At 64.8% G+C, this 57,671-nt stretch carries 42 protein-coding genes and 1 tRNA gene (1 of these 43 running past the window's edge); 21 read left to right on the forward strand and 22 right to left on the reverse strand.

What is annotated here, in order from left to right:
* Window positions 1-337: 337 nt before the first annotated feature.
* From ABIB14_RS12140 to ABIB14_RS12155, 4 genes are all read left to right on the forward strand, one after another.
* Complete coding sequence (locus tag ABIB14_RS12140; RefSeq protein WP_354236135.1) at window positions 338-628, forward strand: HU family DNA-binding protein; 291 nt, start codon at window positions 338-340, stop codon at window positions 626-628.
* A 108-nt stretch (window positions 629-736) separates the two neighbouring features.
* The gene (locus ABIB14_RS12145; protein ID WP_502909656.1) at window positions 737-2,887 is read left to right on the forward strand and encodes a bifunctional copper resistance protein CopD/cytochrome c oxidase assembly protein; all 2,151 of its coding nucleotides are present in this window, start codon (window positions 737-739) and stop codon (window positions 2,885-2,887) included.
* Window positions 2,887-4,884 carry an NHL domain-containing thioredoxin family protein gene (locus tag ABIB14_RS12150; protein ID WP_354236137.1) on the forward strand — a complete coding sequence of 666 codons (1,998 nt, stop codon included), beginning with the start codon at window positions 2,887-2,889 and terminating at the stop codon, window positions 4,882-4,884. Before ABIB14_RS12145 ends, ABIB14_RS12150 begins: the two co-directional genes overlap by 1 nt.
* Window positions 4,885-5,381: 497 nt before the next feature.
* Window positions 5,382-5,696 carry a putative endonuclease domain-containing protein gene (locus ABIB14_RS12155; RefSeq protein ID WP_354236138.1) on the forward strand — a complete coding sequence of 105 codons (315 nt, stop codon included), beginning with the start codon at window positions 5,382-5,384 and terminating at the stop codon, window positions 5,694-5,696.
* 17 nt (window positions 5,697-5,713) lie between these two features.
* Here ABIB14_RS12155 and ABIB14_RS12160 read toward each other — a convergent pair whose 3' ends face one another.
* The 4 genes from ABIB14_RS12160 to ABIB14_RS12175 form a co-directional block, all read right to left on the reverse strand.
* A complete protein-coding gene (locus ABIB14_RS12160) occupies window positions 5,714-6,706 on the reverse strand; it encodes a hypothetical protein (RefSeq protein ID WP_354236139.1) in 993 nt (330 codons plus the stop codon).
* Between the two features lie 95 nt (window positions 6,707-6,801).
* Window positions 6,802-8,472, reverse strand: coding sequence for a helicase HerA-like domain-containing protein (locus ABIB14_RS12165; protein ID WP_354236140.1), 1,671 nt, complete (start codon window positions 8,470-8,472; stop codon window positions 6,802-6,804).
* 73 nt (window positions 8,473-8,545) lie between these two features.
* Window positions 8,546-9,247 (reverse strand): type 1 glutamine amidotransferase domain-containing protein, encoded by a 702-nt coding sequence (locus ABIB14_RS12170; RefSeq protein WP_354236141.1) that lies wholly within the window; start codon window positions 9,245-9,247, stop codon window positions 8,546-8,548.
* 60 nt (window positions 9,248-9,307) lie between these two features.
* Window positions 9,308-10,177, reverse strand: coding sequence for an aldo/keto reductase (locus ABIB14_RS12175; protein WP_354236142.1), 870 nt, complete (start codon window positions 10,175-10,177; stop codon window positions 9,308-9,310).
* A gap of 282 nt (window positions 10,178-10,459) precedes the next feature.
* Between ABIB14_RS12175 and ABIB14_RS12180 the strand changes: the two genes are divergently transcribed.
* Together ABIB14_RS12180 and ABIB14_RS12185 are read left to right on the forward strand one after the other, a co-directional pair.
* Window positions 10,460-12,808, forward strand: a complete 2,349-nt coding sequence (locus ABIB14_RS12180; RefSeq protein WP_354236143.1) for a coiled-coil domain-containing protein — start codon at window positions 10,460-10,462, stop codon at window positions 12,806-12,808.
* A 215-nt stretch (window positions 12,809-13,023) separates the two neighbouring features.
* Window positions 13,024-14,013 carry an LLM class flavin-dependent oxidoreductase gene (locus tag ABIB14_RS12185; RefSeq protein WP_354236144.1) on the forward strand — a complete coding sequence of 330 codons (990 nt, stop codon included), beginning with the start codon at window positions 13,024-13,026 and terminating at the stop codon, window positions 14,011-14,013.
* 33 nt (window positions 14,014-14,046) lie between these two features.
* On the opposite strand, the gene galK is transcribed toward ABIB14_RS12185, so the two are convergent.
* The 11 genes from galK to ABIB14_RS12240 all read right to left on the reverse strand — a co-directional run bounded on the left by galK (window position 14,047) and on the right by ABIB14_RS12240 (window position 27,998).
* A complete protein-coding gene (gene galK / locus ABIB14_RS12190; protein ID WP_354236145.1) occupies window positions 14,047-15,219 on the reverse strand; it encodes a galactokinase in 1,173 nt (390 codons plus the stop codon).
* Window positions 15,216-16,379, reverse strand: a complete 1,164-nt coding sequence (galT, locus tag ABIB14_RS12195) for a galactose-1-phosphate uridylyltransferase (RefSeq protein WP_354236146.1) — start codon at window positions 16,377-16,379, stop codon at window positions 15,216-15,218. Before galT ends, galK begins: the two co-directional genes overlap by 4 nt.
* Window position 16,380: 1 nt before the next feature.
* Entirely contained in the window at window positions 16,381-18,642 is a 2,262-nt protein-coding gene (locus ABIB14_RS12200; RefSeq protein ID WP_502909657.1) for an alpha-galactosidase, read from the reverse strand.
* A gap of 50 nt (window positions 18,643-18,692) precedes the next feature.
* Window positions 18,693-19,490 carry a DeoR/GlpR family DNA-binding transcription regulator gene (locus ABIB14_RS12205; protein WP_354236147.1) on the reverse strand — a complete coding sequence of 266 codons (798 nt, stop codon included), beginning with the start codon at window positions 19,488-19,490 and terminating at the stop codon, window positions 18,693-18,695.
* A 9-nt stretch (window positions 19,491-19,499) separates the two neighbouring features.
* The gene (locus ABIB14_RS12210; protein WP_354236148.1) at window positions 19,500-21,569 is read right to left on the reverse strand and encodes a beta-galactosidase; all 2,070 of its coding nucleotides are present in this window, start codon (window positions 21,567-21,569) and stop codon (window positions 19,500-19,502) included.
* Window positions 21,570-21,571: 2 nt separating this feature from the next.
* The gene (locus tag ABIB14_RS12215) at window positions 21,572-22,552 is read right to left on the reverse strand and encodes a carbohydrate ABC transporter permease (RefSeq protein ID WP_354236149.1); all 981 of its coding nucleotides are present in this window, start codon (window positions 22,550-22,552) and stop codon (window positions 21,572-21,574) included.
* Window positions 22,549-23,502 carry a carbohydrate ABC transporter permease gene (locus tag ABIB14_RS12220; protein ID WP_354236150.1) on the reverse strand — a complete coding sequence of 318 codons (954 nt, stop codon included), beginning with the start codon at window positions 23,500-23,502 and terminating at the stop codon, window positions 22,549-22,551. The genes ABIB14_RS12215 and ABIB14_RS12220 overlap by 4 nt, the downstream gene beginning before the upstream one ends.
* Before the next feature lie 44 nt (window positions 23,503-23,546).
* Complete coding sequence (locus ABIB14_RS12225; RefSeq protein WP_354236151.1) at window positions 23,547-24,869, reverse strand: ABC transporter substrate-binding protein; 1,323 nt, start codon at window positions 24,867-24,869, stop codon at window positions 23,547-23,549.
* 348 nt (window positions 24,870-25,217) lie between these two features.
* Window positions 25,218-26,282 (reverse strand): GmrSD restriction endonuclease domain-containing protein, encoded by a 1,065-nt coding sequence (locus ABIB14_RS12230; RefSeq protein ID WP_354236152.1) that lies wholly within the window; start codon window positions 26,280-26,282, stop codon window positions 25,218-25,220.
* A 310-nt stretch (window positions 26,283-26,592) separates the two neighbouring features.
* Complete coding sequence (panD, locus tag ABIB14_RS12235; protein ID WP_354236153.1) at window positions 26,593-27,021, reverse strand: aspartate 1-decarboxylase; 429 nt, start codon at window positions 27,019-27,021, stop codon at window positions 26,593-26,595.
* Between the two features lie 68 nt (window positions 27,022-27,089).
* A complete protein-coding gene (locus ABIB14_RS12240; RefSeq protein WP_354236154.1) occupies window positions 27,090-27,998 on the reverse strand; it encodes a LysR substrate-binding domain-containing protein in 909 nt (302 codons plus the stop codon).
* Window positions 27,999-28,140: 142 nt separating this feature from the next.
* Between ABIB14_RS12240 and ABIB14_RS12245 the strand changes: the two genes are divergently transcribed.
* Window positions 28,141-29,604, forward strand: coding sequence for an amino acid permease (locus tag ABIB14_RS12245; RefSeq protein ID WP_354236155.1), 1,464 nt, complete (start codon window positions 28,141-28,143; stop codon window positions 29,602-29,604).
* Between the two features lie 273 nt (window positions 29,605-29,877).
* Window positions 29,878-33,435 (forward strand): bifunctional proline dehydrogenase/L-glutamate gamma-semialdehyde dehydrogenase, encoded by a 3,558-nt coding sequence (locus ABIB14_RS12250; RefSeq protein ID WP_354236156.1) that lies wholly within the window; start codon window positions 29,878-29,880, stop codon window positions 33,433-33,435.
* Between the two features lie 47 nt (window positions 33,436-33,482).
* On the opposite strand, the gene ABIB14_RS12255 is transcribed toward ABIB14_RS12250, so the two are convergent.
* The 5 genes from ABIB14_RS12255 to ABIB14_RS12275 all read right to left on the reverse strand — a co-directional run bounded on the left by ABIB14_RS12255 (window position 33,483) and on the right by ABIB14_RS12275 (window position 37,264).
* The gene (locus ABIB14_RS12255; protein ID WP_354236157.1) at window positions 33,483-33,836 is read right to left on the reverse strand and encodes a hypothetical protein; all 354 of its coding nucleotides are present in this window, start codon (window positions 33,834-33,836) and stop codon (window positions 33,483-33,485) included.
* Window positions 33,837-34,210: 374 nt separating this feature from the next.
* Window positions 34,211-35,605, reverse strand: a complete 1,395-nt coding sequence (locus ABIB14_RS12260) for an IS1380 family transposase (RefSeq protein WP_354236158.1) — start codon at window positions 35,603-35,605, stop codon at window positions 34,211-34,213.
* A gap of 175 nt (window positions 35,606-35,780) precedes the next feature.
* Complete coding sequence (locus ABIB14_RS12265; protein ID WP_354236159.1) at window positions 35,781-36,941, reverse strand: N(5)-(carboxyethyl)ornithine synthase; 1,161 nt, start codon at window positions 36,939-36,941, stop codon at window positions 35,781-35,783.
* On the reverse strand, window positions 36,938-37,087 hold the full coding sequence (locus ABIB14_RS12270; protein ID WP_354236160.1) for a hypothetical protein: 150 nt from the start codon (window positions 37,085-37,087) through the stop codon (window positions 36,938-36,940). The genes ABIB14_RS12265 and ABIB14_RS12270 overlap by 4 nt, the downstream gene beginning before the upstream one ends.
* A 103-nt stretch (window positions 37,088-37,190) precedes the next feature.
* Window positions 37,191-37,264 (reverse strand) — tRNA-Gly (locus tag ABIB14_RS12275).
* 560 nt (window positions 37,265-37,824) lie between these two features.
* Between ABIB14_RS12275 and ABIB14_RS12280 the strand changes: the two genes are divergently transcribed.
* The 13 genes from ABIB14_RS12280 to ABIB14_RS12340 all read left to right on the forward strand — a co-directional run bounded on the left by ABIB14_RS12280 (window position 37,825) and on the right by ABIB14_RS12340 (window position 55,496).
* Window positions 37,825-39,339, forward strand: coding sequence for a sugar transferase (locus tag ABIB14_RS12280; RefSeq protein WP_354236205.1), 1,515 nt, complete (start codon window positions 37,825-37,827; stop codon window positions 39,337-39,339).
* 9 nt (window positions 39,340-39,348) lie between these two features.
* Entirely contained in the window at window positions 39,349-39,807 is a 459-nt protein-coding gene (locus ABIB14_RS12285; RefSeq protein ID WP_354236161.1) for an FAD synthase family protein, read from the forward strand.
* A 338-nt stretch (window positions 39,808-40,145) separates the two neighbouring features.
* Window positions 40,146-41,315 (forward strand): DUF1972 domain-containing protein, encoded by a 1,170-nt coding sequence (locus ABIB14_RS12290; protein WP_354236206.1) that lies wholly within the window; start codon window positions 40,146-40,148, stop codon window positions 41,313-41,315.
* Between the two features lie 44 nt (window positions 41,316-41,359).
* Window positions 41,360-42,115, forward strand: a complete 756-nt coding sequence (locus ABIB14_RS12295; RefSeq protein WP_354236162.1) for a CDP-alcohol phosphatidyltransferase family protein — start codon at window positions 41,360-41,362, stop codon at window positions 42,113-42,115.
* A gap of 4 nt (window positions 42,116-42,119) precedes the next feature.
* Window positions 42,120-42,767, forward strand: coding sequence for a hypothetical protein (locus tag ABIB14_RS12300; protein WP_354236163.1), 648 nt, complete (start codon window positions 42,120-42,122; stop codon window positions 42,765-42,767).
* Between the two features lie 2 nt (window positions 42,768-42,769).
* Window positions 42,770-47,101 (forward strand): PKD domain-containing protein, encoded by a 4,332-nt coding sequence (locus ABIB14_RS12305; protein ID WP_354236164.1) that lies wholly within the window; start codon window positions 42,770-42,772, stop codon window positions 47,099-47,101.
* A complete protein-coding gene (locus ABIB14_RS12310) occupies window positions 47,101-48,258 on the forward strand; it encodes a glycosyltransferase family protein (protein ID WP_354236165.1) in 1,158 nt (385 codons plus the stop codon). The genes ABIB14_RS12305 and ABIB14_RS12310 overlap by 1 nt, the downstream gene beginning before the upstream one ends.
* Entirely contained in the window at window positions 48,255-49,211 is a 957-nt protein-coding gene (locus tag ABIB14_RS12315; RefSeq protein ID WP_354236166.1) for a glycosyltransferase family 2 protein, read from the forward strand. The genes ABIB14_RS12310 and ABIB14_RS12315 overlap by 4 nt, the downstream gene beginning before the upstream one ends.
* A 3-nt stretch (window positions 49,212-49,214) precedes the next feature.
* A complete protein-coding gene (locus ABIB14_RS12320) occupies window positions 49,215-49,967 on the forward strand; it encodes a polysaccharide deacetylase family protein (protein ID WP_354236167.1) in 753 nt (250 codons plus the stop codon).
* On the forward strand, window positions 49,967-50,917 hold the full coding sequence (locus ABIB14_RS12325; protein WP_354236207.1) for a glycosyltransferase family 2 protein: 951 nt from the start codon (window positions 49,967-49,969) through the stop codon (window positions 50,915-50,917). The genes ABIB14_RS12320 and ABIB14_RS12325 overlap by 1 nt, the downstream gene beginning before the upstream one ends.
* Window positions 50,914-52,257 carry an O-antigen ligase family protein gene (locus tag ABIB14_RS12330; protein WP_354236168.1) on the forward strand — a complete coding sequence of 448 codons (1,344 nt, stop codon included), beginning with the start codon at window positions 50,914-50,916 and terminating at the stop codon, window positions 52,255-52,257. The genes ABIB14_RS12325 and ABIB14_RS12330 overlap by 4 nt, the downstream gene beginning before the upstream one ends.
* Before the next feature lie 9 nt (window positions 52,258-52,266).
* Complete coding sequence (locus tag ABIB14_RS12335) at window positions 52,267-53,622, forward strand: tyrosine-protein kinase domain-containing protein (protein WP_354236169.1); 1,356 nt, start codon at window positions 52,267-52,269, stop codon at window positions 53,620-53,622.
* A gap of 50 nt (window positions 53,623-53,672) precedes the next feature.
* Window positions 53,673-55,496, forward strand: a complete 1,824-nt coding sequence (locus ABIB14_RS12340) for a right-handed parallel beta-helix repeat-containing protein (protein WP_354236170.1) — start codon at window positions 53,673-53,675, stop codon at window positions 55,494-55,496.
* Here ABIB14_RS12340 and ABIB14_RS12345 read toward each other — a convergent pair.
* Together ABIB14_RS12345 and ABIB14_RS12350 are read right to left on the reverse strand one after the other, a co-directional pair.
* Window positions 55,473-56,657, reverse strand: a complete 1,185-nt coding sequence (locus tag ABIB14_RS12345) for a glycosyltransferase family 4 protein (protein ID WP_354236172.1) — start codon at window positions 56,655-56,657, stop codon at window positions 55,473-55,475. The genes ABIB14_RS12340 and ABIB14_RS12345 overlap by 24 nt on opposite strands.
* Window positions 56,654-57,671: the 3' portion of a lipopolysaccharide biosynthesis protein gene (locus ABIB14_RS12350; RefSeq protein WP_502909658.1), read on the reverse strand. The gene runs 464 nt beyond the window's last position; the window shows 1,018 of its 1,482 coding nt (coding positions 465-1,482); its start codon lies off the right edge, out of view; the stop codon is at window positions 56,654-56,656. The genes ABIB14_RS12345 and ABIB14_RS12350 overlap by 4 nt, the downstream gene beginning before the upstream one ends.

A 57,671-nucleotide genomic window follows, 5' to 3' on the forward strand; every position in this document is an offset into this window, starting at 1 on the left:
GAGGGTGTGGGAGAGTAGGTCACCGCCGGAACATCATTAAACGGTCGAGGACCCCAACCACCACGTTGGGGTCCTCCCGCATTTAACCCCCCACCGCCAAGCAACACCGGACGCATTGCTGGTCGGGGCGCCTTGCCGGCGCCGCGCTAACTGCGCGCGTCCGCTGAGGGCGCAAGCGACGCGAAAATAAGTCGAAACCCGGAAATTTTCGCGAAAAAGCGCGAAAACACGGGGAATTTGCCGCCTCGGCGGCGGCAAGCTGGTAAGTTTTCGAAGAGTAGTTTGCATGCATTCCGCGTGCAGGCTTCAGAAATTAGAACCGTCCAGGAGGACATAAATGGCTAAGAACCGTAGTGAACTTGTTGCAGAGGTAGCTGGCAAGGCCGGCACCAGCCAGGCAGCCGTCAACTCCGTGCTCGATGCACTGTTCGAGGTTTTCGAGACCTCTGTCGCCGCGGGCGAAAAGATCACCATCCCGGGCTGGCTCGCCGTCGAACGCACCGACCGTGCAGCCCGCACCGGCCGCAACCCGCAGACCGGCGAGACCATCCAGATTGCCGCTGGCCACAGCGTTAAGCTGACCGCCGGCTCCAAGCTGAAGGCTGCAGTCGCCAAGAAGAAGAAGTAGTCTTCTTCGAATGCTCAAAAGGAGCGGCAACCCGACGGGTTGCCGCTCCTTTTGCATTCACCACCGGCGCACGGATTCGGCACCGGGGCGGGCGTAGCGGACAATGGAGTGGTGCCTTCCGCAGCGAAACCCCGAACCCCAGCAGCGCCCACCCCGACAGGGGGAGGGCTTGGCATTGGTGACAGGGTGCCGGGAATTTCCCGCCCATGGCAGCTGGCCGGCCTGGCAGCCCTGGTGCTGGGCCTCGTGGCGGCGCTGCTCTTCTCCGGCGCAGCCGGGGCCCGCGCGGTGTCGGATCCGGGAGCGCTGGTACGGTGGGGACTCCCCGTCAGCAAGGCCCTCCACAACGCCGCCCTGGCGACGGTGATCGGCGGACTGATCTTCGCCGTCGCGATCCTGCCCAGGAACCTCACTGGCCGTCAGTCCAAGGACAAGAACGCCCCGGAGCATCCCGCCTTCACCCGTGCGTTGGCAGTCGCCGCAGCTGCCGGTGTCGTCTGGACCCTTTCCGCCGTCGGCGTGCTGGTCCTGAGCTACTCTGACATCGCCGGCCAGGCCATTTCGGGGGATCCGGAATTCACTAAGTCCCTTGTGTACTTCATGACGGATATCGAGACCGGCCGGGCTTGGCTGACGGTGGTCATCATCGCCGCCGTGGTCACCACCGCTCTGTTCGGCGTCCGGTCACGGGGAGCGCTGGCACTGACCCTGATTCTCTCCATGGTGGGGCTGGTCCCTTCGGCGCTGATCGGCCACTCCGCCAGTTCGAGCGACCATGAGGGTGCCATCAACTCCCTGGGCCTTCACCTGGTGGGCGTCTCGGCCTGGGTCGGCGGCATCATCGTGTTGACCCTGCTGTCCGGCGTTTTGGCCTCCTCGTCCGGGGCCGGCGGCAAGACCGACATCACCGAGCCCACCTTCCGCCGCTTCTCGGCTCTGGCAGGCTTTGCCTTTGGCCTGGTCTTCGCTTCCGGTGTGATCAACGCGAGCATCAGGCTTTCCAGCTGGAATGATCTTTTTGCGTCCCCATACGGGCAGCTCATCCTGGCGAAGACGGCCGCCACGCTGGTTCTCGGCGGCGTCGGCCTCATGCACCGCCGGTGGGTCATCCCCCTGCTGGGCGTCAAGGGAGCAGGTTTGTCGGCCCGACGCGTGCTCTGGCAGTTGGTTCTCGTGGAGCTCCTGATCATGGGTGTGACGTCGGGAATCGCCGTAGCGCTCGGCCGTTCCGCCCCGCCCCAGCCCCGATCCTTTGCCCCGGACGCTTCCCCGGCGTTCATCCTTTCCGGCTACGAGTTGCCTCCGGAGCTGACCCCGCAGCGCTGGCTCACAGAGTGGCGGCTCGACTGGCTCTGGGTCGCGGTGGCGGCCTTTGGCCTGGTGTCGTACGTCCTCGGGATCCTCAAGGTCCGCCGGCGCGGCGACTCGTGGTCCTGGTTCCGTAGCATCAACTGGGTGATCGGCCTGGTGGTCCTCACGTTCGTGACGTCCGGGCCGCCGTCGGTCTATGGCCGGGTGCTGTTCTCCGCGCACATGGTGGACCACATGGCGCTGACGATGGTGGCTCCGATTTTCCTTGTCCTCGGAGCGCCGGTCACGCTTGCGCTGCGTGCGCTGACCGCCCGGCGGGACAGCTCCCGCGGGCCGCGGGAATGGCTGCTGGTCTTTGTCCATTCGAAGTTCTCCCAGCTCGTCACTCACCCGCTGTTCGCCGCGGCGAACTTTGCCGGCTCGATTGTGCTGTTCTACTTCTCTGACGCCTTTGATTACGCGATGCGCGACCACGTGGGCCACGAACTGATGAACCTGCACTTCGCCCTCACCGGCTACATCTTCGTGCTGACCATGATCGGCACGGACCCGCTGCCGCGGCGGGCGCAGTATCCGATGCGGTTGCTGCTGTTGCTGGCCACCATGGGTTTCCACGCCTTCTTCGGCGTATCGATCATGGGCGGCACCGGGTTGCTGGCGGCGGACTACTTCGGCAACCTAGGCCGCACCTGGGGGCCCTCGGCACTGCTGGACCAGCAGACGGGCGGCGCGGTCGCCTGGGGGATCGGCGAGGTGCCCACGCTTCTGGTAGCGATCGGCGTCGCGGTCATGTGGTCCAGGTCGGACGCTCGGGAGTCCAAACGCACCGACCGTGCGGCGGACAGGAATAACGACGCCGATCTCACCGCTTACAACGATATGTTTGCCCAGCTCGCCGAACGCGACGCGAAGCTGGCAGAACGCAATTCAAAGCTGGAAGGACGCTGATGAGCGAAACCGTACGCACCCACCTCCGGGTCAGGGCCTCCGAACTCGTAGGCCGCGGCTGGCTGAACACGGGCGGCAAATCCCTGGACCTTGAGTCCCTGCGCGGCAAGATCGTCTTGCTCGACTTCTGGACCTTCTGCTGCATCAACTGCCTGCATGTCCTGGACGAGCTCCGCCCGCTCGAGCAGCAGTACTCCGACGTTCTCGTGACCGTCGGTGTGCACTCGCCCAAGTTCGAGCACGAAGCGGACCCGGTCGCGCTGGCCGCCGCCGTGGAGCGCTACGAGATCCGCCACCCGGTCCTGGACGACCCGGAACTGGACACCTGGAAGGCCTACACCGCCCGTGCCTGGCCCACCCTGGTGGTCATTGACCCCGAGGGCTACATCGTGGCGCACCTCTCCGGCGAGGGCCACGCGGACGGCCTGGCCGTGCTTATCCCCGAGCTGATTGCCGAGCATGAGGCGAAAGGCACCCTGCACCGCGGGGACGGCCCCTACGTGGCGCCGGAGCCGACGTCGGGCACGCTGCGGTTCCCCGGCAAGGCCTTGTACCTGCCGGCCGGGCGCGGTGGCGCCGCCGCACCGGGAGACGCCGCACCGGGAGACGCCGCGGCGGACTCCGACGCAGGGTCCTGGCTGGTCACCGACACCGGTCACCACCGGCTGGTGGAGCTCTCCACTGACTTCGAAACGGTGCTGGGCACCTATGGTTCAGGGGAGAAGGGCTACGCCGACGGCGGTGCCGCCGGGGCACGCTTCAACGAACCGCAGGGCCTGGTGCTGCTTCCGCCGGACGTGGCCGCGGCGGCCGGCTACGACGTCGTGATTGCCGACTCGGTCAACCACCGTCTCCGCGGGCTATCGCTTGGCGACGGCACGGCCACCACCCTCGCCGGCAACGGCATCCAGCGGCTGCTCGAGACCGGCCCCGCCCGTGTGGACGAGGACGGCGCCGCCTATGGTGCACGGCTGGAGGCGGACCCGCTGCACGTTTCTCTGAGCTCCCCGTGGGACGTTGTCTGGTCCGGCAAGCTCAACGCCGTCGTCGTTGCGATGGCCGGCGTGCATCAGATCTTTAGCTTCGACCCGGTCAGCGGTGCCGTGTCCATCGTCGCCGGTAACGGCCTCGAGGGACTGCTCGATGGACCGGCCGCGGAAGCCTGGTTCGCCCAGTCGTCAGGCCTCGCCGAAGACGCGGACGGCAACATCTGGGTGGCGGACTCCGAGACCTCGGCTTTGCGCAAACTCTTGATAGCCGACGACGGCGCCATCACGGTCGAAACCGCTGTCGGCAAAGGATTGTTCGATTTCGGCTTCCGCGACGGCCCGGCCGCCGGGGCCCGTTTCCAGCACCCGCTCGGCGTGACGGTGCTGCCCGACGGCTCCGTGGCGATCGCCGACACGTACAATGGCGCGGTACGCCGCTACGACCCCGCCACGGGCACTGTCTCCACGCTCGCGCGCGGGCTGTCCGAACCCTCGGACGTGATTGTGGACCACACCAGGGTGGCCGGCTCGGAGCCTTTGTTGGTGGTGGTCGAGGCCAACAAGCACCAGCTGGTCTATGTGCCGATCCCCAAGGAAGCGCAGCAGGTGGACGAGGGAGCCGCGCAGACCCAGCGTCCCAAGAGCCCCGTTGCCCCCGGGCTCCTGTCCCTGACGGTCCGTTTCACCGCCCCGACCGGGCAGAAGCTGGACGACCGCTGGGGCGACCCGACGCAGCTGAAGATCTCCTCGACCCCGCCGGAATTGCTGCTTGCAGGCGGCGGGACCTCCGTGGGCCTGCTCCGCACCCTGGAGCTCGCATCCGACGTCTCCGAGGGCGTGCTGCACATTACCGCCCGTGCCGCGGCCTGTGACGGCCCCGAGACCGAAGACGGCGAGATCCCGGACCACGCGGCGTGCCACCTCTACCAGCAGGACTGGGGCATCCCCGTGCTCCTGCAGGCCGACGGGGACACCGAACTGGTCCTGGACCTGCGCGGGATGGACTAAGGCGGAGCGGCCGCTGCCTCGTAGCGCACCGAGGCTGCCGTTCGTGACCCGGTGTCACGGACGGCAGCCTTTTTTGGTGCACCGGGGGACGCGTATGCCCGGATTTCCGGCCTTCACGGTGCCAGGGCTGCCTGAAAACTCTGCTGGGCGTGACTGTCCACATAGCGCCGCTGGCCGCTGCCACCACCGCAGCTGCCCGGAAAAGATTGGCCTATGGATGTCTTCACGGCTTTGGCCATCTGCGGCGGCGCCGCGAGGCGCCCCGTGTTGGCCAGCCTGGGAATCGACGATGCCGCTCTACGGCGAGCGGTCAGGCCGGTGTGGTGCAACCGTGCCGCGGGCTGTACGCCCTCCCCTCCACGGGCCCCGGCTACGTCTACCATCGCCGTGGCCTGGCATTCGACAGCCAGGTTGCCCATGGCGGCTTGCTCTGTGAACCGTACCCGCACCGGCCCTATGCAGCCCCGGCCGATGTGTTGATCCATGCACTGAGGTGCTTGCCACTCCGGGACTCTCTGGTCATGGTCGAGTGCGCCGTCGGCCGGGGCGAAATGACAGTGGACTTCCTGCGGAAGAGGCTCCCAGGACGGCGCAACGGCAAGGCCCGCCAGGTCCTGGGCGGGGTGGACCGCGGGGCCGATTCGCTGTTGGAGACGCTGGCCCGGACATACTTTCGCCAGGCCGGCATCCGGGTGCAGACCCAGGTCTGTATCGACGGCGTCGGATATGTCGATCTGCTCCTGGAGGGCAGGCTCATCGTGGAGCCTGACGGACGCCACCACGGAGACTGGACGCAGGGGAAGAAGGAGTGACGCGCGCCGTCGAAGCCCTAGTTGCTCAGCTTCGGGGTGAGCTTGACCGTGTCGCCCTCGATGTCCAGGCGGGTGGTGAAGCTGAAGTCGTGGACCGCGTTGAGCTCGGTGACGGCACCGGTGAAGAGGTCCTCCTGCCGCGCCTTGATCCTTGCCTTGCCGTCCAGCGGTGCGACCACCCAGCGGCCGCCGAAGGGTTCGATGCTGACGGTGGGATAGTCGGTGATGCTCCAGTCGATGGTCCCCGGCACGATGCGGTTGTTGGTGGTGTGGTAGAACGGGCAGCCCGGCTGAAGTTGCTGCGCTTTGTCGGCCTGGGCTGCGCAGTCGTCCAGGAACTGCTTGACTTTGGCGCTGACGGCGCCCTTGAGGCCGTCCGTGGCCTGGGTAAGCAGGTTCAGCGGTGCGGGGGGCATCTCCCGGCCGGCGAGGGCTACCCGGGTCGCGGGGGCCGCGAAGAACTGGCCGTTCAGAGACGCCTCGTACTCGCCGGGGTAGAACACGGCGAAGGAGTTGCGGCCGTTGGGCATGTTCACCGGAACCCCGTTGAGTGAGGCCTGGTTCGAGTTGACGACGGTGACATCCAGTACCGGCAGCGCAGCCGGCACGAAGGACCAGTCGTGGAAGAACAGCCATTGTGTTCCGGAACTTTGCAGCAGGAACTCGGTGCGCAACTGGTTCCCGTCAATGGTGTAGTCGACAGGCACCATGACCTGCTTGCCGCCCCGGTCCTCCGGAGCCCCGACGTTTACTCCGGAGAACTTCGAGGCCGCGGTCTTCAGCGCATCTCCGTCCAGCATCGCGGGGTTGCTTTGCGGCACGGTGGCGCGCAGCAGGCCGAGGGCTTTCGCTCCGTCGCCCTTTTGCAGCGCATCCAGATACTCGCGCACCGGCTGCTGCGGGCTGGCAATGGAATTGTTCACCAGATTGACGGCGACGACAGCGCCGGCCACGGCGAGCATCAGGCCCAGCAGCCACAAGGCTGCAATCCTGACCAACGCCTGACTCATCTGCACGTACCTTAGATTACCTGCACGCCCGCTGAATACAGGTGTTGCCGTTCGACGGACGGGCGTCAAGGCATAGCGTCAGCGTCCGGCTATGCCTAGCGGCGGCGCCGGGAAGACGTGCCGAACACGCCACGAAGCAGTTCCCGGCCCAGCTGGGTGCCCATGGACCGGACCATGCTCTTGAGTCCGCCGCCCAGTGCCCCGCCCAGCGCACCGACTACCTCGCCAGCAACCCCGCCGCCAGCCGGCGCCTGCCCTTCCGAGGCCCGCCGCAGCGGCGGCGCCTCCCGACCGCTGTCCTGCCCCGGCGCGGGCCGGCTGCTGGGCCGTCCCAAAGTCTCCTCTTCGATCTGGCGGGCGTCCGCGTCGACGGCGTTGGAGGAACCGCCGGCCGCGGGGCCGGTCGCCGCGGACGCGCGGCCTGCCAGCTTCTCGTAGGCGGAGACGTTGTCCACGGCGGTGCCGTACTTAGCCAGCAGGGCGGAGCCGGCCACGGTGCTTTTGACGAGGTCGTCCGTACTGGGTCCCATGATCGATTCCGGGGAACGCAGCCGGGTGAGCGCGACCGGCGTCGGCGCGCCCTTCTCGTTCATCACAGTGACGACGGCCTCGCCGATCCCGGCAGAGGTGAGGGTTTCCTCAAGGTCGTAGTCGCTGACCGGGAACGTGGACACGGTGGCTTTCAGCGCCTTGGCGTCTTCCGGGGTGAAGGCACGCAGGGCGTGCTGGATGCGGTTGGCCAGCTGGCCCAGGACGTCAGCGGGCACATCCTTTGGCGTCTGCGTGACGAAGAAGATCCCCACGCCCTTGGAACGGATCAGCCGGATGGTGGTGGTGATGGCGTCCAGGAAGGCTTTGGACGCACCGTTGAAAAGCAGGTGGGCTTCGTCCAGGAAGAACACCAGCTTCGGCTTCTCCAAGTCGCCGGCCTCGGGGAGGTCATGGAAAAGGTCCGCCAGCAGCCACATCAGGAACGTCGAAAACAGCATAGGCTTTGTCTGCAAGGTGGGCAGTTCCAGGCAGGTAACGACGCCGCGGCCGTCCGGGGCGGTCCGGAGCAGTTCGGCGGTGTCGAACTCCGGCTCGCCGAAGAACTTTTCCAGGCCTTGCGCTTCCAGGTTGATCAGTTCGCGGAGGATGACGCCGGCGGTTGCCTTGGACAGGCCGCCGAGTTCCGCGAGTTCGCCTTTGCCCTCGTCCGAGGTGAGGAACTGAATGACAGCGCGGAGGTCCTTGAGATCGATCAGTTCAAGGTTCTTCTGGTCAGCGAAGTGGAAGACCAGCTGGAGGCTGGATTCCTGGGTGTCGTTGAGTTCCATGACGCGGGAAAGCAGGATGGGACCAAAAGATGAAATGGTGGCACGTACCGGAATGCCGTTGCCGTCTCCACCCAAGGCCAGGAACTCCACCGGGAAGGTTTTGCCGGACCAGGCCTGGCCGATGCTTTCGGTGCGGGCCTTCAGTTTCTCCGAGCCGGTGGCGGCCATGGCGAGACCGGAGAGGTCACCCTTGATATCCGCGAGGAAGACCGGGACGCCGGCGTTCGAGAGCTGCTCGGCCATCATGTGCAGCGTCACGGTTTTGCCCGTGCCGGTCGCGCCGGCCACCAGCCCGTGCCTGTTCATCATCGCCAGCGGCAGCCGGACAGGGGCCTCCTTGTGGAGTTCGCCGTCGACGATCGCGGCTCCCAACTCGATCGTGGGCCCCTCCAGGGTGTACCCCTTCTGGATGGTGGCGACTTTATCTGCAGTGGATTTCATGGCCATGCCGTTAGCTTAGCCGGGTACGGCAGCCGGACCCGGCGTTAGCGGATGTTATTTTTCCAAGCGCCTGCCGGTGCTATTCCGCAAGGGCCTTGAGGACTTCTGTGGCCACGTCCCCGCTGGACTGCGGGTTCTGGCCGGAGATGAGGTTCCCGTCGCGGACCACGTGGGAGCTCCAGGCGGCCCCGTTTTCCACGACCGAGCCCTTCTCCTTCAGCATGTCTTCAACGAACCATGGCGTGTTCGCCCCGGTGCCGCCGCCGAGCTCCTCTTCGTTGGTGAATACGGTGAGGCGGCGCCCGGCGAAGGCGAAGCTTCCGGCGTCGTCCACGGCGCTCAGCAGTCCGGCGGGGCCGTGGCAGAAGGGTGCGATGACCTTGCCGTCCCTGTTGGCCTCGATCAGCAACCGGCCGAGGTCTGCGTCCTGGAACAGGTCGGCCATGGGGCCGTGGCCGCCGGGCATCACGATCGCGGCGTACGTGGAAAGGTCGACGTCGGCCAGCACCAGCGGGGCCGAGAGTTCGGCGTCGATTTCTGTCAGGTACTTGCGAAAGCCGTCGGCGCGGTCCTGGCCGCCGGCGGACTCTGGCGCCAGGCTGACCTCATCCACGGTGGGCTTGGCGCCGCCGGGGGTCGCGATCCGGACGGTGTGGCCGGCGCCGAGCAGGGTCTGGCGGGAGACTACGAGTTCTTCGGCCCAGTAGCCGGTGGGGTGCTTGCTGCCGTCCCGCATGGTGAGGGAATCCGCGGCGGATACGACCATCAGAATGTTAGCCATGTTTGCTCCTGTTCTGCCGGCCACAGGGCCGGTCAAAGGGTGGATGTGGTGGTTCGGTTCTTAGCGTGCTGCTTCGAGCCCGGCAAAAGTGGCGTCGTCGAGGACGATGCCACCGGCGGCCAGGTTCTCTTCGAGGTGCATGACGGAGCCGGTGCCGGGGATCGGCATCATGACCGGGGAGCGGCGCAGCAGCCAGGCGAGGGCCACCTGAGAGGTGGTGGCGTCCAGCCGCGTGGCCGCCTCATCCAGCGGGCCGCCCGGACGGGCAAGTTCGCCGGCCGAGATCGGGGCCCACGGGATGAAGCCAATGCCGTGTTCCTCCGCGTAGTTGAGCACGTCCTCCGAGCTGCGGTCCGTCAGGTTGTAGCGGTTCTGCACCGTGGAGACAGTGAAGTACTTCCCGGCTTCCTCCAGTTCGGCCACGCTGACCTGGGACAGCCCGAGGGCCCTGACCTTGCCCTCCTGCTGAAGGTCGCGGAGCACGCTGAACTGCTCTTCCTGATCCACTTTGGGGTCAATCCGGTGCAGCTGGAGCAGGTCCAGCGTGTCCACCTGGAGCTTGCGCAGGCTCAACTCGGTCTGCTGGCGCAGGTATTCGGGGCGGCCCACCGGCACCCATGCATTGGGGCCGGTGCGGGTAAAACCGACCTTGGTGGCGATCTGCAAACCGTCACGGTAGGGGTGAAGGGCCTCGGCAAGGATCTCCTCGCTGATGTTGGGCCCGTAGGAGTCGGCGGTATCGATAAAGTCGACGCCCAGCTCGACGGCCCGGCGGACGACGGCGATGGCCGCGTTCCGGTCGGCGGGTTCGCCCCAGACGCCGTCACCGACGATGCGCATGGCGCCGAAACCCAGCCGGTGGACAGTTCCAAGGTCCTTCAAGTCGATCGTCGCGGTTGGTTCATGGCGGTGCGGATTGTCGTGGGTCATACAGGCGGCAACCTACTAAGCGTGCTGAGTATTCCACACCCTCAGCGACCGTACTAAGGCGCAAAGCCACCCCCGGGGAAGCCGAAGAATCCTCGTTCCGGAAGACAACCAAGTAGTGGCCCCCGCAAAAGTGAGTACTCCAGCGAAAAGACAAGTAGAAGTACCGCAGAAAACGAGTGGAGACTCCCGATTCGACGCCTCATCGCGCCCCTAGCATTGGAATTACCAGATGCGGCCGCGGGCCGCATCTCCTGTTTTCCGCTTCTCGCCTGGGGGTCTCACATGTCCAATCCATCCAACCACGCCGTCATAAGCCGCGCTGACGTGCGCCGGCGCCTTGCGGCTGCTGTTGTCGCCCCGATGGTGCTCAGCGGCGTCATCATGTTCGCACCGCAGGCGAGTGCGGATACCGGCCAGCCGGGAGCAATCTGCAAAGGCGCAGTCAACCAACTTTCCCACCGCGGCACCGTGCAGGAAAACCTGCTGAAGGCAGCCGCACGCAAGAACGCGGACCTCATCATGCGACTGCAGGGTGAAAGGAACGCACTGCAGGACACCGCGAAGTCCCTGGCCGCGCAGATCGCTGCGGCGCAACAGTCGATCACGGCGATGGAGGCGGAAGGGCAGAAGCTCGACGGCGACATCTCTGCGGCGACGGATAAGCTTGCTTCGCTGCAGTCCTCCCTGTCTGCGGCCAAGACTGCCGTCGAGGAGTCGCAGGCCGCTCTCACCGACCTGGCGGCCCAGCGGGCCGCCGCAGAGGCGCGGCTGGCCCCTCTGCAGGAAGAACTTGCACTTGCGGAGGCAACTGCCGCGCAGTTGACCAGCCGCAAGGACGACCTCACCGCCCAGATCGCGACGAAGACAAACGAGCTGCGGGCAGCTGAGACCGAGCAGGCCTCACTCCAGACCGTCGCCGACGACGCTGCGGCAGCCCTCGCCGCGCAGAACGCCGCAACGGCTGCCGCCGAGGGAGAACTGGAGACTCTGACCGCCACGGCAGACGCGGCAGCCTCCGACGAGGCAGCTGCGGCGCTGGCCCTCAACGCCGCCGAGGAGGAGCTCGCTGCCCTCGAAGGCCGCGGGACGGCGGCGCAGGCCGAGCTCGACGCGCAGCTTGAGAAAGTCGCGACAGCCAAGGCGACTCTGGACACCCTTCGGACTTCCGCTGCAGCGGCGGCAGACGCCGTGACAGCGAAGAACGCCGAGATCTCCGCGGCCGAGGCGTCGCTGGGAGGCCTTCAGGCAGCGGCCCGGGATGCGGCAGACGCCCTCGCTGCCAAAAATGCCGCTATCACTGCAGCGCAGACGGAACTGGGCAACTTGCGCAGCGCCGCCGACAGCGCCGCGGCTGCCGTCGCCGCCAACACCAATAAGCTCGCGGGGGTGACCGGAGATATCACCACACTGCAGCATCAGATCGACCAAAAGAAGACGGCGATTGCGGCCAAGCAGGCCCAGCTCACCAAGGCGCAGGATGAGCTGGCCGCGCTACAGGCCAGCGCAACCACACTCGAGGCGGACATTGCCACACTCAATGCCCAGATTAGTAAGCTCAACGGCAACTCCCAGGCGAAGCGGGACTTGATCGCACAGCGGGACGCCAAGCAGGCGACACTGAACACCCTGAACGGCCAGATCAGCGCCAAGAACACCGAAATCGCCGGATACACGGGAGATCTGGCGACGTTGCAGAACGCGGTTGTTACGTTGAACTCCCAGCTGCTGGCAAAACAAGCGGACAGCAGTGCGCTGCAGCAGCAGGCGGCTCCGCTGCAGGCCTCGCTCACAGCAGCCAACGACGCCGTCGTGGCGAAGCAGACCGAGCTGGCCGCCTTGCAGGCTCAGCTTCCGACGCTCCAGAAGTCCTTGGCGGATGCCTCTGCAGCAGTTGCCCCCAAGCTGGACCAGCTCTCCGCGCTGCAGGGGCAGCTCCCGGCGCTCAAGTCCACGGCAGCGGCAGCGGCTGCGGCGGTTGCGGCCCAGGAGCAGCTCGTGACGGGCTTGGAAGCGCAGCTTCCGACTTTGACCGAGGGGGTGGCCGCCAGTCAGGCAGCCATCGCCGAGCAGAAGCAGGTACTCGCAGGCCTCAAGGTCAATCTCGCCGCGGCCACCACGGCACTCGACGCAGCCAACGCCGCGGCAGCTGCCAAGGCAGCCGACGTTGCCGCCCTGCAGGCCGAACTGCCGGCACTGCAGGGAACGGTGGACAAATCCATCGCCGCCGCCGCTGCTATGGCGAGGGAGATCGCGGCATTGACCGCGGCGCAGGACTCCCTCGTCGCCCAGCTCGATGTGCTCAACCCCCAGATCGAGGCCCAGGAGGCCAAGATCCTGGAGCTCCAGACTCAGGTCAACCCGCTGCTGGATCAACTGAACCGCCTCACCGGGGAGATCAGCGCCACGGAAACCAAGCTCAAGGACCTGCAGTTGCAACTGACCGACCTGGACGGGAAGGTCACGGACGCGGCGATGGAGCTCAATAAGCTGCAGGCAAAGAAGGGTGCGAACAAGGACGCCGTCGCCGCGCAGAAGAAACTGCTCGGCGGCCTACAGGACCAGCTGGGCAGCGTGCAGAACCAGATCCATGCCATCGACTCGCAGATCGCGCTGGGGGGCTGCGTCGCCTGAGGCTGGGGTCGTCCGGCCGAGCGCATTGCGCGGCGCAACACTTGCCGGTCCTTGCGACCTGTCCGGTCTCGCCCGTGCCGGCTGGCGCGCAGAGCTGGGGAGCGCCACAGGCAGGCAGAAATAAGCCCGCCCCCGGCGTCGTTGGCACCAGTGTGCGCCGGGCGGGATCCCGTCCGGCGCCTGAGATTTTCCCGCTACGAAAGGCCGGCTTTTCCGTGACTGTTCCGCTTTCCATCCTTGACCTGGCAATCATCGGCAAGGGCCAGACCGCGGCGGAAAGCTTCGCCGGCAGCGTGGCCATGGCGCAACGGGCCGAGGAGCTGGGCTACCGCCGCATCTGGTACGCCGAACACCACAACATGTCCTCCATCGCCTCCTCCGCGACCAGCGTCCTAATAGCCCACATCGCCGCTCACACGAAGAGCATCCGGCTTGGTGCCGGCGGCGTGATGTTGCCAAACCACTCGCCGCTGACCATCGCCGAGCAGTTCGGCACCCTCGAGACCTTGCACCCCGGGCGGATCGACCTCGGGCTGGGCCGCGCCCCCGGCAGCGACCAGAACACCATGCGGGCCCTGCGCCGTGACCCGATGAGCGCGGACAGCTTCCCCCAGGACGTCCTGGAACTGCAAGGCTACCTGACCGGTCCCACCCGCATCCCGGGCGTGGAGGCCACCCCGGGCAAGGGCACCAACGTGCCGCTCTACATTCTGGGCTCGTCGCTGTTCGGGGCCAGGCTGGCCGCCCAGTTGGGGTTGCCGTACTCCTTCGCCTCGCACTTCGCGCCGAATGCCCTGCAGGATGCCGTGGCAATCTACCGCCGCGAATTCCGGCCCTCCGAGCAGCTGGACGCCCCGCACGTGATCGCCGCCGCCAACGTGATCGCCGCGGATTCCGCCACAGCCGCGCAGGAAATGTTCCAGGCCACCAAACGGGCCCGGGTCTCGCTGTTTTTCGGCAACGGCCGGGTCTTCAGCGACGACGAGGCTGACATGATCCTGGACTCGCCCCAAGGACAGCACCTGGCGCAGATGATGAAGTACTCCGCGGTCGGTACCCCGGCCGCCGTACTGGAGTACCTTGAGGAATTCACCCGGCATGCCGACGCCGACGAATTGATCGTCGCGCACCAGAGCGCCGTCGTCGGGGACAGGCTGCGTTCAGTGGAGCTCCTCGCCGAGGTCGCCGGGCTCGCGCGGGTCTGAGCCCTGAACCGGAGCGGCAGCGGGGTTGCCCGCCTAGGATTCGCGCCGGGCGCCCTCGGACGCCGTAACGGGAAAGATGCGCGGCGCGGCGAATCCGGCCCGGTCGAAGGCCTGGGCCACGCCCTCGGCGACCCTGCGGGCGTCGCTATCGCGGACCAGCGCTATCGCGGCACCGCCGAAGCCGCCGCCGGTCATGCGGGCGCCGACGGCACCGAGCACCTGTGCACTGGAAACTGCAAGGTCCAGTTCCGCGGTGGAGATCTCGAAGTCGTCGCGCATCGATACGTGCGATGCGTTCAGGAACGGTCCGATGGCGGCCGGGCCTCTAGTCCGCAGCGTGGCAACGGTGTCCAGGACCCGCTGGTTTTCGCTGATGACGTGACGGACCCGGCGGAAGGTCTGCGTGTCCAGCAGGGCTGCGGCGCGCGGCAGGTCCGCGGGGCCCAAGGCCCGCAGGCTGCCGACGCCCATGGCCCGGGCTCCCTCCTCGCAGGACCGACGCCGGCTGGCGTAGCCGCCGTCGGCGTGGGAGTGACTGGTGCGGGTGTCGATCACGAGCAGCCCCAGCCCGGCGCCGGCGAAGCCGAGCGCGATCGACTCGGTCTGCAGGCTCTGGCAGTCCAGCAGGATGCCGTGGTCCGGCTCGCCCAACAGCGAGGCCGACTGGTCCATGATGCCGGTGGGTGCGCCGACCACCCGGTTCTCTGCCAACCGGCCGATCCGCGCCAGCTGCTGCCGGCCCAGCCCCAGCCCCCAGAGCTCGTTCAGGGCCAGGGCCACGGCGCACTCGACGGCGGCCGAGGACGACAGTCCGGCGCCGGCCGGTACGTCCGAGCTGAGGGCCAGATCCATGCCGGCCAGGCCGTCCACTGGGCCCCCGCTCTCCCTCGCAGCTTCTGACATGGCCCAGGCAACGCCCAGCGGGTATGCGGCCCAGCCGTGCAGGGCGTCAGGATCCAGCCCGTCGAGACTGACTTCCACGACGCCGGGGAAAGAGCTGCTGGCGACGCGCAGCCGGCGGTCCGCGCGGACGCTGGCCGCGACGAGCGTCCGCTTTTCGATCGCAAGAGGGAAGGCAAAACCGTCGTTGTAGTCCGTGTGCTCGCCGATCAGGTTGACCCGTCCCGGGGCCGACCACAGGCCCCCCGGGGCGGCGCCGAACTGGCTGGAAAAGTACTCGCGTCCGCGCTGCAAAAGGTCGGTCATGGCTGTGCTGGAGCTTCCTTATCAGGGTGTGCCGTGTCAGTATCTTCCTTGTCAGGGTCTGCCTTGTCGATGGCGTCCCGGAGCCGGGCCGCTGCGGTTTCCGGTGGGATGTCGGCGATGAACGCCCCCATCGCCGCTTCGGATCCGGCCAGGTATTTGAGCTTGTTTTCCTCCCGCCGGGGCGAGGTCAGCTGCAGCATCAGCCGGATATCGTCCCGGTGGGTGTGGACGGGGGCCTGGTGCCAAGCCGAGATGTACGGGGTGGGGGTGCCGTACAGCCCGTCGACGCCGCGCAGGAGCCGACGATAAAGCGCCGCAAATTCGGTGCGTTCAGTGGCCGTGGTGGCCGCAAGGTCAGGGACGTGCCGGTGCGGCAGCATGTGGACCTCCAGCGGCCAGCGGGCCGCGAAGGGAACAAACGCGGTCCAATGCTCACCCTGCAGCACCACCCGCTCCGACTGCTGTTCGAAGCCGAGGATGTCCTCGAACATCGGGCCGCCGTAGTTCTCGATCGAACGGATCAGCTGGGCCGTGCGCGGCGTGATGTAGGGGTAGGCATAGATCTGCCCGTGCGGGTGGTGCAGGGTCACCCCGATTGCCTCGCCCCGGTTCTCGAAGGGAAAGACCTGTTCGACGCCGGGCAGTTCGGACAGTGCGGCGGTCCGGTCCGCCCAGGCCTCCACGACCGTGCGCATCCGGGACAACGACACCTCGGCGAGCGATCCCGTGTGCTCCGGCGAGAAGCACACCACTTCGCACCGGCCTACGGACTGCCTGCTCCGGCCGAGCCCCACACCGGCGAGGTCCGCCAAGCCTTCCGGCGCTGCGGGACCGGACAGTGCGGGCCCGAAGGACGGGGACTTGTTCTCGAAGACGGCCACATCGTAGGGGCTGGGAATTTCGGAGGGGTTCCCCGGCGAGGCCGGGGAGAGCGGATCCAGGTGCGAGGGAGGAAGGACCACCCGGTTCTGCCGGGCCGCGGCGATCGAAATCCACTCGCCGGTCAACACGTCCTGGCGCATGGTAGCCGTCGGCGGGCGCGTCGCCGGCTCGCGGAGGTCCGGTCCGCGGTCCGGCGGCAGCGCCGTGTCGGCGTCGTCGAAGTAGATCAGGTCCCGTCCGTCCGAGAGCTTGTAGGCACGCTTCGTGATCTGGCCCATGCTAGGAGTTCCTTACGGGGTGGCCGCTGTGGGCGGCATCGGTTTCGTCCACGCGGCGGACGGCCAGGAGCACGCCGTGCTCGGGGTTGAGGACCGGCATTGGCAGGCCGGAGGCCGCCAGGAAGCGGCCGGTGGCCTCGACGCCGTCGGCCAGCCAGGGCGGCGGAACGGCCTGCATGAAGGCCCGTGCGTCGTTGGGTGCCGGGTAGACGGCCTCCACCCGGTAACGGTCCTCGGACTGCAGGCCGGGCAGGCTGACCCGTCCGGGGACTTCGGCGAACGAGGTCGACACGGACACCAGTGCATACAGGGCTTCGCTGCCGTCGTGGGAGATGACACCGTGCAGCCGCAGCCCCGGATCGGGTTCGTCGGCCCGCACCATCCGCCCGCTGTGCAGCAACGGACGGTACTGCTTGAACAGCGCGACCGCCTGGGCAAGCTCCCGGCGCTCGGCGCCGTCGAGTTGCCGGACATCCCATTCGAGGCCGAAATGGCCGAACATCGCGGTGATCGCCCGGAACGAGAGGTCGTGGGTGCGCGCTGTGGTGTGGCTTGTGGTGGGCCCGATGTGCGACCCGACGAGTTCCGGCGGCACCACCATTCCGGTCCACCGCTGGATGGTCTGCCGCTCCAGCGCGTCGTTGCAATCCGAGCCCCAGACCCGGTCCGTGCGTTCCAGGATGCCGAGGTCAACACGGGCGCCCCCGGAAGAGCAGCTTTCGATCTCGACTCCGGGGTGGGCGCTGCGTAGTTTGTCCAGGAGCCGGTAGACAGCCCGGGTCTGGGCGTGGACCGAAGGCTGGCCGTTGTGGCCCATCTCGGTCAGGTCCCGGTTCTGGTCCCACTTGAGGTAGCTGATCCGGTTTTCCCGGAGGAGCGCATCGAGCCGGTCGAAGATGTACTGCCAGGCATCGGGGTTGACGAGGTCGAGGACCTGCTGGTGCCGCCACCGTTCCGGCAGCCGGCCGGCGGTGCCGGCGGTTCCGGCCGGGGAGCGTGGCGCCGGCCCGGCAATCCAGTCCGGGTGCGCGCGGGCGAGGTCCGAGTCCTCGTTGATCATCTCAGGTTCCACCCACAGACCAAACTCCATGCCGTGGCCGGTTACCGCGTCGATCAGCGGCGCCAGGCCGCCGGGCCAGAGCTGCTCGTCGACATACCAGTCGCCGAGGCCCGCGGTGTCATTGCGCCGGCCACGGAACCAGCCGTCGTCGAGCACGTAGCGTTCGACGCCCAGGTTGGCGGCGGACTCGGCCAGCTCCAGCAAGGCCGGAAGCCGGTGGTCGAAATAGACTGCCTCCCAGACGTTCAGGACCACCGGGCGGGGTTTACCCGATTCCGCGCCGGGGTGGTGCGGCCGTCCGCGGAACCAGGCGTAGAAGGCTTCGCTGATGCCGTCCAGGCCGGCTGCGGAATAGGCGGCAAAAAGCCACGGGGTCTCGTAGCGGGCATTCGGCGCCAGGGTGATCTCCGCGGATCCGAGCAGCTCGGTCGCGCCGATGACGGTCCGGCCGTCGCCGGCCGTGTCAACGAAGCTTTCGTGGTTGCCGCTCCAGCCCAGGTGGACGGCCCACACCTGTCCGTGGCGGTACCCGAACCCGGCGGTGCCGGCGGCCAGCAGGAGTGAGGAATCGTGGCCGGTGCGGCCGTGCCGGCCCGAGCGGACCCAGGTGCCCTGCTGCAGCGGGAGACGCTGGGGGTGGGACTCCCGGCACCAGCGTCCGGTCAGGTCCAGGACTTCCACGGCCGCGCGGCCCACCGGCAGCACCGCGGCCAGCTCCTCGACGGTGTAGTCCTCCGGTCCGTCGTTCGCCAGGATGTGCCGCAGCTGCAGCAGGCCGCCGTCGTTGAGCCGGATCTCGGTGCGGACTGTGATGCCGGCGTGGGGGTCGGTCTGGCTGATGACGGCGGATCCGGCATCATCCGCGGCAGCTGCGGCGGACACCAGCCGGAGCCGGGACGAGAACGCCCGGCCGTTGCGGTGACCTCGGAGCCCGGGACGCCCGCGCCAGCCGGAGGAGGCCTGCGGGATCAGGCCCAGGATCACCGGAACATCCAAGGCGGAGTGAGGCACCGGGTCACGCAGCATAGTCAGGTCCGGGAGTTCGGGGCCGAGATCGGCTCCGAAGTGCAACAACGCCGGTTCGCCGGTGCTGAAGTCGATGAGCAGCGCGGTCCCCGAGCGCCGCAGATACAGCGGAGCCGGGGGCGTGGCAGTTCCTGCGGCCCGGGTTTCCGGGGCAAGATTCAGGTCCGGGTCGTTCACGGCAGCTCCAGGCGTTGTCAGGGCGGATGGGGTGGTTGGGGCCGGTGTGGTTAGCCGGCGACGGCGCCGGGTGCGTTGCCGGTCGGGGCCAGCCGGAGTCTTCCGACGCGTTTGCTGAGGATGCGCCTGGCTTCGCCTCCCAATAGGTCGTCGCTGATGAGTTCGTCGGCATCTTCAAGGTCGGCGATGGTGCTGATGCCGAGCGTTCCCCACTTCGTGTGGTCGGCCAGGACCACCACCCGGCGGGCCGCCGCCACGAACGCCCGGTCGGTTTCGGCCTCCAGCACGTTCGGGGTGGTAAAGCCGGCGTCGGGGTCGACGCCGTGGACGCCCAGGAACAGCACGTCCAGATGCAGCTGTTTGAGGGCGGACGTGGCCAGTGGGCCGACCAGCGCGTCGGAGGGCGTGCGCTCGCCGCCGGTCAGGATCACGGTGGACGGGGACGAACTCTGGTGGAACACATCAGCGATCCGCACCGAGTTGGTCACGGCCGTGATCCTGGGGCCGGCGGCGAGCAGTTGGGCCAGCGCCCAGGTGGTGGTGCCGGCGCTGAGTCCCACCGCCATTCCCTCGCGCACCTGGGCGGCGGCCTCCTGCGCGATCGCCAATTTTTCTTCCTTAAGCTGTGTCACTTTCAGCTCGAAGCCGGGTTCGTGGGTGCTGGCGCCGCCGGGAAGTTTGGCGCCGCCGTGGATCTTCTCCAGGGCGCCGGCCGAGTCGAGGGCATCGATGTCCCGCCGCACGGTCATGAGGGAGACGCCGAGCATCCGGGCAAGGTCCGCGACGCGGACGATCCGTTCACGTTGAACCTCCGCGAGGATGGCTGAGTGGCGGGCTGCGGCGAGCATTTGGTGTCCTTAGTGGATTGAGGTTTGGGACCGGACGACGGCGACCCCGCCGGCCGCCAGGGTGAGGGCGCCGCCGGTATCGTCCCCGCTGAGGAGGTCGACGCCGTTGACGTCCAGCCGGGCCTCCCCGGCTCCATGGTTGATGAAGAACGTCCAGTCGGTGCCGTTCTTACTGCGCCGTGCGACCTCGACGTCGGCGGGAAGACCGGTGAGGAGGGGCTGCACGGCCGAGTCGGAGCATACGACGTCGAGCAATTCGGCCATGCCGGCCGGCGCCAGAGAGGTGGCGACGTAATAGGCACGGCCGCTGCCGGTGCGGTGTCGGGTCACAGCAGGGGAACCGGCGGCAGGCCCCTCGGTAACGGCCGCGAGAACTTCGGCACCCGCGGCCTTCCCGAGTTCCTGCCAGCACGTACCGGTGCCAAAACTGCTGAGCCGGACAGATTCTCCGGCGCGCAGCGGGAAGAACTCTTCCATCTGCACGCCCAGGAGTTTGCTGAACGCGCCGGGGTAGCTGCCAAGCCTGATGTGGTCATTTTCGTCCACGATACCGGAGAAATAGCTCACCACGAGGTGCCCTCCGGATTGCGCGTAGCCGGCCAGATTTGCGACGCCGGCATCGCTGAGCAGGTACTGCATCGGGGCAACGACGAGCCGGTAGCCGGAGAGGTCGTCGGTGCTCCGGCGGAAGTCCGTAGGGATACCCGCCCGGTAAAACGCATCATGCCAGCGCCGGGTCTCGGCGATGTTGGAGGAGTCGATGCTCGGGTGGGAATCCAGCTCCGATCCCCAGCGGGCGTCGGTGTCGTGCAGGATGGCGACGTCCACCCGGCCGGAGGCGCCGGTCACCACCGAGCCGCTGACTTCCGCGAGGCTGCGGAGCGCCCGGCCCAGCTGGACCACCTCACGCCAGACCTTGGTGTCCGTGCCGGCATGCGGCAGCATCCCGGAGTGGAACTTCTCGGCGCCCGCCCTCGAGGCCCGCCATTGGAAGAACAGCGCGCCGTCGGCACCGCGGGCCACGTGCTGCAGGGAATTGCGCAGCATCTCGCCGGGCGCCTTGGCGATGTTGCGGGGCTGCCAGTTCACGGCCGAGGTGGAATGTTCCATGAGCAGCCACGGCTTGCCGTTGGCCCAGCCGCGGGTGAGGTCCGCGGTGGCTGCAAGCTCCTGGAAGTTCCGCGGGTCCTCGGAGATTAAATAGTGGTCATTGGAGACCACGTCCATCTCCTCGGACCAGCGCCAGTAGTCCACCGGCTGGTGCAGGCCCATGTTGAAGCCCATGAAGTTGGTGGTCACGGGGTGCCCCGAATGTGAGCGGATGATCGCGGCCTCGGCCTTATAGCATTCGAGGAGCTCGTCGGAGGAGTAGCGAGCGAAGTCCAGTTGCTGGGTCGGGTTGACCCAGGTTCCGGACGTCCGCGGCGGCAGGATCTCGTCCCAGGCCGAGTAGCGCTGGGACCAGAAGGCGGTTCCCCACGCGGCGTTGAGGTCCTCCAGGCCGCCGTACCGGCGTTCGAGCCAGCGCCGGAAACCGGCGGCGGCGCCGTCGGAGAAGTCGGGCTGGTTGTGGCAGCCGTACTCGTTGTGGATGTGCCACATGACGACGGCGGGATGGTCCTTGTAGCGGGCGGCGATCTGCTCGGTCAGCGCGGCGGCGGCCCGGCGGTAGTCGGGGCTGGAGGCGGCGAAAGCCTGCCGTGAACCGTAGCTGTGGCGGACGCCGTCGGCCGTCACCGGAAGGGACTGGGGATACTTGTGACTGAACCAGGGCGGCGGTGAGGCCGTGGCGTTCGCTAGGTCAACGCGGATGCCGTTGGCGTGCAGCAGGTCCAGGATCCTGTCCAGCCAACCGAAGTCGTAGACGCCCTCGGACGGCTCGAGCAGGGACCAGCTGAAGATGCCGACGCTGACCAGGTTCACACCGGCCTCGCGCATCAGCCGGACGTCCTCGTCCCAGGTCTCCTCGGGCCACTGCTCCGGGTTGTAGTCCCCGCCGAAGGCCAGCGCCGGGGAGCCCTCCGTGGCGAGGCGGGCCGTGATGTAGTCCATGCCGGCGTTGTCGGTATTGGTGTCCACAATTATCCTTTGCTGGAGCCGAGAGTCAGGCCTGCCACGAAGTGTCGCTGGAGCGCGAGGTAGATCACCAGGGCGGGAATCGCCGTGATCATCGCGCCGGCTGCGATGAGGTTGTAGTTGGAGAGGAACTGGCCCTGGAGGTTGTTGACAGCCGTCGTGAGCGGAAGGCGGTCGCCGCTTTGCAGGAAGAGCAGCGGCCAGAAGAAGTCGTTGTAGACGAAGATGACTTCGAGGGTGCCCATGGCGGCCAGTGCAGGGCGGCACAGCGGCAGGATGATGTCCCAGTACTGGCGCCAGATGCCTGCCCCGTCAACCAATGCGGCCTCGGTGAGCTCGGGGGAGAGAGCCTTCATGTAGTTCGACAGGACGAAGGTCACGAAGCCGATCTGGAAGGCGGTGTCGACGGCGATCACGCTGATGTAGGTATTGAGCAGGCTCCCGGAATCGCTGACGCTGTACGGCAGCGGCAGCAGCTTGAACATTTCGAACAGCGGCGCGGCGAGGACCTGCGGCGGGAGAAGGTTCCCCGCGGTGAACATGATCAGGAGCGTGACGTTGAACTTCCAGCTGACCCGGCTCACGGCGAACGCCATCATCGATGCGAAGAAGAGCACGAGAATGACGGACGGGATGGTGATCAGGGCGGAGTTCCAGGCGTATTGGGCGAAGCCGCCCTGGGTCCATGCCTGGCTGAAGTTGTCGAAGTTGAAGGACCCGCCGAAGCTGAAGTAGCCGTACTTGTCCGTGTCCGCTTTGGGGCGCAGGGCGGTGAAAATGGTCCAGACCAGGGGAATGAGCCACATTATGGCAAGCACCGTGAGGAAGATGTGGATGCCGTAGTGGCGCCTGCCGTGCCTGCCGGGGTTGTTGCTCACCGGCTGGCCGGATCCCGGGCGGGGGCGCCGCCCGGTCGTCGAACCGGCCGTCGAACCGCCCGCCGGGCCGCTCGCCGCGGCCGCGTCCGTAGGCTGTGCGATGCTCATGCCTCTTTGTCCTTTCCGAAAGCCCTGGACAGGTAGAACGTGATGGGGACCAGGGAAATGACAAGGAGGATGACGGCCAGCGCCGATCCGACGCCGATCACCTGACCCTCGCCGACCAGGTTTTGGATGACCAGGGCGCTGATGAGTTCCAGGCCGTTGGTGCCGCGGTTGATCACGTACACGATGTCGAATGCCCGGAGGGACTCGATCACGGTGATGACGATGATGATGACGTTGACCGGACGCATGGCCGGGAAGATGACCCGGAAGAAGGTCTGCACCGCGTTGGCGCCGTCGATCTGCGCGGCTTCGCGAAGGGTGGGGTCCACGCCCTTGAGCCCGGCCAGGTAGAGGATCATGACGTAGCCTGCGTGCCGCCACGTCGCTGCGATGAGCGCAGCCCAGATGTTGACGCTGGAATCGCCGAACCAGTCAATGGCCTGCGGGGTCCCGGCGGTGCCGAGCAGGAAGTTCAGGAGCCCGCTGTCGCGGTTGTAAAAGAGCTGCCAGATAACGCCGATGAGTGCCAGCGAAAGCATCACGGGAGTGAAAAAGATGCTCTGGTAGATCTTGCTGCCGCGGATGTTCTGGTCCAAAAGGATGGCCAGCAGCAGCCCCAGCGGCGTCGCGATGAGAGCGAGGAACACCAGCCAGAGCACGTTGTGTTGCACGGCAGGCCAGAACGGAGGGTAATTCTGGGCGATGAACTCATAGTTGCTGAGCCCTGTCGGTTTAATATCGTCCAGGCTCAGGCCATTCCACCGGGTAAAGGACAGGGCTGCCGACAGCAGCGTCGGGATCCAGACCAGCACCAGCTGGATGAGGGTGGGCAGGCCCACCATAAGGCCCAGGACCCACTTGTCGCGGCGGGTGAGCCGCCGGACCCGCCCCGCCGGGGCGCCGGCTGTTCGCCGCGCCCGGGCGGGGCTCGTATTGGATGGTGTACTCACTAGAACATATTCCTTAGTGCCGGATCGTGGTGGCCGAGTGACCGCTACTGGGCGGCGTAGAGCGACTTGGCCTGGGCTTCCAGGTTCTTGACGTCCACGTTGCCGTCCTTGATGAAGGACTGCAGTGCCGGGATCATGACGTTGTTCGCCATTGCCGGCAGCGCATCCCGGTCAAAGAACTGGCTGATGTTCTTGGCGTTGGCGATGACGTCGGCCATCTTCTTGCTCAGGGGCGAGAACTTCGACGTATCGGCGCCCTTGGCGGCGGCAATGTTTGAGCTGTCGACGGAGGCGTACACGTCCTGTCCCTCGGGCGTGCCGAGGTAGGCCAGGAAGTCCTTCGCGGTCTGGTTCTGCCCGCCCTTCTTGGACAGCAAGAGCCCGTCGATCGGTGCCTCGACGGCGTCCCGGCCCTCCATCGCCAGCTCCGGGAACGGGAAGAAATCGATGTCAGCGGCGACGTCCTTGTCCGTGTACTGCTGGGTGAGGAAAGAGCCGAGCAGGTACATGCCGGACTTCTTCGCGCCGAGGTTTTTCGCGGAGTCCTGCCAGGTCATGCCAAGGGCGTTGGGGTTCTGGAAGGGCAGGAGTGCTTTCCAGGTGTCAAAGACATCGCTGACCTTCTTCTGGTCCCAGGATTCCTTGTGTGCCGTGAGGTCCATGTGGAACTGGTAGCCGTTGAGGCGCATGTTCAGGTAGTCGAAGGTTCCCATCGCCGGCCAGCCGTCCTTGTCGGCGAACTCGATCGGGATGAGGCCGTCGCCCTGCATTTTCTTGGCCAGCGCGGTCAGTGCATCGAAGGTGGTGGGAACCTCGTAGCCCTTCTCGGCCCACAGGCTCTTCCGGTAGAAGAATCCCCAGGGGTAGTTGTAGTTCGGGACGAAGTACATCTTGCCGTCGGCGCCCGTGGAGGCCTTCTTCATGGCCTCGGAATAATTGCCGCCGATTTTCTCCCAGACGTCGTCGATCGGAGCGAGCAGGCCCTTTCCGGCGTAGTACTGCATGCGGTAGCCGGCGAACCAGGTGAAGGTATCGTCCGGGCTGCCCTGGAGGTAGGTGTTGATCTTGTTCTGGAAGTCGTTGTGCGGAACCACGTTGGTGGTGACCGTGGCGCCGGATTTTTTCGTGAATGCATCTGTGACGGCCTTGTAGGCGGCCTTCGGGACTTCATCCGACGAACCCGATCCGAAAGAGAGCGACTTGCTGCCGCCGCCGCTGGCCGCGGGGCCACTCCCACCCGTGCACCCTGCCAGCAAAGGAACGCCGGCCATGGCGACGGCGCCGGCACCAAATGTCTTCAGCAGCGTCCTTCGGTCCCACCCGCCCTGGCTGGAGGCCCGGCGCAGCGCGTCTTCGTGTATGGTCATGATTTCTCCTTTGAAACAGCGCGGATAGTGTGAAGCAACTCACATAATTATCTATCATAATCGCACAATAAGGAACGTCAAGAGGCAAAAAAGAACATTTAACTGCCGTCGCAGACCGCATGCAGGGGCCGACGCCCGCAGGTTGCTCGGGAGGGGCGCTTCTCACTCAGTAGGACTGGCCGGGCGGGCCAGGGGTATTACCGGCGTGCTGCTCGCGCGCCGGGAATGGTCCGCCGGCACCCGTGCGGCGGTGGACTCACTCACGGACTGGTTGCCGGGACGGCACATGGCGCAGCCGATGAAGCCCCCCGCGCCCCGCGGCCACCGGGCACCCGTGCGGCGGTGAATCTATTCGCAGGCGATTCCGTCGCCGTCGCGGTCCAGTTTGCTGCTGTAACCGGGCTGTCCCCGCCGGATCGGGGCCGCGCCCGCGGCCCGCACGGCAGTGCAGTTTGCGTAGTACACCGCGGCCGGGGCCGGTGCGACCGGAACTGGAGCCGGCGCGGGTGCCGGCGCCACCGGGGCTGGAGGTGCGGCTGCGTCCGGGGCGGCCGCGACCGCCGGGGCCGGAGCCGGTGCGGGCGGCTGCTCGCTGGTGGGGGCCAAGGCGCCCGGGCAGTCACCCAGGATCCTGGCCATGGCGTCGTGCTCCGCCTGGCTGACCCAGAGCGCGTAACTTGCCTTGACCGAGATCTGCCGTGCTACGTAGGCGCAGCGGTAGGACTTGTTCGGCGGCAGCCAGGTGGCGGCGTCGCCGTCGCTCTTCTGCGTGTTAGCGGGGCCGTCAACCGCCAGGAGGTTCAGCGGATCGTTGGCGAAGGCAAGGCGCTGGGCCGGGCTCAGCTGCTGTGCGCCCTTCTGCCAGGCATCGCTGAGCGCCACGACGTGGTCGATCTGGACCGCGGTGCTGGTGCTGGTTCCGCGAACGAAGTTGATGGGCTTCGCGGTATATGGGTCATTCAGGGCGCCGGAGAGCACAACGCAGTCCCGGGTCCCGGCCTCGAGGGTTACCGCCGTAAGGTCGCGTCGGAGCACGTCGTTGCGGGTATCGCAGCCGTTGCGGTCGACGTCGGCCCAGGCCTGGCCGAACTGGTCGCGGGAATATCCGGTCTTGGGCGCCCTGCCCTTGACCGGGAGGGTTGCCAGCACGTCCAGCGCCTTGCTGGCGTAGGCCGGCTGCTGACGCGGCGCCGAGGCCCCGGCCACGTTGGGAACGGCGGTGGTGTCCGGATCAAGCGGGGCACCAGCGTCGGTCATGGCGGTCGGCGTGGACGAGGGGGCGACGGAGGGCGTGGCCGAGGTGCTCGAAGAGGCCGGTTCGACGGCGGGGTTGGCGGCGGCGGGGGTGGGGCCCGCGCAGGCGGTGGACGAGACCAGCAGCAACCCGGCGGCACCGCAGGCGATCCAGTCCACAACGCCAGGGCGCCGGGCAACTACCAATAGGGCGCTGGTTAGATCACGCCTGCCTGCCCCAACGCTGCCTGCCTCAACGCTGACTGAAATAAGCCTGCCTGAAATAACCCTGCGCAATCGTTCCCCCAAAATCCGTGCGTAATTCCCTGCCGCCTTCGGCCTGTTTCAGCCTACCGGCGGTGTCCCCGGATCCGGGTCAGTGCCGCGCCGGTGTTCCGTAGCGACAGTCCCCAGACGAGGAGCGGGGACCCGGTACCGGTTGGCCACCCGAAAGATGTTCTGCGCCGTGGGCCTGGGGGCACCCGGCCGGTTAGTTCAACGTGGCGTTGTTCAGCGCGTACGGCGGGCGCAGGAGACCGGCCGTGTGGCCCTCGGCGGGATCGTTGCCGATTTGGACCACCTTGTTGTCCACGTCCACATGGACCACCTTGGGGGTGTAGGCGTTGGCTTCTTCCGTGGTCATCTGGGCGTAGGTGATCAGAATGACGAGGTCGTTCACGTGCATCAGGTGCGCTGCCGCTCCGTTGATGCCGATGACACCGGAACCACGCTCGCCGGCGATGGTGTAGGTCTCGAGCCGGGCCCCGTTGGTGACGTCAACGATCGCGACGAGTTCGCCGGGAAGGATATCGGCGGCCTCGAGGAGGTCCAGGTCCACGGTGACCGAGCCGACGTAGTGAAGGTCCGCGTGGGTGACCGTGGCGCGGTGAATTTTGGACTTGAAGATTGTTCTGTTCATAACAGCACCAGTTTAGCGCTGGGGCCGCCGGTCCGCTGTGAGCCATCAAACACGGGCGGGGATACGGGTTAGGCGGCCGGCGCGATGGACGCTGCGGTCTCGGCAAGAATTTCGCGGGCCGCAAGGATGGCCGGGCGTTTGGCGCTGGAGCGGCGCACGGACGTAAAGACTGTGCGGTGCGGATTGCCCGGGAGCTCAAGCAACCGGGCAGTGGTGCCCCGGCCGGTCCACACCAGGTTAGGCAGCAGCGCCACCGCATTGCCTGATTCGATCAGCCGGATCTGCGCCTGAAGGTCGGCAGTCTCAAAGCGGACATCCGGTTCAAACCCGGCGCTCCGGCAGGCCTGCTCGGCCCAGTGCCGGGAGGCCGCGCCGCGGGGCTCCATTACCCAGGGCAGGCCCGCGGTGTCGGCGAGTGAGTTGATGGCAGGGCGGCCCGGTGACGACGGCGGGACCGCCAGCCTGATCGCGTCGCCGGTCAGGCGGATCCGGTCCAACTCGGCGTAGCGGGGTGCAGCGTGGCCCGGATACTGTTCGGCAACGACCAGATCGAAGTCCCGTGCCCAGGTTTCGTGGAGGGCCGTTTCGGGTTCCCGCTGGATCATTTCGACCCGGACCTCGGGGTAGCTGGCGGACATCCGGGTCAGGGCATCGGGCATCAGCGCCAACGCCGCAGACTGGAAGACGGCGATCCGCACCGTCCCGGTCACAGTGGTCAGCGAGGCCGCGAGATCGGCCTCCGCCTGCTCCAGGGTTTCGAGCAGTTGGGCGGTGTGGGCCACCAATACTTCGGCCTGCGGAGTGAGCTGCACCCGGCGGCCGGTTTTCCGCAGGAGTTCGACGCCGGCTTCCTTCTCCAACAGCGCCAGTTGCTGCGAGACCGACGACGGGCTGTACTGCAGCGCTTCGGCGACTTCGGCAAGCGTGCCACGGATCTTGAGTTCGCGCAGCAGGCGCAACCGCCGGACATCGAGCATCAATATTCCTTTGTGAATTCTAATGGTTAATGATTAGGAGAAGTCACTTTATCTAATGGAATCAGGCTCGCATACTGTTCTCACCGAGTAACCCCCATCACAGGGCGGATTGATGGGTGAAACCCCTACGCAGGAGACCCCGATGAGCACCAGAGATTTGACCAGATCGATCATGCGGCGCAAGCCCATCGATGACATTGAGGAAGAGAACAAGCACAGCGGCCTGTTCAAGAGCCTGGGTCTGTGGCAGCTGACAGCCATCGGCGTCGGCGGCATTATTGGCGTTGGCATCTTCTCGCTGGCAGGCCTGGTGGCCCACGGCAGCAAGGGCGAACCCGGCGTCGGCCCCGCTGTGCTGGTCTCGTTTCTGATCGCGGGCCTGGCGTCAGCGGCTGCGGCCCTGTCCTACGCCGAATTCGCCGGCATGATTCCCCGGGCCGGTTCGGCCTACACCTACGGGTATGTGGCGCTGGGCGAGGTCATCGGCTGGTTCATCGGCTGGGACCTGCTGTTGGAATACATAGCGATCGTGGCGGTGGTGGCCATCGGCATTTCCGGCTACTTCGACGCCTTCCTTGCCGGTATCGGCCTTCACATGCCCGCCTGGATGACCTCGACGTTCGATGAGGGGACCGGCGGCGTCGCCAATGTCCCCGCCATTTTTGTCTGCCTGCTCGTGACCTGGATCCTCTCCCGCGGCACCAAGACCTTCGGGCGCTTCGAGCTGGTGGCCGTCGCCATCAAGGTGGTCCTGATCCTTTTCATCATCGGGCTGGGCATCTTCTACATCAACACCAACAATTACAACCCGTTCATGCCCAGCGGCTTTGGCCCCGTACTGGCCGGCTCCGCCACGGTGTTCTTCGCGGTGTTCGGCTACGACGCCATGAGCACAGCTGCCGAGGAGGCGACGGACGGCAAGAAACACATGCCGAAGGCGATCATCATGTCCCTGATCGTCGCCATGCTGCTGTACGTCGCCGCCACGCTGGTTCTCACCGGCATGCAGAACTATAAGGACATCGACCCCAAGGCCGGCTTCGCCTCCGCGTTCAACGGCGTGGGCCTGCCCGTGATTGCCACGATCATTTCCGTCTTTGCCGTGTTGTCCATTTTGACCGTGATGCTGACCTTCTTGCTCGGCGTCACGCGCGTCTGGTTCTCGATGAGCCGGGACGGGCTGCTTCCGGGTTGGTTTGCCAAGACCGACCGCCACGGCACCCCGCAGCGCGTCACGTGGATCGCGGGTGTGGCCTCGGCGGTGCTGGCAGGCATCTTCCCGATCAAGGCCGTCGCGGACCTGACGAACATCGGCATCCTGGCCGCTTTCGTCGTTGTCTGCCTCTCCGTGATTATTTTCCGGTACAAGAAGCCCGACGCCCCGCGCACCTTCCGGCTGCCGTTTATGCCGGTGGTTCCGCTCTTCGGCATGCTGGCCTCGGCGTTCCTGATGACTCAGCTGCACTGGGAGACGTGGGTCCGGTTCGTCGTGTGGCTGGTCATCGGGCTGGCCATCTACTTCGGCTACGGCCGCAAGCACTCCCTGATGAACCCGGACAGTCCCCGGCACGAAGAAGCCGTCGAGATGCAGCGAGACGTCGGGTAGCACCCCACGCTCCCTCACGTTCCACGCCCGAGATCCGGACGCTCCCTCGGATCCGGCGGCGACTACCCGGCGCCCTCAGCGTGTGCGTTTGTTGTTCGCGGCCGAAGCTGAGTGATGGACGCCCGAACACGCGCAGGAAGTGGGAAGCGTCCGGTAAGAAAGTTCGATTTTTCTAATCAGTATTGCTCAGAAAACATCGCTTTATCTTATGAAAGTCCGGTCGCATACTGATGTCTAGAACAGTCCACATTTTGAGAAAGAGCGAGTGCCACCATGACCAACACGTCAACGGAATCCGGACTGAAGGCCGGCAGCGCCAACGGCAATGAAGCCACCCGCGCAGCCGTATCGGAAGGCTCCCCGGTCCTTGAGGCCGCCGCACTGGCCGAGGACACCATCGCGCTGGTGCGCCGCTGGCTCACCGAAGCCGCCAGGGTGCCCGTCGACGCCTCGGCCGAGCAGCTCGCCGGCGTCCTGAAGGACCCCAACGGCCTCGACTTCACGGTCGGGTTCGTCGACGGCGTCGTCCGTCCCGAAGACCTGCAGGTCGCCGCCCGCAACCTCGCCGCACTCGCCCCCAAGGTCCCGGCGTTTTTGCCCTGGTACATGCGCAGCGCCGTCCGCTTCGGCGGCACCATGGCCCCGGTCCTGCCGCAGGTGGTCATCCCGGTCGCCCGCCGGGTGCTCCGCGAAATGGTCGGCCACCTGATCGTCGACGCCACCGACGCCAAACTGGGCCCGGCCATCGCCAAGATCCGGACGGACGGCATCAAGCTCAACGTCAACCTGCTCGGCGAGGCCGTGCTGGGCGAGCACGAGGCCACCCGCCGGCTCGAGGGAACCCACACGCTGCTGTCCCGGCCCGACGTCGACTACGTCTCGATCAAGGTCTCCTCGACGGTGGCCCCGCACTCCGCGTGGGCCTTCGATGAGGCCGTGGAGCACGTCGTGGAGAAGCTCACCCCGCTCTTCGCCCGTGCCGCCTCCTTCGCCAGCGGCGGACAGCAGGCGAAGTTCATCAACCTGGACATGGAGGAATACAAGGACCTGGACATGACCGTCGCGGTCTTCACCCGGATCCTGGACAAGCCCGAGTTCAAGAACCTCGAGGCCGGCATCGTGCTTCAGGCCTACCTCCCGGATGCCCTGTCCGCCATGATCCGCCTGCAGGACTGGGCCGCGGACCGCCGCGCCGGCGGCGGCGCCGCGATCAAGGTCCGCGTGGTCAAGGGTGCCAACCTGCCGATGGAGCAGGTGGAAGCCTCCCTGCACGACTGGCCGCTCGCCACCTGGAACACCAAACAGGACTCGGACACCAACTACAAGCGTGTCGTCAACTACTCGCTGCACCCGGACCGCATCCGCAATATCCGGATCGGCGTGGCCGGCCACAACCTCTTCGATATTGCCTTCGCCTGGCTGCTGGCTAAAAAGCGCGGCGTGGAATCCGGCATCGAGTTCGAGATGCTGCTCGGCATGGCACAGGGCCAGGCGGAAGCCGTCAAGAAAGATGTCGGCTCGCTGCTGCTCTACACCCCGGTGGTCCACCCTGCCGAGTTCGACGTCGCGATCGCGTACCTGATCCGCCGCCTCGAAGAGGGCGCCAGTCAGGACAACTTCATGTCCGCAGTCTTCGAACTCGGGGGGAAATCCCCAGAAAGCAGATCACTCTTCGAGCGTGAGAAGGGGCGCTTCCTCGCCTCCCTCGCCGAACTCGACGACGAGGTTCCGGCCCCGAACCGCCGGCAGAACCGCGCCCTCCCGGCCGCGGCATTGCCGCAGGATTCGTTCGAGAACACCGCGGACACCGATCCGTCGCTGCCGGCGAACCGAGACTGGGGCCGTGCCATCCTTGGTCGCGTGGCCACCTCCACACTGGGCAACGCCGCTGTCGAGGCCGCCACCATCAGCGACGAGGCGGCCCTGAACGCGGTCATCGACACCGCCATCGAGAGGGGCAAGGCCTGGGGTGCACTCTCGGGCGCCGAACGCGCCGTGATTCTGCACCGTGCCGGCGACGTCCTCGAGGCCCGCCGCGCCGACCTCCTCGAGGTCATGGCCAGCGAGACCGGCAAGACGATCGACCAGGGCGATCCCGAGGTCAGCGAGGCCGTCGACTTCGCGCACTACTACGCCGAATCGGCCCGCAAGCTCGACGACGTCGACGGGGCCGCCTTCCTTCCGGCCAAGCTGACCGTCGTGACCCCGCCGTGGAACTTCCCGGTCGCCATCCCGGCCGGTTCCACCCTCGCCGCGCTCGCCGCCGGCTCCGCCGTCGTGATCAAGCCCGCGAAGCAGGCCTGCCGAAGCGGTGCCGTCATGGTCGAAGCCCTCTGGGAAGCCGGTGTGCCGCGCGACGTGCTCACCATGGTCCAGCTGGGTGAGCGCGCGCTCGGGCGGCAGCTCATCTCCCACCCGGCCGTGGACCGAGTCATCCTGACCGGCGGCTACGAGACGGCCGAATTGTTCCGTTCCTTCCGTAAGGACCTGCCGCTGTTGGCCGAAACCAGCGGCAAGAACGCCATCATCGTCACCCCGAGCGCTGATCTTGACCTTGCGGCGAAGGACGTCGCGTACTCCGCCTTCGGCCACGCCGGCCAGAAGTGCTCCGCCGCGTCGCTGGTGATCCTCGTCGGTTCGGTGGCCAAGTCCAAGCGCTTCCACAACCAGCTGATCGACGCCGTCACCTCGCTCAAGGTCGGCTACCCCGAGGACCCGGCCAGCCAGATGGGCCCGATCATCGAACCCGCCAACGGGAAGCTCCTGACCGCGCTCACCACCCTCGGCGAGGGCGAGAGCTGGGCCGTCGAGCCGAAGCAGCTGGACGACTCCGGCAGGCTGTGGAGCCCGGGTGTTCGCTACGGCGTCCGCCGCGGATCCTACTTCCACCTCACCGAGTTCTTCGGTCCGGTTCTGGGCGTCATGACGGCCGAGACACTGGAGGACGCCATCGCGATCCAGAACCAAATCGAGTACGGATTGACCTCCGGCCTGCACTCGCTCAACTCGGATGAACTTGCGCTCTGGCTGAACACCGTCCAGGCCGGGAACCTCTACGTCAACCGCGGCATCACCGGTGCCATCGTGCAGCGCCAGCCCTTCGGCGGCTGGAAAAAGTCAGCAGTTGGCGCCGGTAGCAAGGCCGGTGGCCCCAACTACCTCGCGGGGCTCGGCGAATGGGCCAGCAAGCCCAGCGCCGCTGCCGAGACCGGTGCAGGCCGGGCGGTGCTGCACTCCGGTGTGCGCCGGATCGAGGACGCGGCCAAGGGCTTCCTGACCGCCGAGGATCTTGCAACCCTGCATCGCTCGCTGGCCTCCGATGCCCGGGCCTGGGCCGAGGAGTTCGGTACCGCCAGGGACGTTTCCGGACTGGGCGCCGAACGCAACGTCTTCCGCTACCGCCCGCTGCCGGTCACGGTGCGGCTCTCTGAAGGCAAGCCCCTCGGAGAGCTGGTCCGGGTCGTTGCCGCCGGTGTGCAGGCGGGTTCGGAACTCGAGGTGTCCAGCGCCGTCGAACTGCCCGCCCGGTTGCGTGCTGTACTTTCAGGGCTGGGGATCGGTATGGCGGTGGAGAACGACGCCGAATGGCTGGCTTCCGCAGGCCGGCTCGCCGCTGCAGCACAGCTGCCGGTACCACGGTTCCGCCTGATCGGCGGGGACATGAAGGCGTTGGCCGAGGCCACCGGCGGCCGCCCGGACCTGGCCGTTTACTGCCATCCGGTCACGGAAGCCGGGCGCATCGAGTTGTTGCCGTTCCTGCACGAGCAGGCCGTCAGCATCACGGCGCACCGCTTCGGCACCGCCAACCACCTCTCGAACGGATTGATCTAGGCAGCGCTGATTTATGCAGCGCTGTCCCCGCAGGGTGGGGGCAGCCGTCAGCCGAGATACCAGCCGGGCGGCACCCAGGATGCGGGAACGGCGTGTGCGGAATAGTCCTCGCATCCCGAGCAGAAGTAGGTCACCTCGCCCAGCTTGTTGACCCTTCCGTCGCGGTGGTGCTTGGCGGGAACGAACGTCTCCAGGTACACGAATTCGTCGCTCCCGCATCGCTCGCAGTAAGGGATGCCGATGTGGTCGTCGCTCCGGGTGGCGTGGACGTGCGGGTGTCGGCGGCCGAGCCCGGTATGCGGCCCGCCGTCAGGGTTTGCCGTTGTGGACAGCGGGCGTCCGGCGGCGGCCGGTCGGCCGGTCCGCACTGTGGGGTGGGGACTATTGGTGGCTGGCGTCATTGCTGGCCTATCCCGAACGCTTGCCGCACCCTGCCGCCTATGCCGTCCGGCGGCCTCGAGCGGCGTCGTTCGATTTGTCGAATCGTTGGAGCGGGCCTCTGTTTGACCTGCAACTGTCAGGATAGGGCAAGTACCCCCGGGCTTCAATGGGTCGGTACCGATCGTCCAGGCAAGTACTTCGCCTAGCCTCGATCTTTCATGAGGCGCCGTTTTCAGTGGGTCAGGGCTTACTGGCTGCCTGACGGTTGCCATGGTGGCATTTGGGTGTGACATTTTGACCGCTGGCCTGATGGCGGCTGTCGGTGACGGTTCCACCCCGGTCACGGTGATGCTGTTTTTGTTTCTGAGTGAGTGCGGACCGATGGCGGCTGCGCCTATGGCGGGCTCAGCGCCAGGAGTCGTTCCAGCCCTTTGAGCAGCAGCTTTACCTCCGGTGCTGTCGCGGCGAGGTGCAGGGTTATTTGGCGGGCATGGCTGGCAAGCTTGCCGCCGATTTCGAACAGCCTGGCCCGGAGTTTCTTCGGCTCCCAACGCCTGGCCTTCGTACCTGTGAAAGCGATCATTTGGGTCCAGGCCATGATCTCAGCGGCGAGCATGACCACGTGGCACCAGAGTTCATTGCCGGTAAAGGCGTGGAAGGGCAGGTTGGCCAGGCCGGTGTCTTTGGCGTTGCGGATCCTGTCCTCGCAGCGCGCCCGGAGCCGGTGGCGGACCTCCAAGACGGCCAGCTGGCCTTTGGTTTGGTTGGTGGCGATGGCCGTGTAGCGGTGTCCGTCGATGTCGGTGATCCGCAACTGGGCCCCGGCGTGCGGGACTTCCTTGCGGACGATGACACGCATCCCGGCAGGCCACGAGGAGAGGTCCAGCATGCCGGTGATGTCCGCGACCCAGGCGCCGTCACGCTCGACCCCGTCACTGTCATATGCTTTCGTCCACCCGGTTTTGGGGACCAATGGCAGGACCTTGGCGACGGCTCCATGGATAGGGAACCCGACCGAGTAGGAGAAGTTGCGGTGTTTGGCGGTCAGCCAGTCCAGGAAGCCGTGGGTGCCGCCGGCGGAATCCGTGCGGATCATGATTTTCCGCCCCGACCGGTACCCCGTGGGGAGTTGTTTGACAGAGTCTTTGACGACCTGGATGTGTTCGGCAACCGTGTTGGAACCGGCATTTCCGGGCCGCAGCAAGGTCACCAAGGGTTCCCCGGTCCCCAGCAGGCCGTGGTCAAGGAAGGAACACAGTGGGTGGAATCCGAATCCTTTCTTCCAGGTTGGACGGGCGTCTTCCTTCTCTGAATGGGAATTCAGGAGGGAAGCGTCGAGGTCGATGATCAGCGGGTTCTCCGCGCTCACCCCGTGCAGGGGCGAGTCCTTCCCGGCCTGCGCCCACACGTGGGCCCGAGCCTTGGCGCGGGCGCCGTTGATGGCCGCCAGCGCTTTGGCAGGCTTTACCGTTGCCAGGATCTTGAACAGCCGGCTGATGGTTGGATCCGAGGCAACGAGCCCGTAGACCTCGGGCTGGTTGCGGAGCCGGTCAATGTCAGAGACGCTGTCGCCGCCCGTGGCCAATGACAGGGCCAGATCGGTAAGGATTTTGCCCGGGTCGTGCGTGGCAAAGGGTTTGCGCCACGGCTCTAAAGCCTCCGACAAACCAGCACCCAGACCAGCGACCTTCACCATCGAGGTCAGGACCACACCGCCAGCCTGAGACACCACCCCGTCCCCGGAAGAATCAACACGGACAGACGGATAAAATCCGGTAAGGTAACTCACCTGCGGGGTGCTCCTGATGTGTCATGAAAAATGTTGTGTGGTAACTACATTTTCCCACGTCAGGGCACCCTTCAGGCTTTAATTACGCGGCCCGGTAACACCCCCGATGAAATCTCGAGGCTAGGTACCGGGTCCCGCCGGCAAGTGGAAGTGCCGGATTGCGCGCCGGAATACGCTAGCCGGACTGGGGCAGATGCGGGTAGGCCGGCTGACGGTGCTGGAACTCCAGGATGCCCGGGTTAAGCACCACGCCGTCGCGGATTTCTATCGCGCGGCTGATTGTCTCGTTTCCGGACCAGCCCGCGGGCCCGGAAAGTACCGGTTCCAGGAAGGGCAGCAATGCCTCGCTGATCTCCCAGGTGGCGGAGTCCCAGAGGTAGGACGGGCTGTGGTCCACCGCGTAGTAGTCGATGTGGTCGCCCACCGTGAAAATGGGCTCGGGAAAGGTGGTGCTCTTCGCCCAACTGAAACCCATGCCCTCGTCGCAGGACACATCCACGATCAGGCTGCCGGGCCGGAAAGCACCCAGATCCTCGGTGCGCAGGTAGGTCAGTGGTGCGTTCGGATCCTGCAGGGTGCAGTTGACCACGATGTCGCTCTCCGCGAGGAAGGGTGCCAGCGGCACCCGGCCCCGTTCGGTGATGACTTCGCTGAGGAACGGCGCCACGTCGTCGTGGTCGAATTGTGCGATCCGCACCGAGTGGATCGGTGACCCCACCGCGGCGACGCCGCGGTTGGTCAGCACCTGCACGTCGTGGACGCCGTGTGCGTTGAGGGCCGTCACGGCTCCGCGGGCGGTGGCGCCGAAGCCGATCACCACGGCGCTCAGCCGGCGGCCGTAGTCGCCGGTGGTACCCGTGAGGGCCAAGGCATGCAGCACAGAGCAATAGCCGGCCAGTTCGTTGTTTTTGTGGAAGACGTGCAGGCCGAAGCCGCCGTCGCTGGCCCAATGGTTCATTGCCTCGAAAGCGATGAGCGTGAGCTTCTTATCGATGGCCAGCTGGGTGATCTCCCTGTCCTGGACGCAGTGCGGCCAGCCCCAGAGGACCTGCCCGTCGCGGAGTTCGGCCAGGTCGGCGGGCTGCGGCTTGGGCAACAGGACGATGTCGGCGTCGGCCAGGAGCCGGGCCCGCGGCGCGATCCGGCCCACGAGCCCTGCCAGGTGGGCGTCCGTGACGCCGAAGCGTTCACCGTAGCCCTCTTCCAGGATCAGTCGCTGCCTGAGCTCCGGGGCGATGCGTTCAACGTGGCGGGGGTGGATGGGAAGCCGGCGCTCGTCCGGCTTTCGCGTCGTGGCGAGGACTCCGAGGATGAGATGGTTCGAGGAACCGGTCACTTCTTTTTGGGGCTCGCCGTCTTGGCGGCCGTCACCTTGTCCAGGGAGCTGGGCGGCGTTGTGCCTGCCCTCTTGTCCGCGCGTTTTTCCTTGATGGACTTGCCGGATTTCTTGGATGCTGCTTGACGAGGGGATTTGTCAGCCATGATCGCTCCTGTAGCGGAACCGAAGAGGTTCCTGACTCCTGACCCTACAGGTAGCCACCTAACCGTCCCCGGCCTGGTGGTGCGTGGCCAGCGGGGGACGCCATGGAGCGGCTGACGGGAATCGAACCCGCGTATCAAGCTTGGGAAGCTAGCGCTCTACCATTGAGCTACAGCCGCAGTGGGACTGTCCAGAATCCTGGACGAAGTCCCGCGGAACAACGAGATTCACCTTACCCCAGCCGGGGGAATTCCCAGAACAGCAACACCGGGCCCTGCCAGCGGTTGGGACGCTCCTTGAGCCACTCGGGCGTTTCGCAGGCCGGGCCGGGCGATGCTGGCTCCGCGGCCCGCGCGTTGTTAGCCGTCCAGCGCCGGGGCGAAGACGCGGACGGATGAACAGGTAGTTTCGTCTCAGATCCGGGTGATCGGCGAGTAGTCGTCAAATGCAGAAGAAGTAGGGCACACTCGTGTGCCGTCATAAGGCAGCTATTTTACTTGGGGAGACCACAGCCGATCTAGTCGCTAGAAGGTCTCCCAATGTTTCATCAGGCGCTAAGGGCTGTCCATCCGTTATTGCTCACGGATGGACTTCGCCGGTTAGCATCCCTCTCTAGGCAAGTCGACCCGACCTTTCACCGAGAAACGGAACCTGCCAGCCCCCCGTGGTCGCGACCATGAGCGAACTCAAGCAACGCCGCCCACTCCACGCGGCAACGAAGTTGACGGCTACCGTCCGGATGCGCGAACGTGCGCACATCTTCGCTCGGCCCCAGCATTCCGTTTGGGACGACGAATCGCCGATTGATATCCCCGCTCCGAGGAAGGCCGGCAGCCAGACCTGGCGGAAGTTCGCTAATAGCCTTCGCATCACGGATTCGGCAGCCGTCCTGGTTGCAGTGGCTTTGGCGTACGTGTTCCGGTTCAGCGCCGATGCATCAACATCCGCCGCCGAGGACTTCGAGGCGAGATACTTGGTGCTCTCCACACTGCTTCTCGTGGCCTGGATCGCCGTGCTGGAGATCTATCCAACCCGCGACAGCCGGACGTTTGGTGTAGGCGGCGCCGAGTACAAGCGTGTGGCCCAGGCCACCCTTAAACTGTTCGGGGCGCTGGCGATCGCGATGGTCTTCGTCCGGTTTGACGTGGTGCGTGGGTACTTTGCTATCGCGTTGCCGCTCGGCCTGCTCCTTCTCACAGCAGACCGCTGGCTGTGGCGTAAGTGGCTAAACCGGAAGCGGATCGCGGGCGAGTACCTTTCCCGGGTGATCGTAATCGGCGAGGCCGCTGACGTTGAATATGTGATCAACCAGATCGAGAAGAACCCAATGGCCGGCTATCAGACTTCCGGGGTGGCTCTGCCAACCCTGGACAAGACCATGGAACTTCGGCCCCCTTGGTACCGGATCCCGGTTGTGTCCACCCTGGCCGACATCTCGCGGATGGTGGAGGTGGCCGGAGCGGAAGCCGTCATCGTCGCCGGGCCGGTGCCAGGTGGCAGCAAATACATCCGGGAGCTGGGGTGGAAGCTGGAGGCTACTGGCACCGAACTCGTCCTAGCCTCAAGCCTCACCAACGTTGCAGGTCCCCGAATTCACTGGCGTCCGGTTGACGGGTTGCCCCTCGTGCACGTAGAGCTGCCCCAATACGCAGGCGGCAAGCACGTTTTGAAACGGGCCGTGGACATCGTCGCCTCCTCCCTCGCGTTGCTGGTCTTGTCACCGGTGATGTTGGTTCTGGCCATCATCGTCAAACGGGACAGCCGCGGTCCCATCATCTTCCGGCAGTTGCGGGCGGGCAGGAATGGGATGCCCTTCTACATGCTTAAGTTCCGCTCGATGGTTCAGACTGCTGAAATCGAATTGGCGTCGCTTCAGGAGCGCAACGAAGGTGCCGGCCCGCTTTTCAAGATCCGGGATGATCCGCGGGTGACCGGATGCGGGCGCTGGATGCGCAAGTACTCACTGGACGAGCTTCCGCAGTTCTGGAATGTGCTGACAGGCGAGATGAGCCTAGTCGGCCCCCGGCCACCCCTGCCCACGGAAGTGGAGCGCTACGAAAAATTCACCAATCGAAGATTACTCATCAAGCCTGGCATCACGGGATTGTGGCAGATCAATGGCCGCTCCACCCTCCCGTGGGAGGAGAGCATCCGCCTGGATCTCTATTACGTGGAGAACTGGTCGCTGACCGGGGACCTGATCATCCTGTGGAGGACTTTCAGAGCCCTTCGCAGCCCGGCCGGCGCGTTCTGAGGAGAAACCTTGACCACTCGAATTGGCTACGCGGCCGGTGCCTTTGATCTATTCCATGTCGGCCACCTTAACCTGCTGCGCCACGCGAAGGCGCACTGTGATTTCCTGATCGCCGGTGTCGTTTCGGATGAACTTCTGGTTGCGACAAAGGGCAACCCGCCGGTGATTCCTCTGGCGGAGCGGTTGGAAATCGTCCGGCACATCCGATGCGTCGACGAGGCGATAGCAGAGACCCTTCCACACAAGATCGACACCTGGCGCCGCCATCCCTTCGACATCGTCTTCAAAGGGGACGACTGGAGGGACACCCCAAAAGGGCGCGCCCTTGAACGGGAGTTTGCCGCTGTGGGTGTGGATGTCGTCTATTTCCCGTACACCATGCACACCTCCAGCACTCACCTCCGGAGGAGCTTGGAACTCCTTAATTCCAGACCGCAGGAGAGGGCAGCCCTACAGAGTTTGCCGTAGTGGCCACTTCAGCAAACACCTCGACAGCCCCCGGGACAGCACGATCTTCCTCCGCAGCACCGTCCCGCGCAGCAACGGTACAAAGTTCGCGGGGGTAGGGTGCCCGCACACCGGTGGGGGTAGGCCACAACGCAAAATTTCTCACATCAGGAACAACAAGGGGGAATGAACATGAGTGTCGGATATGCGGCGCAAACGATAGACCGAGGCGTCATCGGCCATCTCAAAATTTTGCAGAAGGCCGGGAGTCGATGCGGCGCTGCGCCCGGTGAGGAGGCGCGGTGAAGACCAGAAATTTCAAAGCGCGACCGGCTCCCGAGACAGCCCTGAAGATTGCCATGATCGGCACGCGTGGCGTACCCGCTCAATACGGCGGCTTTGAGACATGCGTCGAGGAAGTGGGCAGCAGGCTCGCAGCGAACGGTCACCGGGTTGTAGTATATTGCCGCAGCGCCCGCGAGGATCACCCGCGCCCTGCGTCGCATCTGGGCATGGAACTAGTACACCTTCCAGCATGGCGGCGTCGCACCTTGGAAACGCTTAGTCACACCGGGTTGTCCGCGGCGCACGCAGTCGGAGCCGGGTTCGATGCGGCAATCGTCTTCAACGCCGCCAACTCTCTGTGGCTGCCAGTCATCCGCGCGGCCGGCGTGCCGGTCGCGACCCATGTAGATGGCCTTGAATGGAAGAGGGCCAAATGGGGTCCCAGCGGAAAGAAGTTTTACAGGATCGCCGAAGCCCTGGCGGTCCGGTGGTCGGACGCGCTAATCGCAGACGCAGCCGGCATTCAGGAGTATTACCGGACGGAGTTTGCCGCCGAGACCCAGCTGATCACGTACGGCGCCCCGATTCTTCCAAGAGGACGGTCCAACCGCTTGGCCGAGCTTCGACTGGAGCCGCAGAAATACCATCTGGTGGTCGCGCGGTTCGAGCCCGAAAACCACGTACATACGATCGTCAAGGGATTCACGGCCAGCGACGCCAAGCTGCCGCTCGTCGTCGTCGGTTCGGCGCCCTATTCAGACACCTACACCGGGCAAATCCGTCGCTTGGGCGATCAGCGCGTACGTTTCCTGGGGGGAGTCTGGGATCAGGAATTGCTGGACCAACTCTACGGGAATACTGCGGTCTACTGGCACGGCCATTCAGTAGGGGGCACCAACCCGTCCTTACTTCGGGCGATCGGGGCAGGAGCCGCGACGAATGCCTTCGACGTCAATTTCAACCGCGAAGTACTGGGCGATGCCGGCCTGTACTTCAGCACCCCGGCGCAGGTTGCCGCGCTGGTCGCCGATGCCGAGGGTGGCTCTGCGGCGACGGCCGGGCGCGGACGGGAAGCACAAACCAGGGCCGCGCTTTACGATTGGGAAAAGGTCACAGACGGGTACGAAACGTTGTGTCAAGGTCTGGCGGCCGGCATTTTCAAACGCACCGCGAACGGTCGACGCGTGCACCAGGACGCCGCACTGCGTCCCTGGCGTGGGTCCGGGCAGCAGGTGGCGCGGTGAGAGGGCGCTGGGCGGCAGTGCCTCCGGCCGGATATGGCGAAGTCGTGGTGACCTACCGCGCCAGTCTGTTGTCACTCGCGTCGGCACAGAAAGCTGCAGCTCCGGGAGCGCCCCCTTATTCCGTTTATGTCAACCGCCGGGTGGGTAGGTATTTCGCGGCCGCTGCCCATCGGGCAGGAATGAAACCGAACATGGTGACTGTTGCCAGCGCGGTCTTAACGTTCAGCGGAATCGGTTTGATTGCTGACGGAACTCCCTCGTGGTGGCTTGGAGCCTGCGTCTGGATATTGCTGGCCGTCGGATATGCGCTCGATTCCGCTGACGGCCAGGTTGCCAGGCTTTGCGGCGGTGGTTCAGTGGCAGGGGAATGGCTTGACCACGTCATTGACAGCGCAAAAATTTCCTGTCTGCATCTGGCAGTGCTGGCCACGGTCTATCAGCACTTCCAGTTGGGGACTCAGGCGCTGCTGGTGCCGATGGGCTTCACCGTCGTCGCCGCGGTTTCATTTTTCGCGATGATTCTGAACGACCATCTGAAGGCCATCGAGGCGCTTAAATCGGGAAGGAAGCTGCCCGGCGGAAGCGTCTCAAAATGGAAATCCCTCCTCCTCATTCCGACCGACTATGGAATCCTGTGCCTGCTATTTCTGTTCCTAGGCGCACCGTATCTTTTCTTTGGGCTTTATTGCCTCCTATTTCTCGCTAACGCCGGGCATTTGTTCCTCGCGTCCATCAAATGGTTCAACGACATGAAGCGGCTGGCAATACTGCCTACCGACGCCAACTCCCAGGGGGCATGAACTAATGATCACCAAGGTCTCACAGCAACGCCGGATGACCTCATTATGGTCGCGGCGACGGCTGCTAGCAGGAATAGCGGTGATGGGCCTTCTGGGCTTGAGCGCGGGAGCATGGACAAGCGCTCAGGCGGCGGGAATCCCGGCCATCGTGCCGACGAAGCCGGCCGTTACGCCTGCGGCCGCCGCTCAGACCGTCCAAGGCGACACCAAATCGGAGAAGGAACGGGCTCGAATTCCTCAGCCCCGGGCCGGAGTCGTTGCCCTGAACGCGACGGCGGTACTCAAAAGCGGTGCGAGGGTCAGGATCGAAAAGATGGAAGCGGTCCAGGGTGAGGCCACCGGCCCGGGTGAAGTTGCCGGACCTGCCCTCCGATTCCAAGTCACCGTAGACAATCCCACATCAGTCGCCCTGCCCACAGCAAACCCCGTCCTGGCCCTTGCATACGGGGCCGCACTGACGCCGGGGCTTCAGCTCGGCGGTCCTGGCGCCACCCGTTTGCCCGATGCAGTCAACGCGCATGGTTCGGCGTCGGCGGTCTACGTATTTAACGTCGCCGCTGACCAGCGGGAAAAAGTTCTGATTCTCGTAAACTTCGGAGTTGCCGAGGACGTCCTTGCCTTCGAAGGCGCGGCTCCGAAAGCGGGAAAGTAACCATGCGGACCACAACGAAAAACTACGGGCGCCATAGTGCGGTCAAGATCTCCCGAAAACGGCACGCCGGGATGTTCGAAAAGGGCATGGCGCTGGCCAGCGCCGCCATGCTTGCCGCCCTCGCACTTGTCGTTGTGCCCCCGGCGACGGCGGACACGGCGCCCGCCGATCCAATGTCACCGGCCAGCCCCGTCACGGTCTCCGCCGATGCGCTTCCCACAGTCCAGATCGACGGCGTCGTTTGGCAACAGGTAGTCGTCGGCAACATTGTCTACGCAGCAGGCAACTTCAAGACCGCCCGCCCGGCCGGTGCTGCGCCGGGAACGAACACGGTCCCGCGGCTCAATCTTCTGGCGTTCGACCTCACCACCGGAAATCTGATCAACTCGTTCGCACCCAGCCTGAACGCGGAAGCGCGGTCGATCGCGGCCTCACCCGACGGCACACGGATCTACGTTGGCGGCTCCTTCACGCGCGTCAACGGCACAGCGGTCTCGCAGATCGCGGCTGTGGACGCCAATACCGGCGCTCTCATCACCAGCTTCATGCCGTTGCCCAACTCCCGCGTCAACGCGATCGTGGCAACGGACACCGCCGTCTACGCCGGCGGCTGGTTCAACGCTGTGGGCTCGGTGCTCCGCAGCAATTTGGCCGCATTCAGCGCCGCGGACGGCGGCCTTCTGCCATGGGCCCCGAACGCGGCCGGTGGGGGCGTGAACGCTATGGTCCTGTCTCCGGACAAGGGCAAGGTTGCGCTGGGCGGAGCCTTCAGCAGCCTGAACGGCTCGTCGAACCCCGGTTACGGCCTGGGGATGGTGGATGCCACCAGTGGTTCCTCGCTGCCGTTCAGTGCCAACAACGTCGTCAAGGACGCGGGCAACAACGCGGCGATTCTGTCTCTTTCATCCGACGGCACCAACCTGTACGGAAGCGGATACGTCTACGGGTCCGGCGGTAACCTCGAGGGAACCTTTTCAGCGAACTGGTCAGACGGCTCCCTTACTTGGCTGGAGGACTGCCATGGCGACAGTTACGGAATCTACGCTGCGCCAACTGCCGTGTACGTGGTCAGCCACGAGCACTATTGCGGCACTATCGGTGGTTTCCCGCAGGCTTCACCGCAATCTGCCTGGATTCACCATCGCGCAACAGCGTTCAGCAAGTCGGCGACGGGTACGATCACCCAGAACAAGTATCCGGACTACGCGAATTTTGCCGGGAATCCGTCCCCGACGCTGCTGAACTGGTTTCCCGACCTCGACTACGGAACCTACACGGGTCAGAATCAGGGAGCGTGGACGGTGGCTGGCAATTCCCAGTACGTCGTTCTGGGGGGCGAGTTCCTGCACGTGAACGGCACGGCGCAGCAGGGCCTGGTTCGTCTGGCGACAAAAGACATCGCTCCCAACAAGCAGGGCCCGACAGTGACCGGATCTAATTTCAATCCGTCCCTGATTACGACGTCCACGGGTACCGTCCGCGTTAACTGGCAGGCGAACTGGGACAGGGACAATGAGAACCTGAGGTATGACGTTATCCGTGACGGAGACACCGGGCACCCCGTCTTCACCACCACACAGGCGTCCACGTCGTGGAACCGGCCCGCGATGAGTTTCACGGACAAGGGCCTCGCGCCCGGATCGACTCACGGATACCGCGTTTTTGCGACCGATCCCTTCGGCAATACGGCCCGGTCGGACACGGTCAACGTCAATGTTGCCAGCAACTTGGCACTCAGCGGGTACGGAGCGGCGGTGTTTCAGGACGGCGCGCAGAGCTACTGGCGGCTCGGGGAGGGCACTGGGGCTACGGTCACCGACTGGGCCGGATTCTCTAACCTTACGGCCGGCAGCGGAGTGACGCGCGGAGCATCGGGGGCCATAGTCGGTGATACGAACACCGCGTCCGCTTTCAACGGAACCAGTAGTGGTAAGGCCGTCGGCCCCTGGCTCATGGCGGGAGCCGATACATACACGTCCGAGGCTTGGTTCAGGACAACAAGCAGCAACGGCGGAAAAATCCTCGGATTCGGGGACAGCAATACAAAAGATTCCAGCAGCTATGACCGGCAGATCTATATGGATAACTCCGGCCGAATCTGGTGCGGGGTCTATTACGCCGGCACTAAGACGGTCAACAGCGCGGCATCCTACAACGACGGCCTGTGGCACCACGCCGCGGCGACGTTAGGCGGAGGAATTCTTACGCTGTACGTCGACGGTCAGAAAGTAGGTGAGCAGACAGGGGTGCCGTACGGTCAGCCCTATAGCGGCTACTGGAAAGTCGGCGGCGACTCGTTGAACGGCTGGCCCGCTCAACCAAGGAGTAACTATTTCAGCGGCGATATCGACGACGTTGCCATCTACCCGTCCGTCCTGACCGCCCAGCAAGTGCAGAACCATTTCACACTCTCCGGCGAGGTCGTCAATAAGGCCCCGGTGGCGGCGTTCACCTCCTCCGCAACGAGCCTACGCGCCTCCTTCGACGCGTCAGCGTCGTCCGATCCGGACGGGACGGTTGCCTCGTATGCCTGGGATTTCGGTGACGGTTCGGCTGCCGGAAATGGCAAGACGGTCTCGCACGCGTACGCTGCTTCCGGCACGTATCAGGTCACCTTGAGGGTGACCGATGACAAGGGTGCTTCGAATACTCTGACGAAGCCGGTGACGGTAGCCTTTGTCAACCAGCCGCCCGTGGCATCGTTCATTTCGTCGTCGTCGGCACTGACTGCGTCCTTCGACGCGTCGGGGTCGTACGACTCGGACGGCACCGTGGCGTCCTATGCTTGGAATTTCGGGGATGGGTCGGCTGCCGGCTCTGGCGTGGCGGCGCAGCACGGGTACGCTGCGGCGGGGACGTACCAGGCGACGCTGACCGTGACGGATAACAACGGCGCCTCCAATGCGATCACAAAAGCCGTGACGGTGGCTACGATCAATCAGGCGCCGGTGGCCGCGTTCACGACGTCATATTCAGGGCTGACGGCCTCCTTTGAAGGGTCCGGGTCTTCCGATCCCGACGGCACCGTGGTGTCGTACGCCTGGGACTTCGGGGACGGGTCCGCGCCCGGCAACGGCGCAACGGCGCAGCATTCGTACTCCGCCGCAGGCACCTACAACGTCACCCTGACCGTAACCGATGATAAAGGCGCGACAAACACGGCGGCCAACTTGGTGACCCTGGCATCCCCGAACCAACCGCCGGCCGCCGCGTTCACGTCGTCGTCCGCGGACCTGACGGCCTCGTTCGACGCTTCAGGATCGTCCGACCCTGATGGCACCGTCGCCTCCTACGCGTGGGATTTCGGGGATAACTCGGCCGCTGGCTCCGGTGTGGCGCCGTCGCACCCGTATACCGCGGCCGGAACCTACCAGGTCGCGTTGTCGGTCACCGATGACAAGGGCGCGACGAATTCGGTGACGCATGCCGTGACAGTTGCGGCTCCGAATAAGCCGCCGGTCGCCGCGTTCACGTCGTCTTCCTCGGGTCTGACCGCTTCCTTCAACGCCGCCGGATCCTCCGACTCGGACGGGACCATTGCGTCCTATGCGTGGGACTTCGGGGACGGGTCAGCCGCTGGTTCCGGAGCAACACCCTCTCACGCCTACGCTGCTGCGGGTTCGTACCAGGTCAAGTTGGTGGTCACCGACAACCAGGGCGCCGCTGGTTCGGCTTCGGGCGAGGTTTCAGTAAGCGACGTACTCGCGCAGGACGGTTTCACCCGGAACGTTGCCTTGGGATTCGGCACCGCCGACGTCGGCGGTCCCTGGAGCGTGGACACAGGCGCAGGGCAGGTCTATTCGGTGTCGGGCGGATTTGGTAGGTTCGTTACAAACGCGGCGGGCCAACCAAGCGCCACTCTCGGCTCTGTGTCCTCGAGAAGCACGGACATCACGGTGAAAGTGTCCCTTGACAAGAAACCGGACGGTGGTGGCTACTTCGTATCTCTCATCGGGAGGAAAGTCGGCAACAGCGATTACCGGGCGAAGGTATGGATTGCTTCGACAGGCCAGATGACCCTGTACCTCACCAAGATCATCTCGGGAGCGGAGACAGCCATGACCACCACCGTTCTTCCGGGCGTGGCCTACGCCGCCGGAGACCAGTTGCAGATCCGCCTCCAGGTCAACGGGCTGCTTTCCAGCACTATCAACGGCAAGGTCTGGAAGACGACGGCGGTGGAACCCTTGGCGTGGACAGCGTCAACGACGGACACGACAGCCGGGCTTCAAACGGCCGGGTCGGTCGGCTTGCTGACTTACCTCTCTAGGACGGCCACAGTTGGACCGGTAACGGCGAGCTTCACCTCGCTCACGGCTAAGGTGGTGGGCTGATGCTCCGACAGGCACTGACACAGATGCGCGGAGAGGCAGTGAAAAAGACCTGTGGCTACATGCACGGTCGTCGCCCGCAGAATGGTCTTACGATCCTGCAGTCATTCCCGGTGCCGCGCAGCACCACCAACCCCTATTTGGTGATGCTGCAGCGGGCTCTGCAAGCCGAGCCCGGAACGGAAGTACTCAACTTCACGTGGCGTACTGCGCTCTTGGGTGCCTACGACGTGTTCCACGTTCACTGGCCCGAGATCCTCGTCAACGGGCATAGCCCTGTCAAAAAGCTGGTACGCCAGATCCTAACGTTGGCCCTACTGTTCCGACTTCGCCTCACGCGCACGCCCATTGTGCGTACGGTGCACAACATAGAATCGCCGCAGGGGATCACGAAGAGGGAAAAGGTCCTGCTATCTCTGATCGAGAGAGAAACGGCGTCGAGAATTCGTCTGAACGCGACAACGAAACTGCCTGAGGGCCGTACGGCTACCATACCGCACGGCGATTATCGTTCTTGGTTCGCGCAATTTCCCAAGAGCCCGGTGATAGAGGGGCGGATTGCCTACGTGGGGTTGATCCGCCGCTATAAGGGAGTTGAGCGGCTGATTGAAGCTTTCCGTGGAACGCAGGGACTGGCCGAGGGATTGTCCCTCTCTGTCGGTGGTCATCCGTCAACGCCGGAACTGGGCAGGCATGTCGGCCAACTCGCACTGTCCGATCCGCGGATCTCGTTGGACCTTGCATTCCTATCAGACGAGGAACTGGTGAAGGCTGTCACAGCCGCAGAGCTGGTGGTGCTTCCATACCGGTTCATGCACAACTCCGGTGGCGTGCTGATGGCGCTCTCCCTGAACCGCCCCGTGCTGGTGCCGCTGAACAAAGTAAACCGGATGTTGAGTGAGGAGGTAGGTCCAGGCTGGGTATTTACCTACCTAGGTGATCTGAAGGCTTCTGACCTTCTCTCCACACTGCGGCAGATCAAAATGAACGCACCGCGGCCGGAGCCCTGCTTCGCTGGCAGGGAGTGGGCAGAGACAGCCAGGGAGCACGGTCGCGCCTACCGCGCGGCGGTTGAGGCGAAGCGGCAGGGCACGAACAAGCTCGGGACCTCGAGCATTCCACCTGCCGCAACGTTCGGTGAGGAGGCGGCGGCATCGTGACCGTGACCAGGAAACTCACCGTAGCGGTGCTCACCTACAAACGCCCGGAGAGGCTACGGCGGGGGCTGTCCGTAATTGTGGAGCACGTTCAGGCGTTGAACATGGCCGGGGAGTTGTGCGTCCACGCAGACGTCCTCGTCATCGACAACGACCCGGCAGGCAGCGCCCAGCAAGTTACGGAGCAGCGCGACCCCAAGCTGGTGCACTACGTCCTAGAGCCGGAACCGGGCATTTCCGCCGGACGCAACCGTGCCCTTGACGAGGCCTCAGACGCAGACATGTTGGTCTTTATTGACGACGACGAGGAGCCGGAAGGCCAGTGGCTCTACCCGTTGATCAAAACGTGGCAGGAGACGGGCGCCGCCGCCGTCATGGGACGCGTGGTGTCGGTCTTCGAGAAGGAGCCAGGGCCTTGGATCAGGGCCGGCGAGTTCTTTGTACGCCGCCGGATGCGTACCGGAACCCATATCGGCGTTGCTGCCGCCGGCAATCTACTGCTGGACGTGGCCCAGATCCGTGAAAGCGGTGCGCGGTTCCACCGTCGATTCGGCTTGACCGGCGGCGAGGACACCCTCTTCAGCAGAATGCTCACCCGCAGCGGAAAGCAGATCGTCTGGTGCGATGAATCCGTGGCCGAGGACTTCGTCCCCGCAGACCGGATCAACCGCAAATGGGTCCTTGCGCGGGCCTGGAGCCACGGAAATTCAGCCACTCTGGTAGAGCTTTACCTTGCCGAGAACCTCTTATGCTCCCTAGCCCTCCGCATCCGCATGGCAGCTCGCGGCCTGCTCCGCATCGGCGGAGGTAGCGCCCGGTTCGGCTACGGGTTGTTCGGTGGCTCCTTGCGGAACCAAGCCAGAGGCCTGCGTTCCGCCATGCGGGGGGCGGGGATGCTGGCAGGTGCTATGGGTGTGGCCTACCAGGAATACTCACGCAAACGAAAGGCGGCCTGACCCGTGAAGAATACGAGTCTGTTGACAAAAACCGCCACTGCACGGATCAAGCCCATCATCCGGTCCTACTCCGGACCCATCGGGTCCATCACCGGAGTCAAGACCCACGCCCCCGTCATTGTGATGACCTTCGACGACGGTCCTGATCCACGCGGCACCGAGGCGATTCTTCAAGCCCTCGCGGATTTCGATGCCACAGCTACCTTCTTCGTGCTACTCACCCGGGCGCGGCGGCACCCTGCACTGCTTTCGGCTGTGGCAGAGAGTGGACACGAGATCGGGCTGCATGGAATTGACCACCGACGGCTTACAAACCTCCCAGTCAGAGAAGTTCTGCGCCGAACTAGGGACGGAAAGAACGAGTTGGAAGACCTCACCGGCGCCCAGGTCCGCTGGATGCGGCCTCCTTACGGTGCACAATGTGTGAGCACATGGGCGGCAATCAAGGCCTGCAGCCTTGAACCTGTCATGTGGAGCAGAACAACCAGCGACTCTCGTGAAGCGAGCCAAGACGAACGTGTCGCCCGAGCCACGAACGGTGCAGTCTCGGGAGACATCCTGCTCGCTCACGACGGCTTTGCCGGACCCGCGGACGGCGTCTACGACGGGCCGGAACCCTTCGTGGACCGAGGCGGACTGGCCGGTCGCGTGCTTTCCCGTTTCGAGGCATCCGGTCTCGCTGGTCGCTCGCTGGGGGCAGCCCTGGCCCAGGGCGAATTCCGGCGTTCCGTGTGGTTCAGCCGGCGGCGGGCTTGATGTCGACGGGGACAGCACTCCCGCCGCTGGCGCTGGTGGTAGTGAACTATGGATCTCACAAGCTCTTGGAACGAAACCTGCAGAAAGTGTCCTCGCAAACTCCTGGCGCGGCCGTCGTGGTCGTTGACAGTTTCTCGTCCACCCCGGAAAGAAGAGCTGTTCGTGCCCTGGCTTCCCGGCACGGATGGGATCTAGTGGAACCAAACGAGAATGTAGGCTTCGGCAAGGGCATGAACCTCGGCGTCGCCCGCGCGGCGAGCGGGGGAGCCCAGAGCTTCCTGCTGTTGAACCCGGATGCGACCATCGACAATGCCAGCATCAGCCAGCTGCACGAGTCGGTGGCGCTGGATCCACTGTTGATTTCATCGCCGCTGGTGCTCCGGCCGGACGGCTCAACCTGGTTCGATGGGGCGGATCTTTACTTGGACACCGGCCGGACGGCTTCCGTGCGGAAACGGGCATCCAACCCTGGAAGCCCTACCGAGCCGTGGCTCAGCGGCGCCTGCCTGATGGTGAGCGCGGCTCTGTGGAACGAGGTGGGAGGGTTCGACGAGGAGTATTTTCTCTACTGGGAGGACGTAGACCTCTCGTATCGAGTCACCAAGGCCGGTGGCCGGCTTGCGGTGCTTCGCGGCGCGGTTGCGGTGCATGACGAGGGCGGAACCCACTCGCCCGAGAACGTAGCTCGCCTGGACCGGCGGAAGTCGTCGACCTACTACTACTACAACATCCGCAACCGGCTGCTCTTCGCGGCACGGCATCTGGACGACGACAGTCTGAGTCGCTGGCGGTCGAGTTCCGGACGCGCCGCATACGACATCCTGCTGCGCGGGGGCAAGCGACAGTTCCTTCGCCCCGCGGCGCCGTTGCGGGCGGCCCTGCACGGCCATCTGGACGGTTTGCGCATCGCCGACGGGGAAGCGCGTCGTCGCGGGACGGTGGGCAAATGAGGTCCATCTTTCTGCCCATCACGACCGGGGATGACATCTATCGCTGGCTTATCACCGCTTGCGCAATCGCCGCCGCCGCGCTCTGCGTCTTCATGCTGCGGAAACACCCGAAGGCCGGTTTGGCTCTCTGGCTTTCTTCCCTGTGTTTTGTCCCGTATTGGGTGGGAGTGGACGTCAAGATCTTTTTTCCTGTCGTGACCGCCGCCACTGTTGTTCTCATCATCGCGCTAGGAACCTTGGCGGCCCACCGCACCAGATTGACCGACTGGGTTGCGGCATCCCTGATGCTCACATATTTCGTCGCCGCGTTCCTAGGCATGACCACTCTCGCATCAGGGTTTACGCTGATCGCCACCTGGGGAGTCAGCTACCTACTTGGACGAACCGTCATCGTCCGGTTGTCGCTCGAGTGGTGCTATGCGGCGGTGGGTGTGGCTTTCACCTTGGTCGCGGTTCTCGCCACCGTTGAATACGTGACGGGAACTAACCTCTTTGTTCTTTGGCACTCGGATAACTCGTCCTACGCGATCTGGTCCCCGCTCCAGTATCGCGGCGGCCAGCTCCGCGTTGAGGGTGCCTTCGGGCATTCGATAGCGCTGGGCGCGAGCTTGTCCATAGCAATTCCGTTAGTCATCGCGTCCACCCTGCGACTATGGATCCGGTTCTCGATGGTCGCAGTAATGATTACGGCAACCATACTGACCTTCAGCCGGACCGGAATGATCTGCTCGGTTTTAGGGCTCCTTCTAGCCGTCCTTTGCATGCCTAACGATCTGAGCCGGCGCCTAAAGGTCTACGTCAGCTGCGCAGTTCTCGCGGCGGGAGCGGTCGGGCTGCCCTACGCTAACAAGTTCTTCGAAAGTACCGGCAAGGAGGCGTCCGGAAGTGCGGACTACCGGACGGACCTACTGTCCCTCCTCGATGACATGCGGATCGTGGGGATGTCTCCGGCGTTCGCCGTTTCACCCAAAGGTGAGGCCACCTTCAGCGGTTTCAAGTCCATTGACAGTGCACTGGTCCTGACGGGTCTTACGTATGGTTACCTGCCTCTGGCTACAGTGATCTCGTTGCTTCTTGCGGCCGTCATCCTTCTGCTCCGCGGCCGCGCCACAGCACCCGTTGTCGCTCTCGTCGCACAGATTCCGGCGCTCGCCACCGTGGCTCTCATCACGCAATATGCAGTATTTCTGTGCTTCACGGCGGGCCTGGCAGTCGCCGCGCAGGCGGTGGCCAGAGATCAGACAAAGCGACGGAAGCAAGCTACGAACATCGCGGTGCCGAGCGTCGGCCCGGAACATTCCTTCCACCAGCTTCAGCTGACACGACAATCCGGGGGTTAAGAAATGCCATTGATCGGTCTCTTCAAAGGCGCTAAAGGCGCCGCTGCGGTGATTATCCTCGCCGTTCTCCTTGGCTGGGGAGCGGCCGCGAGTTTAACCAACCTTTCCACGCCGACTTACAAGGGTCAGTCGAGCCTGTACATCACCTTGCAGAGCAACAAATCGGCAACCGACCTGAACCAGGGCTCCACATATGTCCAGAGCCAGATGATTTCCTTTGCAGAGCTTGCCTCCACTCCTGTGGTGCTGGATGCGGTAATCTCGGAGCTTCAGTTGAATAGCACCACCGCCAAGCTTGCAGGCTCCGTCTCCGCAACGATTCCACCCAATAGCGCAATTCTGCAGGTTACCGCAACGAACACGTCGCCGCAGACGGCAGTGGATGTGGCCAATTCGGTAGCAACCCACCTTGGCCAATTGGTCACGCAACTAGGCCCGAAGGATACCGATAACAAGGGCATCATTGTTGTCAAGACAATCAAGACGGCCGTTCTGCCCACCTCGCCTTCGGCGCCGAACGCGGATCTGAACCAGAGCGCAGGTGCCTTGCTCGGGCTGCTGCTCGGCACCCTGGCCGTCATCGGCTGGCGTAGCTACCAGTCCAAGCGGCGCACGGCGGAAAAGCTTGAATCTGAAACGGGTATGCCCGTCATCGGCACCGTCGTTGCGCACGACGGCACCTCTTCAACACTGCTTATGGTGCAGGACCCCGGGGGTCTCCACGCCGAACAGTACCGGCGCTTGCGCGAGAATTTGAGGGCTTCGCTGGCCTCCCGGGACAGCCTGTGCGTGGAACTTACGTCCGCACTGACCGCCAAAACTGTGATCTCGGCAGTGAACCTTGGGGTGGCCTTCGCCGAAACGGGAGTCTCCGTCCTAGTGATCGATGCCGACCTTAGGTCCCGCCGCGCGTGGGGAAACCTGTCATCCGGGGGAGGCCTGGCCAAGTATCTGAGTGACGAAACGGAGACGTTGGAGGCAGCGATTGAACGAAACAGTGCTCTCGGAATCGACATCCTTCCTGCGGGAGTGACGCAAGAACCGGCGGGCAAGCTGATCGCTTCATCGCGAATGGCCGACTTGGTGAAGAGCGTTCGGGGTATCTACGAGGTAGTGATCGTTAATACCCCTCCCGTCTTGAGCGCCGCGGATGCAGTGGTGCTCGGCGAGTTGACGCAGGGGGCGGTGCTGGCAGTGGAAATGAGCAAGGCCAATGCCGGACGGATTGGTGAAAGCGTGGCTTGTCTCCGGATCTCCGGTACCCGCATCATCGGCCTAGCGGTGGTGCGCCGCCACTTCGGTCTGCCACTGCGGAGGGGCAGCGCCGCCAAACGGGCTGGGAAAAGCTATGCGCGGGTGGGCTGAACGGCTGAGAGGATCGTCGGCGGCAGAAGAGCGGCGAATGGAATAAAGGCATGGGCGCCACTGAAACGACCACGCGGTGGATCCGTCTGCGCTCCGCCTTAGCCACCTTATTGACCATACTTATGCTCGTCTTGATATCTGCAAGCACCAGTCCGAACGTAGTGGCGATCGCTGACGTGCCGTTGCCACCAGGCGCGCTGCCGCCCGGTTCGGCCCATTACGACATTCCTTCCGGGGCGCTCTTTGTTTCGCCATCAGGCTCCGATTCCTCGGACGGATCCATAAATGACCCCATGTCTTCGCTGGCCGCAGCCGTTGACGGGGCGCAGAGCGGAAGCACGATTGTGTTGAGGGCCGGAACCTATCACGAGTCAGTGATTCTTCCAGATTCCAAGCAGCTCACTGTGCAGCCCTTTCCGGCGGAAGCAGTGTGGTTCGACGGCACCGCGCCACTCGCCGACTGGCAGCCATCCGCGCGGGGCTGGGTCCACGCCAACTGGACTGTTCAGTTTGATTCAAGTCCTACCTATACCAGGGGCGCCCCTGACAACACGGCGGAATCATGGCGGTTCGTGAACCCCGCTTATCCCTTGGCTGGACATCCTGACCAAGTTTTTTTGGACGGAGTGAACCTGCGCCAGGTCGGTTCCCAAGATCAACTGATGCCGGGAACGTTTTTCGTGGATTACGAAGCGGCCTGCCTGTACCTCGGGAGCGACCCGACCGGGCACGAGGTAAGGTCGAGCAATCTTTCCTCGGCCTTCGTAATGGCCGGGCCGCGGAGCACTGTCCGCGGTATTGGGATCCGAGGTTACGCCCCCTCGGTTCCTGACATGGGCGCGATCTATATCGCCCCAAGCGCAGCAAACTCGGTGATGGAGAACCTTCTGCTGCAAAACAACGCCACTACTGGCTTGTCCGTTAACGCCTCAGGAGTTCAGCTCCGACATGTCACGAGTGAGTACAACGGGCTTCTGGGTGTTCAAGCCACCGAGGCAGACAATCTCACGGTTGAGGGAGCACTAATAAGAGGGAATAACACGGAACACTTCAATCCATCACCGGCGGCCGGCGGCCTGAAGATCACCAGTTCGCGGGGCACTGCTGTGCGGGATAGCAGCTTCGCAAAAAACGAGGGAGTGGGCCTCTGGTTCGACGAGTCCTGCTATGGCATTGAAGTCACCGGCAGCCTGTTCACAGGCAACGCGGTCCACGGCCTGCAGGCAGAACTGTCAGCCCAGGTGTTGGTTGCGAACAACAGATTCGTGGCTAATGCAGCCAGTGGAGCCGAAATCCAGAACACGGGTTCCGTGAGGATCTGGAACAACACCTTTTCCGGTAACTTACGGGCCGTAAACCTCGTACAGGACAATCGACGCGCGGCCGACGTTGGGACACAGGGACACGATTCGCGTCAGGCCGTACCCGATCCGGAAGTCAGCTGGCTAACGCGGGACATCACTGTGAGGAACAATGCGTTTCTCCGGCCAGCAGCCGGTTCGCCCTGCCTGCTGTGCATGGCAGATCAGGAGCGCAAGCTCAGCGGGCAGCAGTTGCGTCTCAGTATCAGAGGCAATGCTTGGTACCCGGCGTTGCCAGACGGACCTCGGGCGGCAGCTATATGGCTAGCGGGATCCGCCGGAACCCTCTCGCTCCCGGACCTGGCGTCATTTCGGGCAGCGACGGGCCAGGAGCACCCAGGGGTGGAATTGGCACTGGCCGCCGGGGCGGATGAAGCAACGCAATTGAAAGCGCTCACGAAGGTGCTCTTCCAAGTGGCAGATCCAATGCCGGACGATATCGCGCGACTGACCAGGCTGCCTCTAGGCGTGCGTTTGGTTGGATCAGCGCTAAAGGACCCGTTGCTGAACTGATTCTGCTGGGATCAGACCGGTCATTTCGGCGGCGAGACTGGTTCGGTACTGGACGATGCCGTTCCTTTCTAGGGCGGCTTCGGCGTCCTGAACCGCGCGTTCGCGGAAGGATGGCCACTCCTCGGCAACCCGCTGCAATGCGTCGGCCAGGTCTTCAGGCTTCCCGGGTTCGACGAACACCGCGGAAGCATAATTCTCCGCGGCTTCGCGCAGTCCTGAGGTGTTGCTGACCACGACCGGCCGGGCGGCGAGCACAGCTTCTACCGCGGTGTTGCCGAAAGGCTCGTCTCCTCTGGAAGGGACCACGGCCACGTCCGCCCGCATCAGGTGCGGCCAGACGTCCGGGTCGAATCCATGGAAGCGGACCTCATGCTCAAGCCCGTTGCAGGCAACGTAGCGGCGAAGTTCTTCTTCGTACCACTCATATCCTTCAAACACCGCGCCGACGATATCCAGCGAGGCGGGCCGTCCGCGTTCGATGAGGATCCGAACGGCGTTCACGGCCACGTCCACGCCCTTGCGTTCGGATAGCCGGCCCACGTACAGAACGCGGAACTTCCCCTCAAGCTCCACGCGCGCCGGCACTGGACCGTCCGGGCCCCGAACCCCGTTATAGATGACGGAGGCCTTCCGCCTCAGTCCCGGGAATGCTCCAGCCAGCACTTCCGCACTGTAGCGGCTGTTACATACGACTTTTGACGCAGGCAGCAAGGGTGCGTTCAGTAGCATTCGTATCGGTTTGACCGCCTTGGACTCCGCTTCGTGGACATGCACCAGCACCGGGCAACGCAATGAGCGGCCCACGATGGTCCAAAGCGGGATAGTCAGAGTGCTGACGTACAGCGCGTCCGGTTTTAACCGATTCAGGAGCGTCCATCCATGCCATGTGCCGGCGATACTCCGCAAGAGCAGCGAGGGCCAGCCTGCCGGCCGCATCAGGTTTTTCCGCAGGACGAGGGTCGGGTGCAGGACAACGTCGGCTCCCCGCGCCGTGAGCTCCCGGACCAAGGGGCCATGCGAAGGGATAGTGACCGTCACCGCCGCGCCGATGCTGGTCATGGCCTCGACACTTTCTAGGAATACGCGGTCCGATCCGTAGAGCTCACCGCTGGGGTGTGCCATCAGAATGCGAACGGCGGGCGATCGGGTAGAGCTGTTCACACCGGAACCTTCTCTCTATGCAAGGCACGCTTACCGACGTCGATGACTGAAACCAAATCTTTGCGGACCGACGGAACAGCCGTTCCCATCAGCAGCACCACGACGGCGGCACCGCCAGCGGCTACCACAGCGAGCACCGGAGGCTCGATGGCGCTGCTCACGAGATGCGCTGCAGCGGAAATGGCCGCGGCCATGAGGGTGATTCGTGCCGCCCCGCCGTAGAGGCGCCGGAGCGGAATAGCAGCCCACCTGGACAGCCACCAGAAGGAAAGCGGCCAGTTCAATGCCTGGGCCGCGGCGTAGCCTCCGGCAACGCCCACAATTCCCCACTGGCTCCCCAACAACAGCAGACCCACGGTGATGGCTGCTTCGGCGACCGAGTAGCGAAAAAGGTAGCGGGTCAGACCCTGTGATAGATACACCCAGTACCCCACATATGCCAGAGTCTGGAACGCGCCGGCGACGGCCAGCAGGCTGAGTACGGGCGCCAAACTAGCCCATTTATCGCCAAGGAACACAGTGGTGACGGGTGATGCGGCTCCGGCGACGAGGCCCAGTCCAGTGACAAGCGTGTAGCCAAGGGCCAACTGCCCGCGTTCGACGAACCGTGAGTAGCGCGCCTGTTCATCGCGTAGGCGTGAGAGCACGGGCAAGGCAACGGTGGTCGACGGAGCGCGCACCTGGTTCAACGGCGTCATCAGCAGTTGGAAGGCACGGTTGTAGAGCCCGAGGGTTGAAGGGCCGAACCGCAGGCCGATGATGAACGAGTCCGAGTTCTTGCTGACATACCCTATGAGCTGAGTGGACACTAGGTGCCAGCCGAACTTGAGCATCCCGTCCATCGGAGTGCTCACGGAGGGCGCGCCGGGAAGCCATCGGGCTGCAACGAGCACGAGTGCCAGCATCACAGTGAACTGGGTCAACTGCTGGGCAACCAGGGACCAATAACCGCCTCCATTTAGAGCAAACGCTACGGCCACGGCAAGGGCTGCCGCGGGTGATACGGTGTCCGCA

This window comes from Arthrobacter sp. UYEF3 (assembly GCF_040546245.1).
Taxonomy (GTDB): Bacteria; Actinomycetota; Actinomycetes; order Actinomycetales; family Micrococcaceae; genus Arthrobacter.

Coding starts and splice junctions, on each gene's coding strand:
- ABIB14_RS12245 (WP_354236155.1), top strand. CDS start 28,141: ATGAGCACCAGAGATTTGACCAGATCGATCATGCGGCGCAAGCCCATC.
- ABIB14_RS12175 (WP_354236142.1), bottom strand. CDS start 10,177: ATGACCCACGACAATCCGCACCGCCATGAACCAACCGCGACGATCGAC.
- ABIB14_RS12250 (WP_354236156.1), top strand. CDS start 29,878: ATGACCAACACGTCAACGGAATCCGGACTGAAGGCCGGCAGCGCCAAC.
- ABIB14_RS12270 (WP_354236160.1), bottom strand. CDS start 37,087: ATGGCTGACAAATCCCCTCGTCAAGCAGCATCCAAGAAATCCGGCAAG.
- ABIB14_RS12240 (WP_354236154.1), bottom strand. CDS start 27,998: ATGCTCGATGTCCGGCGGTTGCGCCTGCTGCGCGAACTCAAGATCCGT.
- ABIB14_RS12340 (WP_354236170.1), top strand. CDS start 53,673: ATGGGCGCCACTGAAACGACCACGCGGTGGATCCGTCTGCGCTCCGCC.
- panD (WP_354236153.1), bottom strand. CDS start 27,021: ATGAACAGAACAATCTTCAAGTCCAAAATTCACCGCGCCACGGTCACC.
- ABIB14_RS12225 (WP_354236151.1), bottom strand. CDS start 24,869: ATGACCATACACGAAGACGCGCTGCGCCGGGCCTCCAGCCAGGGCGGG.
- ABIB14_RS12160 (WP_354236139.1), bottom strand. CDS start 6,706: ATGAGTCAGGCGTTGGTCAGGATTGCAGCCTTGTGGCTGCTGGGCCTG.
- ABIB14_RS12255 (WP_354236157.1), bottom strand. CDS start 33,836: ATGACGCCAGCCACCAATAGTCCCCACCCCACAGTGCGGACCGGCCGA.
- ABIB14_RS12165 (WP_354236140.1), bottom strand. CDS start 8,472: ATGGCCATGAAATCCACTGCAGATAAAGTCGCCACCATCCAGAAGGGG.
- ABIB14_RS12215 (WP_354236149.1), bottom strand. CDS start 22,552: ATGAGCATCGCACAGCCTACGGACGCGGCCGCGGCGAGCGGCCCGGCG.
- ABIB14_RS12300 (WP_354236163.1), top strand. CDS start 42,120: ATGATCACCAAGGTCTCACAGCAACGCCGGATGACCTCATTATGGTCG.
- ABIB14_RS12325 (WP_354236207.1), top strand. CDS start 49,967: ATGTCGACGGGGACAGCACTCCCGCCGCTGGCGCTGGTGGTAGTGAAC.
- galT (WP_354236146.1), bottom strand. CDS start 16,379: ATGGGCCAGATCACGAAGCGTGCCTACAAGCTCTCGGACGGACGGGAC.
- ABIB14_RS12150 (WP_354236137.1), top strand. CDS start 2,887: ATGAGCGAAACCGTACGCACCCACCTCCGGGTCAGGGCCTCCGAACTC.
- ABIB14_RS12310 (WP_354236165.1), top strand. CDS start 47,101: ATGCTCCGACAGGCACTGACACAGATGCGCGGAGAGGCAGTGAAAAAG.
- ABIB14_RS12330 (WP_354236168.1), top strand. CDS start 50,914: ATGAGGTCCATCTTTCTGCCCATCACGACCGGGGATGACATCTATCGC.
- ABIB14_RS12280 (WP_354236205.1), top strand. CDS start 37,825: ATGCGCGAACGTGCGCACATCTTCGCTCGGCCCCAGCATTCCGTTTGG.
- ABIB14_RS12180 (WP_354236143.1), top strand. CDS start 10,460: ATGTCCAATCCATCCAACCACGCCGTCATAAGCCGCGCTGACGTGCGC.
- ABIB14_RS12170 (WP_354236141.1), bottom strand. CDS start 9,247: ATGGCTAACATTCTGATGGTCGTATCCGCCGCGGATTCCCTCACCATG.
- galK (WP_354236145.1), bottom strand. CDS start 15,219: ATGACCGACCTTTTGCAGCGCGGACGCGAGTACTTTTCCAGCCAGTTC.
- ABIB14_RS12290 (WP_354236206.1), top strand. CDS start 40,146: ATGATCGGCACGCGTGGCGTACCCGCTCAATACGGCGGCTTTGAGACA.
- ABIB14_RS12140 (WP_354236135.1), top strand. CDS start 338: ATGGCTAAGAACCGTAGTGAACTTGTTGCAGAGGTAGCTGGCAAGGCC.
- ABIB14_RS12205 (WP_354236147.1), bottom strand. CDS start 19,490: ATGCTCGCCGCAGCCCGCCACTCAGCCATCCTCGCGGAGGTTCAACGT.
- ABIB14_RS12305 (WP_354236164.1), top strand. CDS start 42,770: ATGCGGACCACAACGAAAAACTACGGGCGCCATAGTGCGGTCAAGATC.